This window comes from Streptomyces sp. NPDC001903, assembly GCF_042891345.1.
Classification (GTDB): domain Bacteria; phylum Actinomycetota; class Actinomycetes; order Streptomycetales; family Streptomycetaceae; genus Streptomyces.
The window spans coordinates 1-57,671 of the sequence record NZ_JBIASZ010000024.1 but is presented as its reverse complement, the minus strand read 5'-3'; the positions used below and the strand labels follow the sequence as shown (position 1 = coordinate 57,671).

The 57,671-nt window shown below is 72.2% G+C and carries 47 protein-coding genes (1 of these 47 running past the window's edge); 33 read left to right on the top strand and 14 right to left on the bottom strand.

Going from position 1 to position 57,671, the window contains the following annotated elements; all coding sequences use genetic code 11:
• On the top strand, positions 1-810 hold the final stretch of the coding sequence (locus tag ACFYZS_RS35905; protein ID WP_389022302.1) for a chitinase. The gene continues 993 nt to the left of window position 1, outside the view; the window shows 810 of its 1,803 coding nt (coding positions 994-1,803); its start codon lies off the left edge, out of view; the stop codon is at positions 808-810.
• Here the strand turns inward: ACFYZS_RS35905 and ACFYZS_RS35900 are convergent.
• The 3 genes from ACFYZS_RS35900 to gabT form a co-directional block, all read right to left on the bottom strand.
• Positions 795-1,073 (bottom strand): hypothetical protein, encoded by a 279-nt coding sequence (locus ACFYZS_RS35900; RefSeq protein WP_389022300.1) that lies wholly within the window; start codon positions 1,071-1,073, stop codon positions 795-797. The genes ACFYZS_RS35905 and ACFYZS_RS35900 overlap by 16 nt on opposite strands.
• Before the next feature lie 32 nt (positions 1,074-1,105).
• Positions 1,106-1,876 carry a phosphatase PAP2 family protein gene (locus tag ACFYZS_RS35895; RefSeq protein ID WP_389022298.1) on the bottom strand — a complete coding sequence of 257 codons (771 nt, stop codon included), beginning with the start codon at positions 1,874-1,876 and terminating at the stop codon, positions 1,106-1,108.
• A 133-nt stretch (positions 1,877-2,009) separates the two neighbouring features.
• On the bottom strand, positions 2,010-3,356 hold the full coding sequence (gabT, locus tag ACFYZS_RS35890) for a 4-aminobutyrate--2-oxoglutarate transaminase (protein ID WP_389022295.1): 1,347 nt from the start codon (positions 3,354-3,356) through the stop codon (positions 2,010-2,012).
• A gap of 249 nt (positions 3,357-3,605) precedes the next feature.
• Between gabT and ACFYZS_RS35885 the strand changes: the two genes are divergently transcribed.
• The 11 genes from ACFYZS_RS35885 (at position 3,606) to ACFYZS_RS35835 (ending at position 19,949) form a co-directional block, all read left to right on the top strand.
• The gene (locus ACFYZS_RS35885) at positions 3,606-5,747 is read left to right on the top strand and encodes an ATP-binding protein (RefSeq protein WP_389022292.1); all 2,142 of its coding nucleotides are present in this window, start codon (positions 3,606-3,608) and stop codon (positions 5,745-5,747) included.
• A gap of 113 nt (positions 5,748-5,860) precedes the next feature.
• Positions 5,861-7,441 (top strand): PucR family transcriptional regulator, encoded by a 1,581-nt coding sequence (locus ACFYZS_RS35880; protein ID WP_389022290.1) that lies wholly within the window; start codon positions 5,861-5,863, stop codon positions 7,439-7,441.
• A 156-nt stretch (positions 7,442-7,597) separates the two neighbouring features.
• Entirely contained in the window at positions 7,598-9,043 is a 1,446-nt protein-coding gene (locus tag ACFYZS_RS35875; protein ID WP_030859772.1) for an aldehyde dehydrogenase family protein, read from the top strand.
• Positions 9,044-9,196: 153 nt separating this feature from the next.
• Positions 9,197-11,140, top strand: coding sequence for an acyl-CoA dehydrogenase family protein (locus tag ACFYZS_RS35870; protein WP_389022287.1), 1,944 nt, complete (start codon positions 9,197-9,199; stop codon positions 11,138-11,140).
• A gap of 91 nt (positions 11,141-11,231) precedes the next feature.
• Positions 11,232-12,596, top strand: a complete 1,365-nt coding sequence (locus ACFYZS_RS35865; RefSeq protein ID WP_389022284.1) for a hypothetical protein — start codon at positions 11,232-11,234, stop codon at positions 12,594-12,596.
• 12 nt (positions 12,597-12,608) lie between these two features.
• The gene (gene dxr / locus ACFYZS_RS35860) at positions 12,609-13,871 is read left to right on the top strand and encodes a 1-deoxy-D-xylulose-5-phosphate reductoisomerase (protein ID WP_389022281.1); all 1,263 of its coding nucleotides are present in this window, start codon (positions 12,609-12,611) and stop codon (positions 13,869-13,871) included.
• The gene (locus ACFYZS_RS35855) at positions 13,868-15,169 is read left to right on the top strand and encodes a M50 family metallopeptidase (RefSeq protein ID WP_389022278.1); all 1,302 of its coding nucleotides are present in this window, start codon (positions 13,868-13,870) and stop codon (positions 15,167-15,169) included. Before dxr ends, ACFYZS_RS35855 begins: the two co-directional genes overlap by 4 nt.
• Before the next feature lie 185 nt (positions 15,170-15,354).
• A complete protein-coding gene (gene ispG, locus ACFYZS_RS35850; RefSeq protein ID WP_053693180.1) occupies positions 15,355-16,512 on the top strand; it encodes a flavodoxin-dependent (E)-4-hydroxy-3-methylbut-2-enyl-diphosphate synthase in 1,158 nt (385 codons plus the stop codon).
• 204 nt (positions 16,513-16,716) lie between these two features.
• Positions 16,717-17,559: a GNAT family N-acetyltransferase gene (locus ACFYZS_RS35845; RefSeq protein ID WP_389022432.1), complete on the top strand. Its 843-nt coding sequence runs from the start codon at positions 16,717-16,719 to the stop codon at positions 17,557-17,559.
• A 74-nt stretch (positions 17,560-17,633) separates the two neighbouring features.
• Positions 17,634-18,206, top strand: a complete 573-nt coding sequence (locus ACFYZS_RS35840; protein WP_389022274.1) for a GNAT family N-acetyltransferase — start codon at positions 17,634-17,636, stop codon at positions 18,204-18,206.
• A 42-nt stretch (positions 18,207-18,248) separates the two neighbouring features.
• Positions 18,249-19,949: a proline--tRNA ligase gene (locus ACFYZS_RS35835; protein ID WP_389022272.1), complete on the top strand. Its 1,701-nt coding sequence runs from the start codon at positions 18,249-18,251 to the stop codon at positions 19,947-19,949.
• A gap of 28 nt (positions 19,950-19,977) precedes the next feature.
• On the opposite strand, the gene ACFYZS_RS35830 is transcribed toward ACFYZS_RS35835, so the two are convergent.
• The 4 genes from ACFYZS_RS35830 to ACFYZS_RS35815 are packed head-to-tail and all read right to left on the bottom strand — an operon-like array spanning position 19,978 to position 22,905.
• Positions 19,978-20,910, bottom strand: coding sequence for a slipin family protein (locus tag ACFYZS_RS35830; protein ID WP_389022269.1), 933 nt, complete (start codon positions 20,908-20,910; stop codon positions 19,978-19,980).
• A 60-nt stretch (positions 20,911-20,970) separates the two neighbouring features.
• Positions 20,971-21,873: an aminoglycoside phosphotransferase family protein gene (locus ACFYZS_RS35825; protein WP_389022266.1), complete on the bottom strand. Its 903-nt coding sequence runs from the start codon at positions 21,871-21,873 to the stop codon at positions 20,971-20,973.
• A gap of 16 nt (positions 21,874-21,889) precedes the next feature.
• Positions 21,890-22,348 carry a ferritin-like domain-containing protein gene (locus ACFYZS_RS35820; RefSeq protein WP_389022264.1) on the bottom strand — a complete coding sequence of 153 codons (459 nt, stop codon included), beginning with the start codon at positions 22,346-22,348 and terminating at the stop codon, positions 21,890-21,892.
• A complete protein-coding gene (locus ACFYZS_RS35815) occupies positions 22,345-22,905 on the bottom strand; it encodes a hypothetical protein (RefSeq protein WP_389022261.1) in 561 nt (186 codons plus the stop codon). Before ACFYZS_RS35815 ends, ACFYZS_RS35820 begins: the two co-directional genes overlap by 4 nt.
• 155 nt (positions 22,906-23,060) lie before the next feature.
• Between ACFYZS_RS35815 and rimP the strand changes: the two genes are divergently transcribed.
• The 8 genes from rimP to ACFYZS_RS35775 all read left to right on the top strand — a co-directional run bounded on the left by rimP (position 23,061) and on the right by ACFYZS_RS35775 (position 31,354).
• Positions 23,061-23,558, top strand: coding sequence for a ribosome maturation factor RimP (gene rimP, locus ACFYZS_RS35810; RefSeq protein WP_030161476.1), 498 nt, complete (start codon positions 23,061-23,063; stop codon positions 23,556-23,558).
• A gap of 2 nt (positions 23,559-23,560) precedes the next feature.
• On the top strand, positions 23,561-24,571 hold the full coding sequence (gene nusA, locus ACFYZS_RS35805; RefSeq protein ID WP_363178771.1) for a transcription termination factor NusA: 1,011 nt from the start codon (positions 23,561-23,563) through the stop codon (positions 24,569-24,571).
• Positions 24,572-24,690: 119 nt separating this feature from the next.
• A complete protein-coding gene (locus tag ACFYZS_RS35800; protein WP_389022258.1) occupies positions 24,691-24,978 on the top strand; it encodes a YlxR family protein in 288 nt (95 codons plus the stop codon).
• A 148-nt stretch (positions 24,979-25,126) separates the two neighbouring features.
• Entirely contained in the window at positions 25,127-28,243 is a 3,117-nt protein-coding gene (infB, locus tag ACFYZS_RS35795) for a translation initiation factor IF-2 (RefSeq protein ID WP_389022255.1), read from the top strand.
• Positions 28,244-28,396: 153 nt separating this feature from the next.
• Positions 28,397-28,690: a DUF503 domain-containing protein gene (locus tag ACFYZS_RS35790; RefSeq protein WP_030651158.1), complete on the top strand. Its 294-nt coding sequence runs from the start codon at positions 28,397-28,399 to the stop codon at positions 28,688-28,690.
• Between the two features lie 28 nt (positions 28,691-28,718).
• Positions 28,719-29,177, top strand: coding sequence for a 30S ribosome-binding factor RbfA (rbfA, locus tag ACFYZS_RS35785; protein WP_385590252.1), 459 nt, complete (start codon positions 28,719-28,721; stop codon positions 29,175-29,177).
• Positions 29,174-30,082, top strand: a complete 909-nt coding sequence (gene truB, locus ACFYZS_RS35780) for a tRNA pseudouridine(55) synthase TruB (protein WP_389022252.1) — start codon at positions 29,174-29,176, stop codon at positions 30,080-30,082. Before rbfA ends, truB begins: the two co-directional genes overlap by 4 nt.
• Before the next feature lie 315 nt (positions 30,083-30,397).
• The gene (locus ACFYZS_RS35775; protein WP_389022249.1) at positions 30,398-31,354 is read left to right on the top strand and encodes a bifunctional riboflavin kinase/FAD synthetase; all 957 of its coding nucleotides are present in this window, start codon (positions 30,398-30,400) and stop codon (positions 31,352-31,354) included.
• A gap of 89 nt (positions 31,355-31,443) precedes the next feature.
• Here the strand turns inward: ACFYZS_RS35775 and ACFYZS_RS35770 are convergent, their stop codons facing one another.
• The 3 genes from ACFYZS_RS35770 to eccE all read right to left on the bottom strand — a co-directional run bounded on the left by ACFYZS_RS35770 (position 31,444) and on the right by eccE (position 36,149).
• On the bottom strand, positions 31,444-33,951 hold the full coding sequence (locus tag ACFYZS_RS35770; RefSeq protein ID WP_389022246.1) for an SCO5717 family growth-regulating ATPase: 2,508 nt from the start codon (positions 33,949-33,951) through the stop codon (positions 31,444-31,446).
• Between the two features lie 228 nt (positions 33,952-34,179).
• On the bottom strand, positions 34,180-34,878 hold the full coding sequence (locus ACFYZS_RS35765; protein WP_389022244.1) for a hypothetical protein: 699 nt from the start codon (positions 34,876-34,878) through the stop codon (positions 34,180-34,182).
• On the bottom strand, positions 34,875-36,149 hold the full coding sequence (gene eccE / locus ACFYZS_RS35760) for a type VII secretion protein EccE (protein ID WP_389022241.1): 1,275 nt from the start codon (positions 36,147-36,149) through the stop codon (positions 34,875-34,877). Before eccE ends, ACFYZS_RS35765 begins: the two co-directional genes overlap by 4 nt.
• Before the next feature lie 277 nt (positions 36,150-36,426).
• On the opposite strand from eccE, the gene eccB reads away from it, so the two are divergent.
• From eccB to ACFYZS_RS35740, 4 genes are all read left to right on the top strand, one after another.
• Positions 36,427-38,034: a type VII secretion protein EccB gene (eccB, locus tag ACFYZS_RS35755; RefSeq protein WP_389022239.1), complete on the top strand. Its 1,608-nt coding sequence runs from the start codon at positions 36,427-36,429 to the stop codon at positions 38,032-38,034.
• An 11-nt stretch (positions 38,035-38,045) separates the two neighbouring features.
• Positions 38,046-39,323, top strand: a complete 1,278-nt coding sequence (gene mycP / locus ACFYZS_RS35750; RefSeq protein WP_389022236.1) for a type VII secretion-associated serine protease mycosin — start codon at positions 38,046-38,048, stop codon at positions 39,321-39,323.
• Positions 39,324-39,536: 213 nt separating this feature from the next.
• Positions 39,537-39,872 carry a WXG100 family type VII secretion target gene (locus ACFYZS_RS35745; RefSeq protein ID WP_030859748.1) on the top strand — a complete coding sequence of 112 codons (336 nt, stop codon included), beginning with the start codon at positions 39,537-39,539 and terminating at the stop codon, positions 39,870-39,872.
• A gap of 84 nt (positions 39,873-39,956) precedes the next feature.
• Positions 39,957-40,265, top strand: a complete 309-nt coding sequence (locus ACFYZS_RS35740; RefSeq protein WP_389022233.1) for a WXG100 family type VII secretion target — start codon at positions 39,957-39,959, stop codon at positions 40,263-40,265.
• 94 nt (positions 40,266-40,359) lie between these two features.
• On the opposite strand, the gene ACFYZS_RS35735 is transcribed toward ACFYZS_RS35740, so the two are convergent.
• Both ACFYZS_RS35735 and eccCa read right to left on the bottom strand, forming a co-directional pair.
• Positions 40,360-40,605, bottom strand: a complete 246-nt coding sequence (locus ACFYZS_RS35735) for a DUF397 domain-containing protein (RefSeq protein ID WP_030161442.1) — start codon at positions 40,603-40,605, stop codon at positions 40,360-40,362.
• A 159-nt stretch (positions 40,606-40,764) separates the two neighbouring features.
• A complete protein-coding gene (eccCa, locus tag ACFYZS_RS35730; RefSeq protein ID WP_389022229.1) occupies positions 40,765-44,730 on the bottom strand; it encodes a type VII secretion protein EccCa in 3,966 nt (1,321 codons plus the stop codon).
• Positions 44,731-44,948: 218 nt separating this feature from the next.
• Between eccCa and eccD the strand changes: the two genes are divergently transcribed.
• The 6 genes from eccD to ACFYZS_RS35700 all read left to right on the top strand — a co-directional run bounded on the left by eccD (position 44,949) and on the right by ACFYZS_RS35700 (position 52,133).
• Positions 44,949-46,454: a type VII secretion integral membrane protein EccD gene (eccD, locus tag ACFYZS_RS35725; RefSeq protein ID WP_389022227.1), complete on the top strand. Its 1,506-nt coding sequence runs from the start codon at positions 44,949-44,951 to the stop codon at positions 46,452-46,454.
• Positions 46,455-46,626: 172 nt separating this feature from the next.
• Complete coding sequence (gene rpsO / locus ACFYZS_RS35720) at positions 46,627-46,914, top strand: 30S ribosomal protein S15 (RefSeq protein WP_030161433.1); 288 nt, start codon at positions 46,627-46,629, stop codon at positions 46,912-46,914.
• A gap of 312 nt (positions 46,915-47,226) precedes the next feature.
• Positions 47,227-49,449 carry a polyribonucleotide nucleotidyltransferase gene (locus ACFYZS_RS35715; protein ID WP_030161432.1) on the top strand — a complete coding sequence of 741 codons (2,223 nt, stop codon included), beginning with the start codon at positions 47,227-47,229 and terminating at the stop codon, positions 49,447-49,449.
• Positions 49,446-50,825, top strand: coding sequence for a M16 family metallopeptidase (locus ACFYZS_RS35710; protein ID WP_389022223.1), 1,380 nt, complete (start codon positions 49,446-49,448; stop codon positions 50,823-50,825). Before ACFYZS_RS35715 ends, ACFYZS_RS35710 begins: the two co-directional genes overlap by 4 nt.
• A gap of 75 nt (positions 50,826-50,900) precedes the next feature.
• Positions 50,901-51,656 (top strand): 4-hydroxy-tetrahydrodipicolinate reductase, encoded by a 756-nt coding sequence (gene dapB, locus ACFYZS_RS35705; RefSeq protein WP_389022220.1) that lies wholly within the window; start codon positions 50,901-50,903, stop codon positions 51,654-51,656.
• 18 nt (positions 51,657-51,674) lie between these two features.
• Positions 51,675-52,133 carry a hypothetical protein gene (locus tag ACFYZS_RS35700; RefSeq protein WP_389022217.1) on the top strand — a complete coding sequence of 153 codons (459 nt, stop codon included), beginning with the start codon at positions 51,675-51,677 and terminating at the stop codon, positions 52,131-52,133.
• An 86-nt stretch (positions 52,134-52,219) separates the two neighbouring features.
• Here the strand turns inward: ACFYZS_RS35700 and ACFYZS_RS35695 are convergent, their stop codons facing one another.
• Together ACFYZS_RS35695 and ACFYZS_RS35690 are read right to left on the bottom strand one after the other, a co-directional pair.
• Positions 52,220-52,786 (bottom strand): PH domain-containing protein, encoded by a 567-nt coding sequence (locus ACFYZS_RS35695; protein ID WP_389022214.1) that lies wholly within the window; start codon positions 52,784-52,786, stop codon positions 52,220-52,222.
• Positions 52,787-52,833: 47 nt separating this feature from the next.
• On the bottom strand, positions 52,834-53,073 hold the full coding sequence (locus ACFYZS_RS35690) for a hypothetical protein (protein WP_389022211.1): 240 nt from the start codon (positions 53,071-53,073) through the stop codon (positions 52,834-52,836).
• A gap of 247 nt (positions 53,074-53,320) precedes the next feature.
• On the opposite strand from ACFYZS_RS35690, the gene thyX reads away from it, so the two are divergent.
• The 3 genes from thyX (at position 53,321) to ACFYZS_RS35675 (ending at position 57,015) form a co-directional block, all read left to right on the top strand.
• Positions 53,321-54,061, top strand: a complete 741-nt coding sequence (gene thyX, locus ACFYZS_RS35685) for an FAD-dependent thymidylate synthase (protein ID WP_389022208.1) — start codon at positions 53,321-53,323, stop codon at positions 54,059-54,061.
• A 248-nt stretch (positions 54,062-54,309) separates the two neighbouring features.
• Entirely contained in the window at positions 54,310-55,209 is a 900-nt protein-coding gene (gene dapA, locus ACFYZS_RS35680; RefSeq protein WP_389022205.1) for a 4-hydroxy-tetrahydrodipicolinate synthase, read from the top strand.
• A 120-nt stretch (positions 55,210-55,329) separates the two neighbouring features.
• The gene (locus ACFYZS_RS35675; protein ID WP_053693205.1) at positions 55,330-57,015 is read left to right on the top strand and encodes a ribonuclease J; all 1,686 of its coding nucleotides are present in this window, start codon (positions 55,330-55,332) and stop codon (positions 57,013-57,015) included.
• Positions 57,016-57,671 lie beyond the last annotated feature (656 nt).

The window sequence follows — 57,671 nt, the reverse complement described above, 5'->3', positions numbered from 1 at the left end:
GCCATCAAGGCCAAACAGGCCGCCGGCAAGAAGGTCCTGATCTCGATCGGCGGCCAGAACGGCCAGGTCCAGCTCGCCACGACGGCCGCCCGCGACACCTTCGTCTCCTCCGTCAGCAAGATCATCGACGAGTACGGGCTCAACGGACTCGACATCGACTTCGAGGGCCACTCCCTCTCGCTCGCGACGGGCGACACCGACTTCCGGGCCCCCACCACCCCGGTGATCGTCAACCTCGTCTCGGCCGTGAAGACCCTCAAGGCCAAGTACGGCCCGGACTTCGTCCTGACCATGGCCCCCGAGACCTTCTTCGTCCAGCTGGGCCACCAGTACTACGGCTCCGGCCCCTGGGGCGGCCAGGACCCGCGCGCCGGTGCCTACCTGCCCGTCATCCACGCCCTGCGCGACGACCTCACCCTGCTCCACGTCCAGGACTACAACTCGGGCTCGATCATGGGCCTCGACAACCAGTACCACTCCATGGGCGGCGCGGACTTCCACATCGCCATGACCGACATGCTGCTCACCGGGTTCCCGGTCGCGGGCGACACGGCTCGCGTCTTCCCGCCGCTGCGCCCGGACCAGGTGGCGATCGGCCTCCCGGCCACCACGAACGCGGGCAACGGCCACACCCCGCCCGCCGAGGTGGCCAAGGCGCTGGACTGCCTGACGAAGAAGACCGGCTGCGGCACCTACCAGACCCACGGCACCTGGCCCGCCCTGCGCGGACTGATGACCTGGTCGATCAACTGGGACCGCTTCGGAGCCTGGGAGTTCTCGAAGAACTTCGACGCCTACTTCGGCCGCTGATCGCCGGAGGAGCCGAAGAAGCCGACGTGGGTGGGCCGTCCGTCCGTGTGCAGCAGGACGTACAGCCCGCTCCACCGCAGGTCGGCCTCGCCCGCCAGGCTCTGCGCGTACTCCTGGTGGCTCATCGCCCGCTCCGCCCGCGCGAGCGCCTCCTCGTACTGGGCGACCGTCGGCCGGTCCGTCCCGAAGTGGTGGAGCAGCCGGTCGGCGGCCAGGGGCCGGACGGCTCCGTCCTCCTCCTGCGGCCCGGGGGCGACCCGCACGACGTCGAGGTCGGTGCGGAACGGGAGCCAGGCTAGGCGGAGGGTCTGACGGTGCGGCGGACGCTGTGCGCGACGGCCAGCAGCAGGGGCGTGCACAGGAAGCAGCTGGCCAGGACGTCCAGGGGCCAGTGCCAGCCGCGCAGGATCAGGCCGGTGGCCGTCGCCGCCGTCAGGACGAGGGCGAGGGCCGTCGGCCAGGGGCGGCGGGCGTACGGCGAGACCAGCAGGGCCGCTCCGATGTAGGCGACGGCCGACGTGGCCGTGTGGCCCGAGGGGAAGTAGCCGGCGGCCCACGGCTCCAGGGGGCCGGGACGGGCGGTCCACTCCTTCAGCGGCACGATCACGGCCGGGACCAGGGCCATCGCCGCGCCGGCGGTCAGGGCCGGGACCCAGGCGCGCGAGCGCCGGACGGAGTACGCCATCGCCAGGACCAGCACCGGCACGGCGACCGGGACGTTGCCGAGGTCGGAGAGGCGCTCCGTGACGGAGTCGGGGAGCGTGCGGACCAGGGCGCCGCTGAGGCGCTCGTCCGGCGTGAGCAGCGGACCCGAGGCCAGGACCTGCCAGGTCGTCAGGGCGAGCCCCAGCAGGGAGAGAAGGAGGAGAATGGCCGGCCGTCCCGGAACAGGGGGGGTGGTTCCGGGACGGCCGCCCGGATCGGGTTGCCGAGCGCCCCGGGGGGTTTGGGGCGAACGGCCGTCCGATCGGTGAGGAGTGTGCGCGAACGCAGGCCCAGTGCGGCGCTGGGGAAGCCCGGTACTGGTGTCGCCCCCGGTTTCCCGGGAGCGGGGTGTCTCACTCATCTGCAGAAACCGTACGGCAGCGGAAAGGGGACCGACAGCAGGAACGCGCTCCTGCCATCGGCCCCCCACATCTTCTTCACAGCGCCTGCCCGTTACCGGAGGTAGGGGCGGGCTCTCGTGTTCGGAAGGTCGCTCAGACGTCCGTGCCGATGGCCGCGAACGCCGCCTCGATGAGGTCCAGGCCCTCGTTCAGCAGGTCCTCGCCGATGACGATCGGGGGCAGGAAGCGGAGCACGTTGCCGTAGGTGCCGCAGGTGAGGACGAGCAGGCCCTCGGCGTGGCAGGCCTTGGCGAGCGCGCCGGCCGCCTCCGGGAACGGGGTCTTGGAAACCGGGTCCTTGACGAGCTCGATCGCGATCATGGCGCCGCGGCCGCGGATGTCGCCGATGATGTCGTACTTCTCCTGCATGGCCGTCAGGCGGGCCTTCATGACGGACTCGATCTTCTTCGCCGCGGCGTTGAGGTCGAGCTCCTTCATGGTCTCGATGGAGCCCAGCGCACCGGCGCAGGCCACCGGGTTGCCGCCGTAGGTGCCGCCCAGGCCGCCCGCGTGCGCGGCGTCCATGATCTCGGCGCGGCCGGTCACGGCGGCGAGCGGCAGACCGCCCGCGATGCCCTTGGCGGTGGTGATCAGGTCCGGGACGATGCCCTCGTCCTCGCACGCGAACCACTGGCCGGTGCGGCAGAAGCCGGACTGGATCTCGTCGGCGACGAAGACGATGCCGTTGTCGTTGGCGAACTTCACGATCGCCGGCAGGAAGCCCTTGGCCGGCTCGATGAAGCCGCCCTCGCCGAGGACCGGCTCGATGATGATCGCGGCGACGTTGTCGGCGCCGATCTGCTTGGTGATCTGGTCGATCGCCTGGGCGGCGGCCTCGGGGCCGCAGTTCTCGGCACCGGTGGGCCAGCGGTAGCCGTAGGCGACCGGGACGCGGTAGACCTCGGGGGCGAACGGGCCGAAGCCGTTCTTGTACGGCATGTTCTTCGAGGTCAGCGCCATCGTCAGGTTCGTACGGCCGTGGTAGCCGTGGTCGAAGACGACGACGGCCTGGCGCTTGGTGTACGCACGGGCGATCTTGACGGCGTTCTCGACGGCCTCGGCGCCGGAGTTGAACAGCGCCGACTTCTTCGCGTGGTTGCCCGGGGTCAGCTCGGCCAGCGCCTCACAGACCTCGACGTAGCCCTCGTACGGCGTGACCATGAAACAGGTGTGGGTGAAGTCCGCGAGCTGCGCGGAGGCGCGGCGCACGACGGCCTCGGCGGAGGCGCCGACGGAGGTCACGGCGATGCCGGAACCGAAGTCGATCAGGCGGTTGCCGTCGACGTCCTCGATGATGCCGCCGCCCGCGCGGGCCGTGAAGACGGGGAGCACGGAGCCCACGCCGCCGGCCACCGTCTCGAGGCGGCGGGCCTGCAGCTCCTGCGACTTGGGGCCGGGGATCGCGGTGACGATGCGGCGCTCCTGCGGGACAGCGGTCATAGAGGGCTCCTGGGGGGTGTTTTCGGGCGCACTTGTGTCTTTGTCCGCAGGCTAGGCCCGGGAGAGGGGGTACTGCATGCTCCGTTCGGGAGTGGTGCCCGCGTGTCCTTGTCCGTGACGGCCATAGGAAGGAGTCGCCGCCTGTCTTGTGGACGCTGCGGACACAGGGGCCCGTACGGGGCCCACGGGCGCCTGCGGGCAACTACATTGAGCGACGCAGCGCAGGCACGGGCAGGGGGCAGGGGTTTCATGGACACCGACGGCACGTACGGCACGGACGAGAAGCGGCCGCCGCGCGCCGGGCACGTCCCGCGGCCCGCGGGCCCGCCGCCGGCCGGACCGCCGCCCTCCGGCCCCGCGCCCGGCCTCCCGCCGAAGCCCGCCCACGCCCCCGCCGGCGCCGGGCCCTCCCTCGCCGACTGGCTGCGCACCCCGCGCAGCTCCGACGGGCCCGGCGTGTGGACGTACGGCCATGTGCCGCGCGCCGCCGAGGAGCCCGAGCGGACCCCGACCCGGCAGCTGATCAGCGGTGCGCTGATCGCCCTGCTGGCCGGGCTGCTGCTGTGGTCCCTGCTGTGGAACGGCTACCTGGGCGGCTTCTGGCTCTGGCCGCTCTACATGTTCACCCCCGACTCCTGGGCCGGGAAGCTGCCCTCGGTGGTGGCCTCGTACGTCTGGTACGCCCTGGTCGGCGCCGCCCTGGTCGTCGGCTTCGGCCGGCTCGGCCGCTGGCCGGAGCTGGCCCGCCGGATGCTCCGCAGCCGCGCCGTGCAGGCCGTGCAGGCCGCCGTACCGGCCCGGCCCGAGGAGGGCGGCCCCGACGACCCCGCCGCATGGCCGCAGCTGCGCGGGGCGGGGCTCGGGGAGATCGCCGACCGGCTCGGCGCCGAGGCCGGGGCCGGCCGTATGAACGACGTGGACTACGCGCGGATCCGGCGCGCCTGGGAGTCCGTACGGGCCGAACCCTCGCGGGCCGTGGCCTTCGCCGACGCCGTGCGCGACAAGGGGGCGGGCGCCTGCGTCCACCCCTCCGGGGCCCGGGACCTGCCCGTGCGGGCCGCGCGGCACGACCTGCTGGCCCGGCAGGTGCTGCTCGGCACCGTCGACGACGGCCCCCGCAACCCGTACGGCCGCCGCGGCACCCGCCTCGCCCTCGACCCGGCCGTCCTCGGCACCTCGCTGCTGGCCGTCGGCCCCTCCGGCGCGGGCAAGACCCGGCAGCTGGTGCGGCCCGTCGTCGAATCGCTCGCCCTCCAGGCGCTGGCCGGACAGGCCGCCGTCATCGCCGTCGCCTCGGCCGGCACCCAGCTCGGGCCGGACACCGCGTACGACGTCGTGGTCCGCGTCGGCGACGCCGACTCCGTCTACGACCTCGACCTCTACGGCGGCACCACCGACGCCGACGAGGCGGCCACGCTCCTCGCCGAGGCCTTCGTCGGCGACGTCCCCGGCATCGAGGTACGCCGGGCCGCGACGGCCCTCGCCCAGCTGCTCGGCCCCTTCCGCGCCGCGCACGGCCGCTTCCCCGCCGTGCCGGAACTGCGCGAACTGCTCGACCAGGTCCCCGGCGCCCTCGGCGGCCTGCGCAGCGCCCTCGAAGCCGCCGGGGCGCAGGTGATGCTCCGCGAACTCGACGCGCGCGAGCGGCAGTACGGGGCCCACGGCGACCCGGGACCGGCCCTCGCCGACCGGGTGGCCCTGCTCGACCGGCCCGCCTTCGCCGGCTTCTTCGACACGACCGGGCAGGGCAGGCCCTTCTCGCTGCGCGCCCTGGAGCACCCGCTGCGCGTCCGCATCGACCTGCCGGAGCGCGGCCACGCCGACGCCTCCCGGATCCTGGCCCGGCTGCTGCTCGCGCAGTTCAACGCCTCCGCCGCGGCCCGCGCCGACCGGTCCCTGTTCGCCTTCCTCGCCTTCGACGACGCCTCGCACACCCTGACCCCGCAGACCGTGCGCGGCCTGCAGCGGCTCCGCTCGGCGAACGCGGGAGTCCTGCTCACGCTGCGCACCCTGGACGACGTACCGGAGGCGCTGCGCACCCCGCTGCTCGGGGCGGTCGGCTGCCGGATGGCCTTCTCCGGGGTCACCACCTGGGACGGCAAGCGCTTCGCCGAGGCCTGGGGCACCGAATGGGTGGAGACGCGGGACGTCACCCACCGGACCGTCTTCGCCGACCAGCCGCTGACCCGGGCCATCCACGCCTTCCGCAAGCTGGTCACCGGCAAGGCCGTGACCACGGACGCGGTGACCGTACGGCAGGTGGAGCGGGAGCGGTGGTCGGCCTCCGAGCTGGCGCACGCCGTACCGCCCGGGTACGCCGTGCTCTCGCTGACCTCGGTCAAGGGGGAGCGGGCGGCTCCGCTGCTGGTGCGGCTGGCCGCCACGGGCTGAGCCGACCCGTACGAGGTGGCAGAATCGAGGGGAGTCGTTCATACGACAAGGCGAAATTCACGCGCCTCTCCTTTCTGCCGTACCCCTCCCTCCTCTAAGGCCCCTGGTACCCGATGCCGCTCACGCTCGCCTCACTCGTCCAGCACTCGGCGCTCAAGCTCAGCGTCCGGGCGGGGGAGGGCCGCCTCGACACCCCCGTGCGCTGGGCCCACGTCAGCGAGCTCGCCGACCCCGTCCCCTATATGGAGGGCGGCGAGCTGCTCCTGATCACCGCGATGAAGCTGGACGCGGAGGATCCGCAGGAGATGCGCCGCTACGTACGCCGCCTCGCCGCGGCCGGGGTCGTCGGCATCGGCTTCGCCGTCGGCGTGAACTACGAGGCGATCCCCGAGGCCTTGGTCGAAGCCGCGCGGGCCGAGGACCTGCCGCTGCTGGAGGTGCCGCGCAGGACCCCGTTCCTCGCGATCAGCAAGGCCGTCTCGGCGGCGCTGGCCGCGGACCAGTACCGCGCGGTGACCGCGGGCTTCGAGGCGCAGCGGGAGCTGACCCGGGCCGCGCTCTCCGCCGACGGGCCCGCCGAGCTGCTGGCGAGGCTGGCGGCGCACGTGCACGGGTGGGCCGCCCTGTACGACACCTCGGGAGCGGTGGTCGCGGCCGCCCCGGAATGGGCCGCGCGGCGGGCCGCCCGGCTGACCCCCGACGTGGAGCGGCTGCGGGAGCGGCCGGCGCCCGCGAGCGCGGTGGTGGGCGGTTCGGAGGACCGCGTCGAGCTCCAGTCGCTCGGCACGGGCCGCCGGGCCCGAGGCGCGCTGGCCGTCGGCACGGGGGCTCCGCTGGGCACCGCCGAGCGGTACGCGGTGCACTCGGCGGTGGCCCTGCTGACCCTGACCACCGAGCGGTCGAGGTCGCTGCACGACGCCGAGTCCCGGCTGGGGGCGGCGGTGCTGCGGATGCTGCTGGACGGGGAGGCCGAGCATGCCCGGGCGGTGGCCGGGGACCTGTACGGGGCGCTGCTGGAGGCGCCGTTCCGGCTGATCGTGGCGGAGCCGGCGCTGGCGGGGACCGCGCAGCCGGAGGGGCTGGCGCTGCTGGCCGACGCGGTGGAGTCGGCGGCGGCCCGGGCGGGGGAGGCGCTGCTGGTGGTGCCGGAGCCGGGGCGGCTGGTGGTGCTGGCGGCCGACGGGGGCGCGGCGGTGCAGGCCGCCGCGGACCACGCGGAGGCGCTGGAGTCGCGGCGCGGGCGGGAGTCGACCGGTCCGGAGCCGGACGAGCTGGTGATCGGGCTGTCCGCGGCCGCGGAGCCCTCGGGGGTGGCGGCGGCCTTCAAGCAGGCCGACCAGGCGCTGGCCGTGGCCCGGCGGCGGGGGCGGCCGATGGTGGAGCACGAGGACCTGGCGGCCGGCTCGGTCCTGCCCCTGCTGGCGGACGAGGCGGTACGGGCCTTCGCGGACGGCACGCTGCGGGCACTGCGCGAGCACGACGAGAAGGGCCGCGGGGACCTGGTGGCCTCGCTGCGGGCGTGGCTCTCGCGCCACGGGCAGTGGGACGCGGCGGCGGCCGACCTCGGGGTGCACCGGCACACGCTGCGCTACCGCATGCGGCGCGTCGAGGAGATCCTCGGCCGCTCCCTCGACGACCCGGACGTCCGCATGGAGCTGTGGCTCGCCCTCAAGGCCACCTCCCCCGCCGCGTAGGCGGCAGGCGAAAACCGGCCCCGCGCGGCGCGACACTGACAAAGCGGCGCGGGGAAGGCCCGGCATGCTCCACCCCGGCTAAACGCCGAAACCCGGACGGAGTCCTACGGTGGAGGGGACAAGGACCCCGCACACACTCGAAGGGCCGGGATTCGCATGACTTCCACCCACGCCTTCTGGCTCGCCGGCCGCCAGGCCACCGGCGAGGACAGCTTCGACGTCCACTCCCCGTGGGACAACCGGCTCGTCGGCACCGTCAGCGTGCCCACCGACGCCCAGGTCGAAGAGGCCGTGGCCGCGGCGTACGCCGTGACGGCCGAATTCTCCGCGACTCCCGCCCACGTCCGTGCCGCCGCCCTGGACCACGTGTCCAAGCGGCTCGCCGAGCGCACCGAGGAGATCGCCCAGCTGATCTCCGCCGAGAACGGCAAGCCCATCAAGTGGGCCCGCGGTGAGGTCGGCCGTGCGGTGTCCGTGTTCCGTTTCGCCGCGGAAGAGGCCCGCCGCTTCAACGGCGGAGAGGCCCAGCGCCTCGACACCGACGCCGGCGGCGTCGGCCGCCTCGCCCTGACCCGCCGCTTCGTCAAGGGCCCGGTCCTCGGCATCGCGCCGTTCAACTTCCCGCTGAACCTGTGCGCCCACAAGGTGGCCCCGGCCATCGCCGTCGGCGCGCCGATCATCCTGAAGCCGGCCCCGGCCACCCCGCTCTCCGGCCTGATCCTGGGCGAGCTGCTCGCCGAGACCGACCTCCCGGCCGGCTCCTGGTCGGTCCTGCCGGTGGCCAACGACAAGATGCCGGCCCTGGTGAAGGACGAGCGCCTGCCCGTCATCTCCTTCACCGGCTCCGACAAGGTCGGCTACGCCATCCAGCAGTCGGTGCCCCACAAGCACTGCACCCTGGAGCTCGGCGGCAACGCCGCCGCCGTCGTCCTGGACGACTGGTCCTCCGAGGCCGACCTCGACTGGGCCGCGACCCGTATCGCGACCTTCTCGAACTACCAGGCCGGCCAGTCCTGCATCTCCGTGCAGCGCGTGATCGCCGACGCCTCCGTCTACGACCGCCTCGTCGAGAAGGTCGTCGCGAAGGTCCAGGCCCAGGTCACCGGCGACCCGAACGACGACGCCACCGACGTCGGCCCGCTCGTCTCCGAGGACGCCGCCAAGCGCGTCGAGTCCTGGGTCGACGAGGCCGTCTCGGCCGGAGCCAAGCTGCTCACCGGCGGCAAGCGCGAGGGCGCCTCGTACGAGCCGACCGTCATCGCCGACCTGCCCGCCGACACCACCCTCGCCGTCGAGGAGGTCTTCGGGCCGGTGCTGACGCTGACGAAGGTCGAGAACACCGACGAGGCCTTCGCCGCCGTCAACGACTCGAAGTTCGGCCTGCAGACCGGCGTCTTCACCCGGAACATCCAGACCGCGTTCCGCGCCCACCGCGAGCTCGAGGTCGGCGGTGTGATCGTCGGCGACGCGCCGTCCTACCGCGCCGACCAGATGCCGTACGGCGGCGTCAAGCAGTCGGGTGTCGGCCGCGAGGGTGTCCGCTATGCGATGGACGACTACACGTACGAGCGAGTCCTGGTCCTGACCGGCCTCGACATCTGATTCTCGTACGGCCAAAAAGCCGACGGCCGGAGCCTACTGTGCGGGGGCTCCGGCCGTCCCCCTTTTCCCGCGCGCACGGATTGGGTACGACTCACAGGTAGCACCGGCCAGTAGGCCGATACCACCGACTCCGGCGGCGAGGTGAGTCCCCTCATGTCCGCAACACAGCCCGCACAGCCCAAGGTGACCGAGCGCGAGGCACGGCAGGTCGCGGAAGCGGCCCGGGAACAGGACTGGCGCAAGCCCAGCTTCGCCAAGGAACTGTTCCTGGGGCACTTCCGGCTCGACCTGATCCACCCGCACCCGATGCCGGCGGACGAGGACGTCCGGCGCGGCGAGGCCTTCCTGGCCCGGCTGCGGGCGTTCTGCGAGACCGAGATCGACAGCGCGCGCATCGAGCGCGAGGCGCGGATCCCCGACGAGACCGTGCGCGGGCTCAAGGAGCTCGGCGCCCTCGGCATGAAGATCGACCCCAAGTACGGGGGCCTGGGCCTCACCCAGGTGTACTACAACAAGGCGCTGGCCCTGGTCGGCTCCGTCAGCCCCGCCATCGGGGCCCTGCTCTCCGCGCACCAGTCGATCGGCGTCCCGCAGCCGCTGAAGATGTTCGGCACGCAGGAGCAGAAGGACACGTACCTGCCGCGCTGCGCGACCACCGCCATCAGCGCCTTCCTGCTCACCGAGCCGGACGTCGGCTCCGACCCGGCGCGCCTGGCCACCACCGCCGTCCCGGACGGGGAGGACGCGTACGTCCTGGACGGGGTGAAGCTCTGGACCACCAACGGGGTGGTCGCGGACCTGCTGGTGGTGATGGCCCGCGTACCGAAGTCGGAGAACCACCGCGGCGGGATCACCGCCTTCGTCGTGGAGGCCGATTCCCCCGGGATCACCGTCGAGCACCGCAACGCCTTCATGGGCCTGCGCGGCCTGGAGAACGGCGTCACCCGCTTCCACCGGGTCCGGGTGCCCGCCGCGCAGCGCATCGGCGCCGAGGGCGCCGGGCTGAAGATCGCACTGACCACGCTGAACACCGGCCGGCTGTCCCTGCCCGCCATGTGCGTCGGCGCCGGGAAGTGGTGCCTGAAGATCGCCCGCGAATGGTCCGCCGTCCGCGAGCAGTGGGGCCGCCCGGTCGCCCGGCACGAGGCCGTCGGCGCCAAGATCTCCTTCATCGCCGCGACCACCTTCGCCCTCGAAGCCGTCGTCGACCTCGCCTCCCAGATGGCCGACGAGGACCGCAACGACATCCGCATCGAGGCCGCCCTCGCCAAGCTCTACGGCAGCGAGATGGCCTGCCTGATGGCGGACGAGCTCGTCCAGATCCGCGGCGGGCGCGGCTTCGAGACCGCCGAATCGCTGGCCGCCCGCGGCGAGCGCGCCGTCCCCGCCGAGCAGATGCTGCGCGACCTGCGCATCAACCGGATCTTCGAGGGCTCCACCGAGATCATGCACCTGCTGATCGCCCGCGAGGCCGTCGACGCCCACCTGTCGGTCGCCGGCGACCTCATCGACCCCGAGAAGGACCTCGGCGACAAGGCCAGGGCCGGAGCCCGCGCCGCCGGGTTCTACGCCCGCTGGCTGCCCAAGCTGGCCACCGGCCCCGGCCACGTCCCCGGCACCTACCGGGCCTTCCACCCGGGCGGCCACCCCGACCTCTCCGTCCACCTGCGCCATGTCGAGCGCAGCGCCCGCAAACTGGCCCGCTCCACCTTCTACGCCATGTCCCGGTGGCAGGGCCGGATGGAGACCAAGCAGGGCTTCCTCGGCCGGATCGTCGACATCGGCGCCGAGCTCTTCGCGATGAGCGCGGCCTGCGTGCGCGCCGAGCACCTGCGGGCCTCCGGGGAGCACGGCCGCGAGGCCTACCAGCTGGCCGACGCCTTCTGCCGGCAGTCGCGGATCCGCGTGGAGGAGCTCTTCGGGCGGCTCTGGTCCAACACCGACGACCTGGACCGCAAGGTCGTCGCGGGCGTCCTGTCCGGCACCTACACCTGGCTCGAGGAGGGCGTGCTCGACCCCTCCGGCGACGGCCCGTGGATCGCGGACGCCACTCCGGGCCCGTCGACTCACAAAAACGTGCACCGTCCCCTCCGCTGACCTGAGAGGATCGACCTCAGGCGCACTGATGTACGGGTGCACGGGTACGGGTGGGCGTACGCCCACCGGCACGAGGGCAAGGCGGGCAGCGATGTCGACGGCCGTGGAAGACCGGGACAGCCGGCGGCTGGCCTGGTGCGTGGCGCACGTCCTGCGCCACGCACCGGACCACATCGCCCTCGACCTGCTGGGCCGGCTCGACCGGCCGACCCGCAAGTACCTGTGCCGCGACGAGTGGCTCCCCGCCTCCGCCGTCACGCTGCTCCTGCGCCACGGCAGCGAGGCGGACCGCCACTTCATCGCCCGCAACCCCCGCGTCGTCGGGCGGCCCCTGCCCGGGCTGCCCGGCCCCGCCCGGTACGCCCGCCGCCGGACCCCGCCCGAACTGCTGCCCGTCCTGCGCGCCGAGCTCGGCCGGGACCCCGCCGACGGCGCCCTCACCACCGCGGAGCTGATCGGCCTGCTGCGCCGGCACGGCATACGCGGGCCCCGCACCGCCCTCGACGTCCTGCGGCTGCCGCACGCACTCGATCCGGGCGAGGCGGCCGCCGAGCACGCCCGGCAGCCGCTGCCGCCCGGCGCCGTCGAGGCGCTGCTGCTCGTCGCGGAGCTGCCCGACGAGACCGTGCGCGCCCTGCTCGCCACCCCCGCCGCGCTCCGGGACGGGCGCTCTTGGCACCGGCCCGCCGTCCGCGCCGTCCGGATGGGCCGGCTCACCCACGAGGAGCTCGTCGCCTGCGTGGCCCCGGCCCGCCACACGCTGCTCCTCGGCCACCTCCCGCCCCGCCCGGGCCTGCGCTGGAACCTGCCCGAACAGGCCGGGATGCGGACGGCCGTCACCCGCGCGCTGACCCCGCTGGGGGACGACCCCCGGCTCTGGTCCGAACTGCTGCGCCACGCCCCCGGCTTCGCCGGGCCGCTGCCGGACCTGGTGGCCGCCGTGGTCGAGGGGAGCCTGCCCGCACCCGAGCGTCCGGCCGCGCCCTCTGCCGCGAGCGCCGGCGCCGGCGCCGGACCCGAGGAGGCCCTCGCGCGGGCCGTGCGCCACCTGGCCCCGACCGCCGCCGAGCCGGTGAGCGGGGGAGTGGAGCGGGAACTCGCCCTGGCCAGCCTCGCCGTCCCGATGGAGACCGTCCAAGAGGACATCCGCTGGGTGCGGGACTGCCTGGACCGGTCCCTGCTCACCGGCGTCGACGTGGTCCGGCACAAGCTGCCCGCCTGCTGGGCCCTGGACGAGGACCACTGGCTCGGTGACGTGGACCATCCCGACCGGCACGACCGCCCCGGGGCCGTGCTCGCCGCCCGCGCGGAGGCGGACCGGCTGTTCGCCCTGGCCCTCGGCGAGGACCCGGACGCCTGGTGGCGGGTGGCCCGCACCCTCCCCGACTTCGCCGGAACGCTCCCGCACCTGCTGCTGCGGGTCACCGACGGGGACTCCGTGTCCACGCGCCCCTGAGTTGCGGCAACAATGGGGGGCATGAGCGACCGCCCAGCCCCCCTCGCCGATCCGCACCTCCTCTTCGACCCCGCGGCCGGCCGGCGGGACATCGTCATCCTCGGATCCACCGGGTCCATCGGGACCCAGGCCATCGACCTCGCCCTGCGCAACCCGGACCGGTTCCGGGTGACCGCGCTGTCCGCCGCCGGCGGGCGCGTCGGGCTGCTGGCCGAGCAGGCCCGGCAGCTGCGGGTGCACACCGTGGCCGTCGCCCGCGAAGACGTCGTACCGGCCCTGAAGGAGGCCCTGAACGCCCAGTACGGCGCTTCGGAGCCGCTGCCCGAGATCCTGGCCGGCCCCGACGCGGCGACCGAGCTCGCCGCCTCCGAGTGCCACACCGTCCTCAACGGCATCACCGGTTCCATCGGCCTCGCGCCCACCCTCGCCGCGCTGCGGGCGGGCCGGACGCTGGCCCTGGCCAACAAGGAGTCGCTGATCGTCGGCGGCCCGCTGGTCAAGGCCCTCGCGAAGCCCGGCCAGATCATCCCGGTCGACTCCGAGCACGCGGCCCTCTTCCAGGCCCTCGCCGCCGGCACCCGGGCCGACGTGCGCAAGCTCGTGGTCACCGCCTCCGGCGGCCCCTTCCGCGGCCGTACCCGCGCCGAGCTGGCCGAAGTCACCGTCGCGGACGCCCTCGCGCACCCCACCTGGGCCATGGGCCCGGTGATCACCATCAACTCGGCGACCCTGGTCAACAAGGGGCTGGAGGTCATCGAGGCGCACCTGCTCTACGACATCCCCTTCGACCGCATCGAGGTCGTGGTCCATCCGCAGTCCTACGTCCACTCGATGGTGGAGTTCTCCGACGGCTCCACGCTCGCCCAGGCCACCCCGCCGGACATGCGCGGCCCGATCGCGATCGGCCTCGGCTGGCCCGAGCGCGTCCCGGACGCGGCGCCCGCCTTCGACTGGACCAAGGCGTCGACCTGGGAGTTCTTCCCGCTCGACACCGAGGCCTTCCCCTCGGTCGGCCTGGCCCGGCACGTGGGCACCCTGGGCTCCACCGCCCCCGCCGTGTTCAATGCGGCGAACGAGGAGTGCGTCGAGGCGTTCCTGGCCGGTCGGCTGCCGTTCACAGCAATCATGGATACGGTCTCTGCCGTGGTCGATGAGCACGGAACGCCGGACGCGGGAACTTCCCTGACCGTCCGGGACGTCCTCGAAGCGGAGACCTGGGCCAGGGCCCGGGCACAGGAGATGGCGGCCAGGGCCGCCGTGGAGGCGCGCGCATGACAGCACTCATGACGGTGCTCGGAATACTCATCTTCGTATTCGGGCTGCTCGTCTCCATCGCGTGGCACGAGCTCGGCCACCTCTCCACGGCCAAGCTCTTCGGCATCCGCGTGCCCCAGTACATGGTCGGCTTCGGCCCGACCATCTGGTCGCGCCACAAGGGCGAGACCGAGTACGGGATCAAGGCCATCCCGATGGGCGGCTACATCCGCATGATCGGGATGTTCCCGCCCGGCGAGGACGGCAAGGTGACCGCCCGGTCGACCTCGCCGTTCCGCTCGATGATCGAGGACGCGCGCTCGGCGGCGTACGAGGAGCTCCAGCCCGGCGACGAGACGCGGCTGTTCTACACGCGCCGGCCGTGGAAGCGCGTGATCGTGATGTTCGCGGGCCCGTTCATGAACCTGGTGCTGGCGCTGGCGATCTTCTTCGGCGTCTGGATGAGCTTCGGCATCAGCCAGACGACCACGCAGGTCGCGAGCATCTCGCCGTGCGTCATCCAGCAGAGCGAGAAGCGCGAGGTCTGCAAGGCGGGCGACCCGGTCGCCCCGGCCAAGGCCGCCGGGCTGCAGGCGGGCGACCGGATCGTGGCGTTCAACGGCCGCAAGCTGACCGACTGGGCCGCCCTGCAGAAGCAGATCCGCGACACCGTCGGCCCCGCCACCGTCACGGTCGTGCGCGCAGGGCAGCAGCAGACCCTGCCCGTCAAGCTGATCGAGAACAAGGTCGCCAAGACCGACGGCCACGGCGGGTACGTCAAGGGCGAGTACGTGACGGCCGGCTGGCTCGGCTTCACCCCGAAGAGCGAGATCGCCCCGCTGTCCTTCGGACAGTCCGTGGACCACATGGGCGAGGTCGTCGACAACAGCGTCCAGGGGCTGCTCAAGCTGCCCGCCAAGGTCCCCGCACTGTGGAACGCGGCCTTCAGCGGGGCCGAGCGCGAGCCCGACTCCCCGATGGGCATCGTCGGCGCGGCCCGGATCAGCGGCGAGATCGCGACCCTGGACATCCCGGCCGAGCAGCGGCTGGTGTTCTTCCTCCAGCTCGTCGGGTTCTTCAACCTCTCGCTGTTCCTGTTCAACATGCTCCCGCTGCTGCCGCTGGACGGCGGGCACATCGCGGGCGCCCTGTGGGAGTCCGTCCGGCGCACCGTGGCGCGCGTGTTCCGGCGTCCCGACCCCGGTCCGTTCGACGTGGCGAAGCTGATGCCCGCCGCGTACGTGGTGGCCGGCGTGTTCGTCTGCTTCACGCTGCTCGTGCTCGTGGCCGATGTGGTGAACCCGATCAAGATCACCTAGTACGTCCGCTCCCGTACGGGGCGCACGGGAGCCGCGAGGGAGCCGGGCACGCATCGTGCCCGGCTCCCTACGTTCGGGTGTTCCAGCCCCTCGGATGCGTGAGCGGCCCCTTGATTGGCGTAATCTCGAAGCCTGGAGCCCGCCGATCTCGGGACCTTGATCCACACCTTGGGGTTGCACAGCAGATGACTGCCATCTCTCTCGGAATGCCGGCCGTGCCGACGAAGCTTGCCGACCGCAGGGTCAGCCGCAAGATCCAGGTCGGCTCGGTGGCCGTCGGCGGCGACTCACAGATCTCGGTGCAGTCGATGACGACCACCAGGACCTCCGACATCGGCGCCACGCTCCAGCAGATCGCAGAGCTGACCGCCTCCGGCTGCGACATCGTGCGCGTGGCCTGCCCGACGCAGGACGACGCCGACGCGCTCGCCGTGATCGCGAAGAAGTCGCAGATCCCGGTCATCGCCGACATCCACTTCCAGCCCAAGTACGTGTTTGCGGCGATCGACGCCGGCTGCGCCGCCGTCCGCGTGAACCCGGGCAACATCAAGCAGTTCGACGACAAGGTCAAGGAGATCGCGCGGGCCGCCAAGGACGCGGGCACCCCGATCCGGATCGGCGTCAACGCCGGCTCCCTCGACGCGCGACTGCTCAAGAAGTACGGCAAGGCCACCCCCGAGGCGCTGGTCGAGTCCGCGCTGTGGGAGGCCTCCCTCTTCGAGGAGCACGGCTTCAGCGACATCAAGATCTCGGTCAAGCACAACGACCCGGTCGTCATGGTCAACGCCTACCGCCAGCTCGCCGCCCAGTGCGAGTACCCGCTGCACCTCGGCGTCACCGAGGCCGGCCCGGCCTTCCAGGGCACCATCAAGTCCGCCGTCGCCTTCGGCGCGCTGCTCTCCGAGGGCATCGGCGACACGATCCGCGTCTCCCTCTCGGCCCCGCCGGTGGAGGAGATCAAGGTCGGCATCCAGATCCTGGAGTCCCTGAACCTCAAGCCGCGCCGCCTGGAGATCGTCTCCTGCCCGTCCTGCGGCCGCGCCCAGGTGGACGTCTACAAGCTGGCCGAAGAGGTCACGGCCGGCCTCACGGGCATGGAGGTCCCGCTGCGCGTCGCGGTCATGGGCTGCGTCGTGAACGGCCCGGGCGAGGCCCGCGAGGCCGACCTCGGCGTCGCCTCCGGCAACGGCAAGGGCCAGATCTTCGTGAAGGGCGAGGTCATCAAGACCGTCCCCGAGTCGAAGATCGTGGAGACCCTCATCGAGGAGGCGATGAAGATCGCCGAGCAGATGGAGAAGGACGGCATCGCCTCCGGCGAGCCGACCGTCGCCATCGGCGTCTGAGCACCACGGCGTCTGAGCACCACGGCGTCTGAGCACCACGGCGCCCGGGCCCCCCGCCCGGCCCCCGAAGGCATCGGCCCCGGCCCCGTTCCCGCAGCTCGCGGGCGGGGCCGGGGCTTTTTCGTGACCCGTGGGACCAGGCATCCTCCGGTGACGCCGGGTACAGTGCGGAGATCAGCAGACTTGTATGGTGAGGCCCCAGTGTTGACGCAGACCACCACCCGGGTCCTTGAGCCCAGTGATCTCGACGCCGCCCTCGAAGTCCTCGGACGCGAGCCGGTCGAGAACGCCTTCGTCACCTCCCGGGTCCAGGTCGCCGGCCTCGACCCGTGGCGGCTGGGCGGCGAGATGTGGGGCTACTACACCGACGGCCGGCTCCGCTCCCTGTGCTACGCGGGCGCCAACCTGGTCCCCGTCTGCGCCGACTCCGACGCCGTCCGCGCCTTCGCCGACCGGGCCCGCCGCACCGGCCGCCGCTGCTCCTCCATCGTCGGCCCCGCCGAGGCCACCCGGCTGCTGTGGCGGCTCCTGGAGCCCAGCTGGGGGCCGGCCCGCGACGTCCGCTCCCACCAGCCGCTCATGGTCACCGAGCAGTCGTCCACCGACGTGCGTCCCGATCCGCTCGTGCGCCGGATCCGCAAGGACGAGATGGACACGATCATGCCCGCCTGCGTGGCCATGTTCACCGAGGAGGTCGGCGTCTCGCCGATGGCGGGCGACGGCGGGCTGCTCTACCAGGCCCGGGTCGCCGAGCTGGTCGGCACCGGCCGCTCCTTCGCCCGCATCGAGGACGGCAAGGTCGTCTTCAAGGCGGAGATCGGCGCCGCGACCGCCCGCGCCTGCCAGATCCAGGGCGTGTGGGTGGACCCCGAGTTCCGTGGCCGCGGGCACTCGGAGACGGGGATGGCCGCGGTCGTCGAGTTCGCCCTGCGCGACGTCGCTCCCGTGGTCAGCCTCTACGTCAACGACTTCAACACCGCGGCCCGCGCCGCCTACCGCCGCGTCGGCTTCCGCGAGGTGGGCGCGTTCATGAGCGTGCTCTTCTGACGCGAGCCCCCGCGGTGTCCGGTACGTGCGGGGGCGTAGGGACGGGAGCGGAGGACGCCCAGTAAGGTCGCGGCATGCTGCCTACCCCCGAGGGCGACGGCCCCGACCGGCCCGCCGGACTCCGCATCGGCCCCCTCGACCTCGCCGACCGCGTGGACGAGGCCCTGCGCGTGCAGGCCGTGGCCTTCGGGCTCAGCGAGGAGGAGGTCGGCATCCGGCGCTACATCGTGCAGCGCCACATGACCTGCCGCGGGGCCCGCGCCCTCGGCGCCTTCACCGAGGACGGGGCCCTCGCCGGGTTCGTGTACGGAATGCCCAACGACCGGGCGTACTGGTGGTCCTCCGTCGTCGAGCCGTACCTGCGCTCCGAAGGCCTCGACGGGTGGCTCGACCGCTCCTTCGTGATCACCGAGCTGCACGTCCACCCCGGCTTCCAGGGCCGCGGCGTCGGCCGCACCCTCATCACCCGGCTCACCGACGCCGCCGAGGAGCCCCGCTCCATCCTCTCCGCCATCGACACCGAGAGCCCGGCCCGCGGGCTCTACCGGGCCCTCGGCTACACGGACCTGGCCCGCCAGGTGCACTTCCCGAGCGCCGGCCTCCCGTACGCCGTGATGGGCGCCCCGCTGCCGCTGCGCAGGCCCTGAAACGGTTTCCGGGGGGCCGGGCACCCCCGGTAGCCTCCCGGCATGTCATCGCAACACGTGCAGCGCATGTCCCGCCTCATGGCCAAGACCCTCCGCGAGGACCCGGCCGACGCGGAGACCCTCAGCCACCGCCTCCTCGTCCGCGCCGGATACGTCCGCCGCAGCTCCGCCGGCGTGTGGACCTGGCTGCCGCTCGGCAAGAAGGTCCTCGACAACGTCTCGCGCATCGTCCGCGAGGAGATGGACGCGATCGGGGCCCAGGAGGTGCTGCTCCCGGCGCTGCTGCCGAAGGAGCCGTACGAGGTCAGCGGGCGCTGGTCGGAGTACGGGGACCTGCTCTTCCGGCTCAAGGACCGCAAGGGCGCCGACTACCTGCTCGGCCCCACCCACGAGGAGATCTTCACCCTCGTGGTGAAGGACCAGTGCACGTCCTACAAGGACCTGCCGGTCATGCTCTACCAGATCCAGACCAAGTACCGGGACGAGGCCCGGCCGCGGTCCGGGGTGCTGCGGGGCCGCGAGTTCCAGATGAAGGACTCGTACTCCTTCGACGTGAGCGACGAGGGCCTCGCCGAGTCGTACGCCCTCCACCGGGCCGCGTACCAGCGGATCTTCGAGCGCCTCGGCCTGGACCACCGCATCGTGTCCGCGGTGTCGGGGGCGATGGGGGGCTCGGCGTCGGAGGAGTTCCTGGCACCCGCACCGGCCGGCGAGGACACCTTCGTGGACTGCCCGTCCTGCGACTACGCGGCGAACACCGAGGCCGTCACCTTCGCGCTGACCCCGGTCGACGCCGAGCACCCCGCGATCGAGGAGGTGGACACGCCCGACACCCCGACGATCGAGACCCTCGCCGCGCACCTCGGCGTGCCCGCGTCGGCGACGCTGAAGAACCTGCTGGTGAAGGTCGACGGCGAGATCACGGCCGTGGGCGTCCCCGGGGACCGGGAGGTGGACCTCGGCAAGCTCGGGGAGCATCTGGCCCCGGCGGTCGTGGAGTTGGTGACGGCCGAGGACTTCACCGACCGCCCCGACCTGGTACGCGGCTACGTGGGCCCGCAGGGCCTCGGCAAGGTCCGCTACCTCGCCGACCCCCGCGTCGCGCCCGGCACTTCCTGGGTGACCGGCGCCAACAAGGCGGACACGCACGCCCGCAACGTGGTCTGCGGGCGGGACTTCGAGGTGGACCGGTACCTCGACGTGGTCGTCGTCGAACCGGGCGACCCCTGCCCGCGCTGCGGCGCCGGGCTCCGGCTGGACCGGGCGATCGAGATCGGGCACATCTTCCAGCTGGGCCGCAAGTACGCCGACGCCTTCGGGCTGGACGTGCTCGGCCGCGAGGGCAAGCCGGTGCGGGTCACGATGGGCTCCTACGGCATCGGGGTCTCGCGGGCGGTGGCCGCGCTGGCCGAACAGACCGCGGACGAGCGGGGCCTGGCCTGGCCGGCGGCGGTGGCCCCGGCGGACGTCCACGTGGTGGCCGCGGGCAAGGCCGTACAACTGGGGCTCGCGGAGCAGGCGGCCGAGGCCCTGGCCGCGTCCGGGCTGCGGGTCCTGCTGGACGACCGCCCGGGCCTGTCCCCGGGCGTGAAGCTCACCGACGCGGAGCTGATCGGCGTCCCCTGGATCCTGGTGGCGGGCCGCCGCTCCGCGGACGAGGTGGTCGAACTCCAGCACCGCGCCACCGGCACCCGCGAGGAACTCCCCCTGGCGGAAGCCCTCGCCCGCCTGACGACGGCCTGATCCGCCCTCCCGGCGCCCGGCCCCGCCGTCAGTCCGCTTCCGGTTCGCCGGAGGCGGGGTCGACGCCGGGGTCGGGGTCGACCAGGGCGTCGGGGTCGGAGTCGACCCGGGCCTCGGGGTCCGGCCCGGTGAGCCGGGGCGGGGCGGAGTCCCCGGCGACCGCGGGCGGGGCCTGCGGCGCCGGCTCGGCCCCGCCCGGCGTCGGGGCCGCGCGCTCCAGGAAGCGCAGGAGCTCCACGGGGAAGGGCAGGACCAGCGTGGAGTTCTTCTCGGCGGCCACCGCCACCACCGTCTGCAGCAGCCGCAGTTGCAGCGCCGCCGGCTGCTCCGACATCACCGCTGCCGCCTCGGCCAGCTTCTTCGAGGCCTGCAGCTCCGCGTCCGCGTTGATGACGCGCGCCCGCCGCTCGCGGTCCGCCTCCGCCTGCCGCGCCATCGAGCGCTTCATCGTCTCCGGCAGCGAGACGTCCTTGATCTCGACCCGGTCGATCTGCACGCCCCAGCCCACCGCCGGACTGTCGATCATAAGCTCCAGCCCCTGGTTCAGCTGCTCACGGTTGGACAGCAGGTCGTCCAGGTCCGACTTGCCGATGATCGAGCGCAGCGAGGTCTGCGCCATCTGCGAGACCGCGAACCGGTAGTCCTCGACCTCGATGATCGCGTTCGCCGGGTCCACGACCTTGAAGTACACGACCGCGTCCACCCGCACCGTGACGTTGTCCCGCGTGATGCCCTCCTGTGCGGGCACCGGGAGCGTCACGATCTGCATGTTCACCTTCCGCATGCGGTCGATGAACGGGAGGATCATGGTGAAGCCCGGCCCCCGGATCCCCTCCCGCAGGCGGCCGAAGCGGAAGACCAGGCCCCGCTCGTACTGCCGCACCACCCGTGAGGCCACGCCCGCGTACGCCGCTATGCCCACGGCCGCGCCGATTCCCGCTGCCACCAGTTCCTGGACCATGACGGCCTCCCGCGAGGCACCGGCCGGAATCCACGAGGCACCCCGTATCTACGGTATGCCCTACAACCAGGCCGCGAATTCCAGCAGCAGCTCCGCCTCCCGGCGCCGTCCCGCGGCCAGCGCCCGGTTGCCGGACTCCACCGCGCGGAACAGCGTCCAGCCCCGCAGCCGGTCCCGGTCCAGCTCCAGCGAGTCGGCCAGCTTGTTCACCCGGCGGCGGGCGCCCGCCGCCCCCGCCGAGGAGGCGACCTGGTCCTCCAGCCGGTCCCTTACCAGCCGCGCCAGGTCGTACGCCCGGTCCCCGACCAGCGGATCGGGCCCCACCGCGAGCCACGGCGCGCGCTCGCCCGCGAGCACCTTGCCCTGCCGGAAGTTCCCGTGCAGCAGCAGTTCCTCGCCGGGCAGCGCGGTCAGCTCCTCGCGGACCGCGAGCGCCGCGGAGGCCAGCGCCCCGGTCTCCGCAGGGGCCTTGCGCAGCAGTTCCGCCTGCTGCGCCGTGCGCTCGGCCACCGTCTCGAACGGGTGCCGGTCCGGCGGGGCCACCCACAGCCTGCGCAGCGTCCCGCACGCCTCCAGCAGGGCCTTCGCCTCCGGGAGCGAGCGCAGCGAGACCTCGGGGTGGAGCCGCTCCAGCAGCAGCGCCCCGTCCTCCTCGTGGTGGCGGGTGTCGAGGACCCGTACGGCCCCGAAACCGCCCCAGTGCGCCAGCGCGGCCAGCTCCCGGTCGGGCCTGGCCTGCGGGGGAGCCAGCTTCAGCGCCGCCGGCGTCCCGTCGGCGTAGTGGACGAGGAGGACCAGACTGCTCCGGCCGCCGGGGGCCTGCACCCGCTGGACCCGCACCCCACGCCGGGCCGGCGCCTCCTCGGCGAGCCGGGCCAACTGCCCCAGCCAGTCCGCGTTCTGCGCCGAATCCGGCGTCTCGCCGAGCGCCCGTACAAGCCGCTGCGGCGGTTCGAAAGCCATGCGTGCGTGATCCCTTTCAGCTGGTCCGGGCTCGTTCTGCGCGTTCCGTGAGCCCAGGGAAGGCTACGCCGACCCCGCGCCAGCGTGCCGCGCGGACGGCCGCGGCGCTCAGCGCGTCGGCCGCCTCGCGGCGCAGCCGGCCGTCCGCGGCCCGCACCAGATCGGAGTAGGCGCCCGCCACCCGGTCCTCGATCTCGGCGGCCAGCCGCTCGGCGTCGGCCGGGGTGCGCACCTCGAAGGGCAGCGCGTACGCCGCCTCCGCGGGCCGGGGCGAGCCGCCCAGCTCGCGCACCGTCCTGGCCAGCGCGTCCCGGCGCGAGAGGTGGCCGCCGTACGCCTCACGGGCCTCCGCCGACCGGGCGGCGGCGGCCCGGGCGCCGATGACCCCGTAGCCGTAGGCGGCCGCGTGCTCGGCGGCGAGCGCGGCCTGCGCCGCCTCCAGGGCGCGGCTCGCGGAGGGGGGTGCGGGGGTCACGGCTTGTCTCCCTGGGGCGAGGTCAGCAGGTGGGCGTGTACGGCGCCGCAGGCGGCCACCGAGGCCAGCAGCCGCGCCAGCTCCCCGGGAGCCCCGGCGAGGGTGACCGTCCGGGCCTCGGCGAGGCCGCGCTCGGCGTCCGCGAGGGCGGTCAGGGCTTCCTCGGGCTTCGGCGGCACGGGCTCGGCGCTCGCCACGGGGGCGCCGGCCGCGGCGGACGAGGGCGAGGGGGACGGCGGCGCGGAACCCGCGGGCCTGCCGGTCGCGGCGTCCGCGGAGGCCAGCGCCGCCGCGTGCGCGGCGACCGCGGAGCGCAGCGGCGCGAGGCGGGCGGCCAGGGCCGGATGGGCGGCGGCCGTGGCGTCGTAACGTTCCAGCAGCCGCTCGCTCTCTCGAACGGCCGTCTCGCGCATCCGCCGTTCGAGTGGAACCCCGGTGTCGGCGTCCGGCGCGCCGGACCCGTCGGAACACCCGGTGAGCAGCGCGGCGCCGGCGACACCGGCGGCGCCGGCGAGCAGGCTCCTGCGAGAGGGCCGCGAAGGCGGAGTCCAGGGCACGGCGACGTCCTCGAAGGTGGTGGCGGGGCAGGTGTGATCACCGTACCCGGGGCCCCGTCCCCACGGTTGACGGCAACACCCTCCGCGACCGGATACCCTTTGACCTGACACGCGACGTAAACCACAACAGCACACGCGGCCGAGGAGTCACCCGGATGAGCACCACCCAGAGCGACAGGCTGCGCGGATTGCTGGAGCCGCTCGTCGCCGCCAAGGGCCTGGACCTCGAGGACATCGAGATGTCCAAGGCCGGCAAGCGCCGGATGCTGCGGATCATCGTGGACTCCGACGAGGGCGTGGAACTGGACGCGTGTGCCGAGCTGAGCCGCGAGGTCTCCGACAAGCTCGACGAATCCGATGTGATGGGCGAGGACGAGTACGTCCTCGAAGTGAGCTCGCCGGGCGCCGACCGCCCGCTGACCGAGCACCGTCACTACGTACGGGCGATCGACCGCCTCGTGAAGTTCCAGCTCGCCGAGGGCGGGGAACTGATCGCCCGCATCCTCGACGTGGACGACGAGGGAATGGACCTCGAGGTTCCGGGCGTGAAGGGCCGCAAGGCGACCGCCCGCCGCATTGCTTTCACCGACATCGCCAAGGCGCGGGTCGAGATCGAGTTCAACCGCAAGGACAAAAAGGAAGAGGAGGCGTAGCCGTGGACATCGACATGAGTGCCCTGCGGGGTCTGGTCCGGGAGAAGGAGATCTCCTTCGACCTGCTCGTCGAGGCGATCGAGTCGGCCCTCCTCATCGCGTACCACCGCACCGAGGGCAGCTTCCGGCGCGCGCGCGTGGAGCTGGACCGCACCAACGGCCACGTCGTGGTGTGGGCGACGGAGGACCCGCGGGACCTGGAGGAGGGGCAGGAGGCCAAGGAGTTCGACGACACCCCGTCGGACTTCGGCCGGATCGCCGCGACGACCGCCAAGCAGGTGATCCTGCAGCGTCTGCGCGACGCCGAGGACGACCTGACCTTCGGCGAGTTCGCCGGCCGCGAGGGCGACGTCATCACCGGTGTCGTCCAGCAGGGCAAGGACCCCAAGAACGTCCTCGTCGACATCGGCAAGCTGGAGGCCATCCTGCCGGTGCAGGAGCAGGTCCCCGGCGAGGAGTACACGCACGGCCTGCGCATCAAGGCGTACGTCGTACGGGTGGCGAAGGGTGTCCGCGGCCCGTCCGTGACCCTCTCGCGCACCCACCCCAACCTGGTGAAGAAGCTCTTCGCGCTGGAGGTCCCGGAGATCGCGGACGGCAGCGTCGAGATCTCGGCGATCGCCCGCGAGGCCGGCCACCGCACCAAGATCGCCGTGCGCTCCACCCGCTCGGGCCTCAACCCCAAGGGCGCCTGCATCGGCCCGATGGGCGCCCGCGTGCGCAATGTCATGGCCGAGCTGCACGGTGAGAAGATCGACATCGTGGACTGGTCGGACGACCCGGCGGAGATGGTCGCGAACGCGCTGTCACCCGCCCGGGTGAGCAAGGTCGAGGTCGTGGACTGGGACTCGCGCTCCGCCCGGGTGACCGTGCCCGACTACCAGCTGTCGCTGGCCATCGGCAAGGAGGGCCAGAACGCCCGCCTCGCCGCGCGGCTCACCGGCTGGCGCATCGACATCCGCCCCGACACCGAGGCGTCCCCGGACGCCGACCGGGCCCGGGGCGGGGAATAAATCCGGTACCGGTCGGAGCTGTCCGGCCGGTAGACAGGATCAAGACAGCAGATCTCGACAACATCCGTTCGATTTTTCGCCCGAAGGGGTGAGGTCGGTGCGGGGAGGTAGACTTAGGCGTGTCTGGCCGGACGCAAGCCCGCGCATGCCCCGAACGCACCTGTGTGGGGTGCCGGGAGCGAGCGGCCAAGAGCGATCTGCTGCGCATCGTGGCGATCGGGGACGAATGCGTCCCTGATCCAAGCGGTACGCTGCCCGGCCGGGGCGCCTACGTGCACCCTGCCGTGGTCTGTCTGGACAAGGCGGTCCGTCGCAGAGCGTTCCCCCGGGCCCTTCGGTCCCCGGGATCACTCGACACGACCGGACTGAGCAAAGCCGTGGCCGTCGTGGCCGAGGCGACACCGTAAGAAGTAGTACGGCACGGATACCCCGTGCGGTCAGGTACCTCGCGAGTTGGAAGTAGGTCGAGATTGCGATGAGCACTCGATGAGTACGCGATGAGTACGCCCATGAAGTAGCGACGGTCCGGCGTAACCCGGACCTAAAAGGAGCGAAGTGGCTAAGGTCCGGGTATACGAACTCGCCAAGGAGTTCGGAGTTGAGAGCAAGGTCGTCATGGCCAAGCTCCAGGAACTCGGTGAGTTCGTCCGTTCGGCGTCCTCGACGATCGAGGCGCCGGTTGTACGCAAGTTGACTGACGCACTGCAGGGGCCCGGCGGCAACGCCGGCAAGTCCGCTGCGAAGCCGGGCGCGCCCCGCAAGGCCGCGCCCGCCAAGCCCGGGGTTCCCACCCCGGGTGCCGTTGCACGTCCCGCTGCGCCGAAGCCCGGCGCACCGGCTCCCAAGCCGGCCGCTGCCGAGGCTCCGGCCGCAGCCGCCCCGGTGACCCCGGCCGCCTCCGGCCCGCGTCCCGGCCCGAAGGCCCCGGCCGCCCCGAAGCCCGCTCCGGCGGCTCCCGTGGCGACCGAGTTCTCCGCGCCTCCGGCGGCCCCGGCGCGCACCGAGCGTCCCGCCGGTCCCGGCGCGACCCCCGGCCCGCGTCCGGCGCAGCAGCGTCCCGCGGCCCAGGGCGGCCAGGCCGGCGCCCGTCCCGGCGCCCCGCGCCCGGCCGGCACCGCCCCCGGTCAGGGACAGCGTCCCTCCGGTCCCGGTTCCCAGGCCCCGCGTCCCCAGGGCGCCCGTCCGGCCGGTCCCCGTCCGGGCAACAACCCGTTCACCTCTGGTGGCTCCACCGGCATGGCGCGCCCGCAGGCGCCCCGTCCGGCCGGCGCTCCCCGTCCCGGTGCCCCCGGCGCCGGCGGCGGCCAGGGTGCTCCCCGCCCGCAGGGTGGTCCCGGTGGCGCTCCGCGTCCGCAGGGTCCCGGTGCGGGTCGTCCGACCCCGGGCGGCATGCCCCGTCCGCAGGGCGGCGCCCCGCGTCCCGGTGGTGCTCCCGGCGGTAACCGTCCGAACCCGGGCATGATGCCGCAGCGTCCCGCTGCCGGTGGTCCCGGTCCCCGTCCCGGCGGCGGCCCCGGTGGCCGTGGTCCCGGTGCCGGTGGCCCGCGTCCCGGTGGCGCCGGTCGTCCCGGCGGCGGCGGCTTCGCCGGCCGTCCGGCCGGTCCCGGCTCGCGTCCCGCGGGCGGCGGCGGCTTCGGCGGCCCGCGTCCGGGTGGCGGCGGCTTCGGCGGCGGCCCGGCCGGCGCCGGTGGCGGCGGTCGTCCCGGCTTCGGTGGCCGTCCCGGCGGTCCCGGTGCCCGTGGTGGCACGCAGGGTGCCTTCGGCCGTCCCGGCGGGCCCGCCCGTCGCGGTCGCAAGTCGAAGCGCCAGAGGCGCCAGGAGTACGAGGCCATGCAGGCCCCGTCGGTCGGCGGCGTGATGCTGCCCCGCGGCAACGGCGAGACCGTTCGCCTGTCGCGCGGTGCTTCGCTCACCGACTTCGCGGAGAAGATCAACGCCAACCCGGCGTCGCTGGTCGCGGTCATGATGAACCTCGGCGAGATGGTCACTGCCACGCAGTCCGTCTCCGACGAGACCCTCCAGCTCCTCGCGGGCGAGATGAACTACGAAGTTCAGATCGTCAGCCCGGAGGAGGAGGACCGCGAGCTCCTCGAGACCTTCGACATCGAGTTCGGCGAGGACGAGGGCGGCGAGGAATACCTCATGCCGCGTCCCCCGGTCGTCACCGTCATGGGTCACGTCGACCACGGTAAGACCCGACTGCTCGACGCCATCCGCAAGACGAACGTCGTCGCGGGCGAGGCCGGCGGCATCACCCAGCACATCGGTGCCTACCAGGTGGGCACCACCGTCAACGGTGAAGACCGCAAGATCACCTTCATCGACACCCCGGGTCACGAGGCGTTCACCGCCATGCGTGCCCGTGGTGCCAAGTCGACCGACATCGCGATCCTCGTGGTCGCGGCCAACGACGGCGTCATGCCGCAGACGATCGAGGCGCTCAACCACGCCAAGGCCGCCGGCGTCCCGATCGTCGTCGCGGTCAACAAGATCGACGTCGAGGGTGCCGACCCGGTCAAGGTGCGCGGTCAGCTCACCGAGTTCGGTCTGGTCGCCGAGGAGTACGGCGGCGACACGATGTTCGTCGACATCTCCGCCAAGCAGGGTCTGCACATCGACTCCCTGCTGGAGGCCGTCGTCCTCACCGCCGACGCCTCGCTCGACCTGCGCGCCAACCCGGAGCAGGACGCTCAGGGTATTGCGATCGAGTCCCACCTCGACCGCGGCCGCGGTGCCGTCGCCACCGTCCTCGTCCAGCGCGGAACGCTGCGGGTCGGCGACACGATGGTCGTGGGCGACGCCTACGGCCGCGTGCGCGCCATGCTCGACGACAAGGGCAACAACGTCGAGGAAGCGGGTCCGTCGACCCCCGTCCTGGTCCTGGGTCTCACCAACGTCCCCGGCGCCGGCGACAACTTCCTCGTCGTCGACGAGGACCGCACCGCCCGTCAGATCGCCGAGAAGCGTGCTGCGCGTGAGCGCAACGCCAACTTCGCCAAGCGCGTCCGCCGGGTGTCCCTGGAAGACCTCGACTCGGTCCTCAAGGCCGGTCTGGTCCAGGAACTCAACCTCATCATCAAGGGCGACGCGTCCGGTGCGGTCGAGGCCCTCGAGTCCTCGCTGCTCCAGCTCGACGTCGGCGAAGAGGTCGACATCCGCGTCCTGCACCGCGGTGTGGGTGCGGTCACCGAGTCCGACATCGCCCTGGCGATGGGCTCCGACGCCATCGTCATCGGTTACAACGTCCGTGCGGCCGGCCGTGCCGCGCAGATGGCGGACCGCGAGGGTGTCGACGTCCGCTACTACTCGGTGATCTACCAGGCCATCGAGGAGATCGAGGCGGCCCTCAAGGGTCTGCTCAAGCCGGAGTACGAAGAGGTCGAGCTCGGTACGGCGGAGGTCCGCGAGATCTTCCGCTCGTCCAAGCTGGGCAACATCGCGGGTGTCCTCATCCGCTCCGGCGAGGTCAAGCGCAACACCAAGGCGCGGCTCCTGCGCGATGGCAAGGTCATCGCCGAGAACCTCACCATCTCCGGTCTGCGCCGCTTCAAGGACGACGTCACCGAGATCCGCGAGGGCTTCGAGGGTGGTATCAACCTCGGTTCCTTCAACGACATCAAGATCGACGACGTCATCGCGACGTACGAGATGCGCGAGAAGCCCCGCGCGTAAGCGCGAGGCGGTTCGCACCGTGTCGTAAGCCCGGGGCCGGTCGGCGGAATATCCGTCGATCGGCCCCGGCCGTTGCGTGTACGGTTCTGGTGACCCTGCCGCGCGACGGCCGGCAGGCCACCGAACCCGCACCGGCGGGATATCCGGAACTGAATGTACGTGGGGACTCTGTCCTTCGACCTGCTCCTCGGCGACGTCCACTCGCTGAAGGAGAAACGCTCTGTCGTCCGGCCCATCGTCGCCGAGCTCCAACGCAAGTTCTCCGTGAGCGCGGCCGAAGTGGGCGACCAGGATCTGCACCGCAGGGCCCGTATCGGGGTCGCTCTGGTCAGTGGGGACGCGGGGTTCCTCTCGGATGTACTGGACCGCTGCGAGCGGCTGGTCGCGGCACGTCCGGAAGTGGAGCTGCTGTCGGTGAGACGGCGGCTGCACGGTGATGAAGACTGACTGCAAGACATAAGAAGGAGACGGACCAGTGGCCGACAATGCGCGGGCGAAGAAGCTGGCGGACCTCATCCGGGAGGTGGTGGCCGAGAAGCTGCAGCGCGGTGTCAAGGACCCCCGCCTCGGTACGCACGTGACCATCACGGACACCCGGGTCACCGGCGACCTGCGGGAGGCCACGGTCTTCTACACGGTCTACGGTGACGACGAGGACCGCGCCAGCGCGGCGGCGGGCCTCGAAAGCGCCAAGGGCGTACTGCGCTCCGCGGTCGGCCGGGCGGCGGGCACCAAGTTCACGCCCACCCTGACCTTCGTCGCGGACGCCCTCCCGGAGAACGCGAAGACCATCGAGGACCTCCTCGAGAAGGCGCGGACCTCCGACGCCCAGGTGCGGGAGGTGTCCTCCGGAGCGCAGTACGCCGGTGACGCCGACCCGTACAAGAAGCCGGGCGAGGACGCCGACGACGCCGAGGACGCAGCCTCCGAATGAGCAACAACGCAGGGAAGACGCCGGACGGGCTTGTCATCGTCGACAAGCCGTCCGGCTTCACTTCGCACGACGTGGTCGCCAAGATGCGCGGGATCGCCAAGACCCGCCGCGTCGGCCACGCCGGCACGCTCGACCCGATGGCGACGGGCGTCCTCGTCCTGGGCGTGGAGAAGGCCACCAAGCTCCTCGGCCACCTCGCGCTCACCGAGAAGGAATACCTCGGGACGATCCGCCTCGGCCAGAACACGCTGACGGACGACGCGGAGGGCGAGATCACTTCCTCCGCGGACGCCTCCGCGGTGACGCGGGAGGCCGTGGACAAGGGCATCGCCAAGCTGTCCGGCGAGATCATGCAGGTCCCGTCGAAGGTCAGCGCCATCAAGATCAAGGGCGTGCGCTCCTACAAGCGCGCCCGCGACGGCGAGGACTTCGAGATCCCGGCCCGCCCGGTGACCATCTCCTCGTTCCAGGTGTACGACATGCGCGAGGCCGAGGCCGAGGACGGCACCAAGGTCGTCGACCTCGTCGTCTCCGTCGTCTGCTCCAGCGGTACGTACATCCGCGCGCTCGCCCGCGACCTGGGCGCCGACCTCGGCGTCGGCGGGCACCTCACCGCGCTGCGGCGCACCCGGGTGGGCCCGTACAAGATCGACCGGGCGCGGACCCTGGACCAGCTCCAGGAGGAGCTGACCGTCATGCCGATCGGCGAGGCGGCGGCCGCGGCCTTCCCGCGCTGGGACCTCGACGCCCGGCGGGCCTCGCTGCTCGCCAACGGCGTGCGGATCGACATGCCGGACGCGTACCCCGCGGGGCGGACGGTGGCGGTCTACGGGCCGGAGGGCGTGCTGCTCGGACTCGTGGAGAGCAAGGGCGGCAAGGCGAAGTCGCTGGCGGTCTTCGCCTGATCCGGTGTGACGTGGAGCGGTGAGCGCACATCGTCTGCCGCTCACCGCTCCACGACCCCCCTCGGGTAGGTCTCTATCCAGCCGGGCCCTCGTATTCACCCGTCCGAGCAGGCGCGCGGAGTGACTGGAGGGAGCATTAGGGGGCGCTTTCGCCGCCCGTGCCCCCTCCCCGCCGGGGCGCCGCCCGCCCGAGATGACGGAGACCGGTCCCAGCCAGATGCCGATGCTGGCCCCCGGGCACGGACATGGCAGTCTTAGACCAGCAATCGGCAACCAGTACAAGGGCCTACACGGTTCGGGCGAGGAGCGGTCACAGTGCAGCGCTGGCGTGGCTTGGAGGACATCCCCCAGGACTGGGGACGCAGCGTCGTCACCATCGGCTCGTACGACGGTGTGCACCGGGGCCATCAGCTGATCATCGGGCGGGCGGTGGCCAAGGCCCGCGCGCTCGGGGTCCCTTCCGTCGTCGTCACCTTCAGCCCGCACCCGAGCGAGGTCGTGCGCCCCGGCAGCCACCCGCCGATCCTGGCCCCGTACGACCGCCGTGCCGAGCTGATGGCCGGGCTGGGCGTGGACGCGCTGCTGATCCTGCCGTTCACGGCGGAGTTCTCGCAGCTCTCCCCGGCCGACTTCATCGTGAAGGTGCTCGTCGACAAGCTGCACGCGCGGGCCGTCATCGAGGGCCCGAACTTCCGCTTCGGCCACCGTGCCGCCGGGAACGTCGACTTCCTGCGCGAGCTGGGCGCCACGTACGACTACGAGGTCGAGGTCGTGGACCTGGTCGAGCGCGGCGCGGCGGGCGGCGGCGTGCCGTTCTCCTCCACCCTGGCCCGCAGGCTGGTTGCCGAGGGCGACATGGACGGCGCGGCCGAGATCCTGGGCCGGCCGCACCGGGTCGAGGGCGTCGTCGTGCGCGGCGCCCAGCGCGGGCGCGAGCTCGGCTACCCGACGGCCAACGTCGAGACCGCCCCGCACACCGCGATCCCGGCCGACGGCGTCTACGCGGGCTGGCTCACGGCCAACGGCGAACGGATGCCGGCCGCGATCTCGGTCGGCACGAACCTGCAGTTCGACGCCACCGAGCGGACCGTCGAGGCGTACGCGATCGACCGGGTCGGCCTGGACCTGTACGGCCTGCACGTGACCGTGGACTTCCTCGCGTACGTGCGCGGCATGGCGAAGTTCGACTCGCTGGACGGACTGCTCGAAGCCATCGCGGACGATGTGAAGCGGGCGCGGACGCTGACCGAGTCGTACGACGAGGACCGCTGAGCCGGCTCGCGGGCGGCTGATCGCCCCGAAACCGCAAGGGCCCGTACCTCCTCCGGGAGGTACGGGCCCTTTTCGCTGCCGTCGTCCGGTCAGCCGAGGCGCGGGTCGCGCGGGGGCTGCTGGGGCTGCTGCGGGTGCTGGGGCGGCTGCTGCTGGGGCTGCCAGGGCTGGCCGGGCTGCGGGTAGGGCTGGGCGTACGGCTGCGGAGGCTGCTGGTACGGGGACGGGCCCTGGGGCTGGGGGTACGGCTGGCCCTGCGGCTGCGGCTGCGGCTGCGGCTGCTGCGGAGGCTGCTGGTACGCCTGGGGCTGCTGGGGCTGGGGCTGCTGAGGTGCTCCCCAGTGGCCCTGGGGGGCCTGCTGGGCGGCGCGGAGGAAGTCCTCGGCGACGAGGGCGGAGAGGTTGAAGTACGCCTCCCGGGTCTTCGGCCGCATCAGGTCGAGGTCGACCTCGGCACCGGCTGCGAGGTGCTCGTCGAAGGGCACCACGACGACGCCCCGGCAGCGGGTCTCGAAGTGCTGCACGATGTCTTCGATCTTGATCATCTTGCTGGTCTCGCGGACTCCCGAGATGACGGTGAGGGAGCGGGAGACCAGGTCGGCGTACCCGTGCGCGGAGAGCCAGTCGAGCGTGGTGCTCGCGCTGCTGGCGCCGTCCACCGACGGGGTGGAGATGATGATCAGCTGATCGGCCAGGTCCAGGACGCCGCGCATGGCGGAGTAGAGGAGCCCGGTGCCCGAGTCGGTGAGGATGATCGGGTACTGGCGGCCGAGCGTGTCGATGACGCGGCGGTAGTCCTCGTCGTTGAACGTCGTGGAGACGGCCGGGTCGACGTCGTTGGCGATGATCTCCAGCCCGGAGGGGGCCTGGGAGGTGAACCGCCGGATGTCCATGTACGAGTTCAGGTACGGGATCGCCTGGACCAGGTCCCGGATCGTGGCCCCGGTCTCGCGGCGGACGCGTCGGCCGAGGGTGCCGGCGTCCGGGTTCGCGTCGATGGCCAGGATCTTGTCCTGGCGCTCGGTGGCGAGGGTGGCGCCGAGGGCGGTGGTCGTCGTGGTCTTGCCGACGCCGCCCTTGAGGCTGATGACCGCGATGCGGTAGCAGGACATGACCGGGGTGCGGATCAGCTCCAGCTTGCGCAGGCGCTCCGCCTCGGCCGCCTTGCCGCCGAAGCGGAACCCGGAGCGCTGGGGCCGGGGCTTCTGCTTGCCGCGCAGCAGGCGGTCCGAGGACAGCTCGACGGCGGCGGTGTAGCCGAGGGGCGCGCCGCCGCCGGTGCCGGGGCCCGGCTGGTAGCGCGGGTCGTGAGGCTGCGGGCCCGGCTGGGGTCCGGTGGCCCACGGGGCGCCGGTACGGGGGTCGTACTGCGGCTGCGGCTGCGGCTGCTGGTGGTGCGGCGGTACGGGCGCGCCCTGCGCGGGCGGGAAGGCGTAGTCGCTCGCTTCGGCGGGCGGCTGGGGCTGGGGCATCGGCTGCGCCGGTGCGGGGGCCGGGGGGAAGCCGTACCCGTCCTGCGGCGCGGGCGCGGGCGCGGGTGCGGCGGGGCCGGGGTTCGGCGGGAACCCGTACCCCTGCTGGGGCGCGGGCGCGGCCGGGCCGGGGGCGGGCGGGAACCCGTACCCGTCCTGCGGCGCGGGCGCGGGCGCGGGCGCCGGACCCGGGGCGGGCGGGAACCCGTATCCGTCCTGGGGCGCAGCGGGGGAGGGGAACGCGGGCGGCAGGGCCGGGAGTTCGGCTCCGGGTCCCCCGAAGGGGGCTTCCACGAGCGGGTGAACCGCGTCCACGGGGCTGACGGGCGCCGGGGCCTCCGGCGCGGGGACGGCGTCCCGGGGCTCGTCGTCCGCGGCCGCAGCCGCAAGGGCAGCCTCCGGCGCGGGCTCGGGGCTCGCGAACGGGACGGGCGTCCCGTCGGGAGGGGTGTCCTGGCGCGCGGCGGGCGCGGGTGCCTCGAAGGAGGCCTTCACGAGCGGTCCGGGCGCGTCCGAGGGCGCGGGAGCCGGGGCCGGCAGCGCGGGCGCCTCGACCGGCGCCGGCAGGGCCGGGGGAGCGAAGGGGGCCGGGGCGGGCAGGGCGGGCGCCTCCGCCGCGGGAGCGCCGGCGCCGTCGGCCGGGACCGGCGGGACCGGGAAGGGCGCGGGCGGAGCCGTGTGGTCGGCGGGGGCCGGGAAGGCCGGGGGCGCAGCCGTGTCGCCCGGCGCCGGTGCCGGCACCTGGTACGGCGCGGGCGGGGCCGTGTGGTCGGCGGGGGCCGGGAACGGCGCGGGCGGGGCGGTGGCGTCCTCGGGTGCCGGGAGCGGCGTGGCCGGGGCCGGGAAGGGGGACGGCACGCCCGCGCCGTCCGACGGCGTGCGCGGGGCCGGCGGGGCGATCCGCATCGTCGGGGGCGAGGCCACGTCCGACGGACGGTGGGGTTCGAAACCGCTGCCCTCGGGGAGGCCCGGTACGGGAGTGGCCGGGGCCGCGCCCTGCGTGTACCAGGCGGGCGGGGTGTAGTCGATGGTGAACTCGCCCGTCACCTCGGGCTCCGCGTCGGACTGATCGTCCGTCGGGACGTCCCACGTCCCGCCGCGCCTCTCGTTCCGATCGCCGCTCACTGGTCCTCCTGGTCTGTCGAACACTGGTCCGGCGCCCACCTCGACGCCGCGCCCACGCTCAGCCTAATCGTGTGCGCCGACGCCGGTGTCCGCCCCCGTTGGACGGGCCGCGGGGCCTGACCGTGCGGGCCGGCCCGGTGGCGTCGTCCTTCCCGTCCTGCCTACAGGGTGGCCGCCCCCTGAGCAACCGTCACCGTCCCTCGGCGGGACTCCGCCCCAGGGTCCGGCTCAGTCGATGCGGCGGGACGGGCCCAGGAGGCCGGTCTCGGCCTCCGTGCCCTGGGTCATCACGAACTGGCGGTCCCGCGGCGTGCACCACAGGGTGACCCCGTCGCCCAGCGTCGGCAGCGAGTCCACCGCCGCCCGCGGCAGGTTCATCAGGCGGCCGAGCTGCTGCGCCTCGTCCGGGGAGACCCGCTGGACGCCCACGAGCGAGGAGTTCTGCAGCAGCCGCGGCGCCGTCGGGCTCAGGTACGGCAGCAGGGTCAGCACCGACTGCCAGGGCCCGGCCACCACGCGCCCGCGCGGCGGCCGCATCCCGCAGTCCCGGATCACCAGTACCGGGCTTCCCGCCGAAGCACCCTGGGGCGGCACCCGGCCCACCTCGTGCAGCGTCACGCACTGCTGGCCGCCGCCCGCCGCCTGGGCCAGCCCGGACCACACCTGCCCGCGCCCGGTCTCCACCGCGACCCGCGCACCCGTGGCCGCCGCGCGCAGCGCCAGCACCTGCGCCGTCCACAGGCCGCCGATCAGCGTCATCTCGTACGGCGTCGGCCGGTTGATGCCGAGCACCGCCGGACGCCCCTCGGCGTCCACGCCGATGACGACCCCGTCGTCCCCGACGGGCAGCGCCAGCGCGTCCAGGTCCGCCGCCGCGACCGCATGCCGTTCCCGGCGCGGGCCGATCAGCCCGAAGCCGCCCCTCATCGCGCCCCTCCCAGCGGCAGCGAGGCGAGCAGCCCCGGTACCTGTTCGCGGTCGAGCCGGACCAGCCCGGTGCGCACGCCGCGGGCCGTCCGCTCCAGTTCCCGGCGGGCCGCCACGAGTTCCTCGTCGCTGCGTCCCGTGACCCGCACGTGGCCGGTCAGCGTCACGCCCTGGCGCTCCGCCGGGGCCATCGTCAGGCTGAAGTTCGTCGCCAGCGCCGGCAGCGAGGTCAGCAGCGCCACGAACTGCGGCAGGGACGCCGCCCCGCCGCCGCCCAGCTGCGGCCAGCGGGCTATCCAGTACGTGGTGTGCCGCCGGTCGTCGCAGCGCCAGATCCGCGCCGTCTCCTCCGTCCGCCGGCCGGTGCTCGCCGTGCGCCCCGCCTGCGTGATCGCCATCGGGTTCGCGCACGAGGAGGTGGCCAGGGCCGCCGTCAGCTCCTGCTCGGTGAGCACGGTGGCCCGGAACCCGGCCCCGGTCAGCCGGCTCGCCAACTGGTCGGCCGCCCGCACCACACAGCGCTGCGCGCCCCCGAGGCCGCCGCCGCGCGCGGTGACCGCCTCGGGGCACAGCTCCGGGTCGAGCTTGAGCGCGATCCACGTCAGCCGCACCGCCGGGGTGCCCGTGGCGGCCTGGAGCGGTGCGTAGTTGCGGGTGGCCATCGACTGGGCCGGCAGGTGCGGGGCCGGCGCCGGCTGCGTGTGCTGCACGAGCTGCGCCGACTCCAGCCGGATGCCGTCGACTTCGAGGATGTCCCGTACGAGCCCCAGCGGCAGCGGCCGCGCGCCGCGGTCGGGCCGCAGCGCGGTGGCGTCCATGTCCACCTGCACGACGGCGGTCAGGAACGTCCCGTCACCGACCATCCCGACGGGCCGCCGGTCGCGGTCGCTGAAGGTGAGGGTCCGCAGCGCCGGATCGGCCTCGACGAGCGGGGCCAGCCCCGGCTCGGTGCCCGCGGGCACCGCGAACGAAGCGGCCCGGCGGCGCCGCGCGCGCAGTTCGAGGGCGCCGCCGAGCCACTCGGGCAGGGAGCGCTGGTGGCGGCGTACGACGGCGAGCACCACCAGGGCGAGCGCCAGCACACCGGCGGGCACCAGCAGCATCGGCTCCACGACCCAGGCCACCAGCAGGGCGGCCACGGCGATCTGGAGCAGGACGAGTTGTTGCAATCGGAACGGGCCGAAGCGGCCCGGGCTCGACTTCGGATACGGCGTCACCCCGCCGCGTGCGGGTGCGGATGCACCCGTCTGCGGCTGCGTCGCGGTGGCCATCACGCGCCCACCTCCCCTTTCCGGGGCCGTACCCCGTGAGTGCCGGAGCCGGACGCTGCCCGCCGCATGACCCCGGAATCTCCCCAATCCACCCCAACAAGCCCTGATGCCCCGACGACCCCTGAATGCGTGCGGCCCGGAAGGCAGGAAGCGGCGGCCTCACCCTACCCGGCCCGTACCCGCCCTCCGTCAAGAGGCATAGTAGGTGCCCGGTCCGACAATCGAGGCCCGGGGACCGTACTCACCGACCGGGCCGTGCGGGGAGAAGCAGGCGGTCATGGCATCACGACGTGATGAACTCAACGCGTACACCTTTGCGAAGCGGCGCACGGTGGCCGCGTTCCTCCAGCCTTCCGCCACGGGCTCCGAGGAAGGCGCCCCGCGCCCGCTGCGCGCGGTCCTGCCCGGACTGGTGGTGGGGGCGCTCGTACTCGCCGGGTTCGGTGCGTGGGGGATGTTCAAGCCGCAGGCCCCCAAGGGCTGGGACGAGGCCGGTACGAAGGTCATCGTCGGCAAGCAGTCGACGACCCGGTACGTGGTCCTGACGACGAAGGTGAACGGCAAGGACCAGACCCGGTTGCACCCGGTGCTGAACCTCGCCTCCGCCCGACTCCTCCTGGATCCGCAGAAGTTCAAGGTCGTCCAGATCGACGACAAGGTCCTGGACGCGGGAAAGCCGCCGCGCGGGCCCATCATCGGCATCCCGTACGCGCCCGACCGGCTGCCGGCCCCGCAGGACGCGGGCAAGGCGAAGCGGTGGGCCGTCTGCCAGGCGCCGGGCGGCAACGGCAAGACCGTGCAGACGGCGACGTTCGTCCTCGCCGACCGCGAGGCGGGGCTGATGGACGACGCCCGCAAGGTCACCGACACGCAGATGCTGTACGTGCAGAGCACGGGCGGGGCCAAGGAGCGCTACCTGGTCGACGCCTCCGGGACGAAGTACAAGTTCCCCGAAGGCGGCCCGGACGCCGGGAAGATGACCAACGCCCTGGTCGGCAGCACCGGCGCGACCCCGCAGCAGGTGACCGAGTCGTGGCTGGCCACCCTCAACTCCGGGGAAGACCTGGCCTTCCCGCAGCTGCCGGTCCCGGCCGGCACGAAGGCGGACGTCCAGGGCCTGACCACCGCCGACAACAAGGTCGGCATGGTGCTGATGGCGCAGACCGGCTCCGGTGCGCAGCACTACGTCGTGCTGCCCGGGAAGGTCGCGCCCGTCTCCGACTTCGTGGCGTGGCTGCTGATCTCGGCGCCCGCGACCGACGGCCTCAACATGCACGGCAAGCCCCACGAGGTGGACCTCCAGTCCCTCAACCCGGACACCGCGGCCTTCAAGGCCGAGGCCAAGTGGCCGCAGAAGAAGTCCGACCGGATCAACATGACGGCGGCGCCGGGGGACGCCGCCGGTGCGCAGGGCGGCGCGGCCCCGCAGGGCGCCGGCGCCCGCGACACCGTCTGCAACGTGCTGCGCTCGGTCGACGGCCAGGGCAACCAGACGCTGAGCACCTGGGCCGGCACGGGCTTCCCCATCGACATCACCGCCAGCGGCACCAGCGCGTACGTCACGCCCGGCTCGGGACTGCTCTACACGCAGGCCCAGGGCAAGCAGACCACGGCGGGCGGCGCCCTCTTCCTGGTCACCGACACCGGCCTGCGGTACGCGGTGCAGGCCAACGGGGACAGCGACGCCGAGAAGTCGAAGATCGGGGCCCCGGACCAGCAGAACGGCCAGGCCACCGCCGACGGCCGCCCCGAGGCCAGCCAGGCGCAGATCCGGCTCGGCTACGGGAACGTCACGCCCGCCATGGTGCCCATCGCATGGTCCGAGTTCCTCTCGAAGGGCCCGCGCCTGGACACCAACTCCGCCCGCCAGCCGCAGGGTTCGTGAGGAAGCCGCCGATGCCGACGCCCAAGTCCCCGTACGCGCGCGGTGCGCTCGTCACCGCCGCCCTCACCGTCGCCGCGCTGTCCGGCACGGCCGCCGCGGCCGGCGCCGCCGCGGCGGCCCCGTACCCGGAGCCCGGCCGCGCACCGGCCGCCGCCCCCCTGGAGCTCGCGGGCGCGGGCGAGTGCACCTTCCCCATGAAGAAGCAGATCGCCGACCGCCCCTGGGCCCTGCAGCGGCTCCTGCTCGACGCGCTCTGGGCGCAGACCAAGGGCAAGGACAAGAACGGCAAGCCCGTCCGCGTCGCGGTCATCGACACCGGGGTCGACCGGGCGAACCCGCAGCTCAGCGGCGGCATCGACGTGGGCGCCGGCAAGGACTTCATCGACCCCAAGGGCGACGGCACCACCGACACGGTCGGCCACGGCACCAAGGTCGCAGGGCTGATCGCGGCCCGCCCGCAGGAGGGCACCGGCTTCGTCGGCCTGGCCCCCGACGCCGTGATCATCCCGATCCGGCAGAACGACGGGCAGGGCAAGGGCAACGCCCTCTCGCTCGGCCAGGCGATCGACCACGCGGTGGCCAAGGGCGCCCAGGTCATCAACATCTCCCAGGACACCGACGTCCCCCTGAGCGCCGACTCCGATCTCGGCAAGGCCGTCCAGCGGGCCGTCGACGCCAAGGTCGTGGTCGTGGCCTCGGCGGGCAACGACGGCATGACCGGCGAGAAGCGCAAGACCTACCCGGCGGCCTTCCCCGGCGTCCTCGCCGTGGCCTCCTCGGACCGCAACAACGAGCGGGCCGCGTTCTCCCAGCCCGGAGACTTCATCGGGGTCGCCGCGCCCGGCGTGGACATGGTCTCCACCGTCCCCGGCTTCGGCCAGTGCATCGACAACGGCACCAGCTTCTCGGCGCCGTACGTCGCCGGGGTCGCGGCCCTGCTGCGCGCCAAGCACGAGGACTGGACCCCGCAGCAGATCATCTGGCAGATCCAGGGGACCGCGGAGCGCTCGGTCAACGGCCGTGACGACTACGTCGGATGGGGGGTCGTGGACCCGGTCCGCGCGGTCACCCAGGACCACGAGGTCCCCAAGGCCCCCGTCCCGGACCCCGGCCCGCCCCCGGCGGCCGCGCCCGAGGCGGCGGCGCTGCGCCTGACCGAGACGGCGCAGGAGCGCGCGGAGCGGTTCGGGACGTACGCTCTCGGCATCGCGGGCGTGCTGATCGCGGTCATCGCGGGCACCGCGACGGTGGTGCGCGACGCGCGCAAGCGCCGGGGCCGTTTGCAGTGAACCGTCACAGTTCATCAACGGTAGCGGCCCACTGGTGTTGGGGCTGTCAGATGAACTGGCTAGAGTGACACCAGGCTTCACGACTGTGATCGGGGGATCGCGTGAGGCGGAGGGGATTTCCGGTGGTGCGTGGCTCGAATCCGCGCCCGGAACCTCCCTTCCGCTGCGCAATCCGCCGGTTCTGCCGGCGAATTGAGAAGTGAGGAGCTTCGGATGAGCAATTTCGGACTCGCAGACGATCCGATCGTCCAGGCGAAGAACAAGATCGAGACGACGGCCCGCGCCGTCACCACCCAGTCCCGCGAGCTGGCCGACATCCTCGCCACGGTGAGCGCCGGCTGGACCGGTGTGGGTGCGTCGGGCTTCGTTTCCGCCCAGACGGTCGTCAACGAGGACCACGACGAGATCCGTCGTCTGCTCGGCGTGCTGCACAACGCGGTCGCGCAGACCAAGAACCTCAGCAACGCGCAGGACGACGACGTGCGTGCGGCGTTCAAGACGGTCCAGGCCGGCGCCGGCCAGGGCGGCTCGGGCCTCAACGGCATCTGACCTGCCGCTCGACGGCATCCGACCTGCCGACCAGGTCGTGGGCCGTCACGTCGTCCCACTCAACTCAGCGCGAAGGAGCACAGCATGTCCGGTGACAGCGGGCACACCCGGGTCCGGTATGAAAGCGTCCAGGAGATGGCGAACCGCATCCGCGTCGTCTCGAAGAAGATCATGACGGACCTGGAGGAGATGGACCAGGCCCTGAAGGTCGTCACGGACACCTGGGACGGTGAGGCGCACCAGGCGTACGTCACCCTCCAGGGGAAGTACAAGGGCAAGGCCGACCACATGCACAAGCAGCTGGAGCAGGTCGCCACGCTGATCGAGCGCGGCAAGGGCGACTACCGCGCCACCGACGTGAAGGCCTCGCGCCTGTTCACCGAGGCCTACTGAGCCCGGTCGGCCACAGCCGCATGACGAAGGGGCGCGCCCGGCCGGGCGCGCCCCTTCGTGCCGTTTCCTGCGCGCCGTCCCGTGGTACGGGGCCTCAGCGCGGGCCGCGGTCGAGGTCGAACTCCCCGTCCCTGGCCCCGAGTACGAAGGCCTCCCACTCGGCCGCCGTGTAGCGCAGGACGGTGTCCCGGTCGAGGGAGGACCGCATGGCCACCGCACCCTCGGGCAGCCGCGCGATCTCGACCCGCTCCTCGTCGGGGCTGGACCCCGGGGGGCCCTCCCACTCCACGCCGCTGATGTCGAGCGCGTACAGCTCGTCCTTCTCCTGCTGGGTGCCCATGTGCGGCCCTTCCCTCGGCGGTGCGGTGCTCCCGCGGTCTTCCCTCCCGATTATCGACGCTCCCGCCACTCCCGGGGGAGCGTTTCCCGTTGATCACAGGAAAGCGGGGCCCGGCCGGCAGCCGGGCCCCGCTTCGCGTCCGCGCTCCTTGCCGGGTCCCTACGCGCCCGGCAGGCGGCCCAGCTGGACCAGGGACGTGCCGCGCTTGCGGGAGGAGAAGTACGCGCGCCCCGGGGGCATCGGGCGGGGGCGGACGTTGCCGATCAGGTCGCCCTCGGAAGGATCACCCGACAGGACCACGCCCTGCGCGCCGAGCTCCTTGATGCGCTGCATGAACGGCTCGTACATCGAACGGGACGCGCCCGCCGAGTTGCGCGCGATGATGAAGCGGACGCCCGTGTCGCGGGCGAACGGCAGGTACTCCACCAGCGGGGCCAGCGGATTGCCCTGGCTGGTGGCCACCAGGTCGTAGTCGTCGATCACGATGAACACGTCCGGGCCCGTCCACCAGCTGCGGTCGCGCAACTGCTGCGGAGTGACGTCCGTCGGCGGCTGGCGCCGGGAGAACACCCCGCCCAGCGCCTCCATGTGCGTCTGCAGCGAGCTCGCCATCGGCGCGTACTCCAGCAGGTGCTCCTCCGGCAGCGCCCCGAGCAGGCTGCGCCGGTAGTCGCCGACGACGAGGCGGGCCTGCTCCGGGGTGTACCGCTCCGCGATCTGCCGGCAGATCAGCCGCAGCAGGTTCGTCTTGCCGGACTCGCTCTCACCGAAGACCAGGAAGAACGGATCGCTCTCGAAGTCGACGAACACCGGCTCCAGGTCCGTCTCGTCGATGCCGATGGCCAGCCCGCGGCCGGGCTGGTCGCCGCCCCGGGGCAGCTGGTCGGCGTGCAGCAGCCGCGGCAGCAGCCGTACGCCGGGAGCCGCGGCTCCCGTCCAGTTCTGCTTCACCGCCGACACGAACGCGGCCGTGGCCTCCGACAGCTCCTCCGGATCGTGCGCGCCGTCGATCCGCGGCAGCGCGCCCAGGAAGTGCAGCTTCTCCGCGACCTGGCCGCGCCCCGGCATCCCCGTCGGCACGTTCGCCGCGACCTTGCGGTCGAACTCGGAGTCCATGACGTCGCCGAGCCGCAGCTCCAGCCGGTTCAGCATCTGGTCCTTGAGCGCCGCCCGCACCTCCATGTACCGCGCCGCCGTGATCACCACGTGGATGCCGTAGCCCAGACCCCGCGAGGCGATGTCCGTGACCACCGGCTCCAGGCCCTCGTACTCGGTCCGGAAGCCGCCCCAGCCGTCGATGACGAGGAACACGTCGCCCCACGCCTCGCCGGGCAGGTCGCCCGCCGCGCGCCGCCGCCGGTACGTGCCGATCGAGTCGATGTTGTTCGAGCGGAAGAACTCCTCGCGGCGGTTGAGGATGCCCCCCACCTCCGCGACCGTGCGCCGCACCCGCTCCGGGTCCAGGCGCGAGGCGATCCCGCCCACGTGCGGCAGCTCGGAGATCGACGACATGCTGCCGCCGCCGAAGTCGAGCCCGTAGAACTGCACCTCGCGCGGGGTGTGCGTCAGCGCGAACGAGGAGATCAGCGTCCGCATCAGCGTCGACTTGCCCGACTGAGGGCCGCCGACCACCATCATGTGGCCCGCCGCACCCGAGAAGTCCCGGTACAGCACCTCGCGCCGCTGCTCGAACGGCTTGTCGATGAGGCCGAGCGGTACGACGAGCCCGCCGGGCCGCGTGTACCCCTCCGCGTGCAGCCCCCGCTCCGCCGAAGGCGCCAGCGCCGGCAGCAGCTGGTCCAGCGGCGGGGCCTGGTCGAGCGGCGGCAGCCACACCTGGTGCGCCGGCACCCCCTGCCCCTCCAGCCGGCCCACGATCACGTCCAGCACCGTGTCCGCGAGCGCGTCGTCCTCCCGCTGCGACTGCGCCGCCAGGTACGCCGGGTCCGGAGCCGCGTACACGACCGGCACCGGCACCGCCGTGAACAGCGCGGGCCGCCGCTCCACCGGGAACAGCCCGACCGACAGGTCCGGGCCGCCCGAGCGGTAGGTGCCCGAGACGTACGCCGCCTTGAAGCGCGTCATCTCGTCCGTACCGAACTTCAGGTAGCCCGAGCCCGGCACCGAGGGCAGGTGGTACGCGTCCGGCACGCCGATCGCGGTCCGCGACTCGGCCGCCGAGAAGGTCCGCAGACCGATCCGGTACGACAGGTACGTGTCCAGCCCGCGCAGCTTGCCCTCCTCCAGGCGCTGCGAGGCCAGCAGCAGGTGCACGCCCAGCGAACGGCCGATGCGGCCGATCTGGATGAACATGTCGATGAAGTCGGGCTTCGCGGTCAGCAGCTCGCTGAACTCGTCGATGACCAGCACCAGCGAGGCCAGCGGCTCCAGCGGGGCACCCGCCGCGCGCGCCTTCTCGTAGTCGTGGATGTTCGCGTAGTTGCCGGCCGAGCGCAGCAGCTCCTGGCGGCGCTGCAGCTCACCGCGGATCGAGTCGCCCATGCGGTCCACGAGGGTGAGGTCGTCCGCCAGGTTGGTGATGACCGCGGCCACGTGCGGCATCTGCCCCATGCCCGTGAAGGTCGCACCGCCCTTGAAGTCGGCGAGCACGAAGTTCAGCGTCTCCGAGGTGTGCGTGACCGCCAGACCCAGCACCAGCGTGCGCAGCAGCTCCGACTTGCCGGAACCGGTCGCGCCCACGCACAGGCCGTGCGGGCCCATGCCCTCCTGCGCCGCCTCCTTCAGGTCCAGCATGACCGGCGTGCCGTCCTCGCCGACACCGATCGGCACGCGCAGCCGCTCACCGGCCGAGCGCGGCCGCCAGGTGCGGGCCACGTCGATCGAGGCCGCGTCGCCCAGGTTCAGCAGGTCCGTGAAGTCCAGGTTGGCCAGCAGCGGTTCGTCGTCGTCCCCGCCGCCCGTGCGCAGCGGCGCCAGCTGCCGCGCGAGGGCCTCCGCCGCCGGCAGCGACAGCGTGTCCGGTACGCCCTCGTAGGCGATCCCCGCTCCCGACTCCAGCCGCAGCCGGCCCGGCCGCACCACGACCGACAGCCCGCCGCGCGGCTCGTCCAGCTCACCCGCGACCACCTCGACGATGGTCACGCCCTGCAGCCCCTCGGCCGCCGCGAACGCCGAGTCCGGCGGCACCAGGCCGCCGCGCGAGTTGGCGTCCAGTACGACGACCAGGTGCGGCTGGTCCAGCACCGGGGACACGTCCCGGCTGAACCGCGGCCGCCCCTCCAGGCGGGGCGCCAGCAGCCCCTCCAGCTCGGTCAGGTCATCGCTGAACAGCCGCTTCGTACCGGCCCCGTCGACCTGCCCCGGCACCTGCGTGTGCGGCAGCCACTTCGTCCAGTCCCAGGACGGCACCGCACCGGGCGCCGCCACCACGGCCACCACCAGGTCCTCGGGGGAGTGCAGCGTCGCCAGCTGCGCCACCAGCGCCCGCGCCGTCCCGCGCGCCGACTCCGGCTCCCCGGACACCGTCACGTGGTAGAACGCCCGCAGCGAGACCGCCACCGGCAGCCCGTCCAGCGAGGAGTGCACCTTCAGGAAGCGCTGCATCGCGCCCGCCGTCAGCGGCTCCAGCTCGTCCACCGGAGCCGTGTCCGGGGCCACCAGCGGAGTCGAGAGGCGCTGCGCGCCCAGCCCGAGCCGGGCCTGCCCGAAGTCCTCGTCGCCGACGCGCCGCTCCCACAGCCGCGAGCCCTCGGCCACCACCGACCACAACTGCTCGGGCGCCGGGTGCAGATACAGCTGCGCGTCGCGCTGCGCCCGGGCGGTCCTGCGGACCTGACGGCGGGTCTGCGCGAGGTATTTCAGGTAGTCCCGCCGGACATCGGCCATTTGCCCCTGCGTACCGCGCCGGTGGCGCACCAGCTGGGCCAGGACCATGCCCACCGTGGACACCAGCATCAGCACACCCATGATGCGCATGAAGGGCGCCGCACCCGGCATGAAGAAGAAGACGACCGACGAGCCCATGCCGAGCATCGGCAGGAGCTGCATCAGCATGCCCTCCTGCTGCCCGCGGGGAAGCTCCGGCGGAGCCTCCAGCCTCAGCTCGTCCGAAGGAACTTCGGGCGGCAAGGACCGCGGCGGGCGTTTGACGACGATCTGACTCACCGGAGCATCAATCCCTCGAAAACGGACGGGACGTCGCAACCGGCGCCCCCAAGTCCCGGGCGCGAAGGGGGTCTCCCCTGCGCGACGGTGATCCTACTTGCCGACAGTCACTCATACGCCCGGTAGGGTGGCCCGCGCAGCATGCGCATCCGCGAATCCACGGCGAATCCAAGGCGGCGGTGCATGCACCCGCTTCGCCAACCAGGGGGGTCACACAGGTGAGTACGGCCGCAACGACGGGCTTCTGCAGGGTCACCGTCGTGGCTCCCGACAGCCGCATCGACGTCGCCCTCCCCGAGGACATCGCCGTCGCCGACGTCTATCCCGAACTGCTGCGCCTCACCGGCCAGACCCAGCCCGTCGGCGCCCCCACCGGCTTCCACCTGGTCCGCCGCGACGGCACCGTCCTCGACGGCGCCCGCACGCTCGCCGCCCAGCAGGTCCTCGACGGCGAGGTGCTGAGCCTGCGCCCGTTCGCCGACTCGCTGCCGCCCGCCGTCTTCGACGACGTCTCCGACGCCGTGGCCTCCGCCGTCGTCCGCGACCGCCACCGCTGGAGCGACGACATGCTGCGCGGCGCGGGCCTGATCGGCGCCGCCCTGCTGCTCGTCCTGCTCGGCCTCGTCCTCTGGTACGCCGACCCGGTCCGCCACGACATGCACGGCCTGCCCGGCATCATCGCCGGCGCCGCGGGCGTGCTCCTGACCGCCGCCGCCGGCGTGCGCGCCCGGGTCTACCGCGACCGCGGCTCCGCCGTCGCCCTCGGCCTCGGCGCCCTCCCGCTGCTGCTGATCGCCGGCTCCGGCATCGTCGCCGCCGCGGCCGGCGAGGGACCCGGCAAGCTCCAGTTCCTCCTCGGCTGCGTCTGCGTCCTCGTCGCCTCCGTCGCCCTGGTCGCGCTCACCCCCGACGGGGACGCGCCCTTCGTCGCGGCCACCTTCCTCTCCGCCACCGGAACCCTGGCCACCTTCCTCGCCATCGTCACCGACGCCTCCGCCACCGCGACCGCCGCCGTCTGCGCCCCCGTCGCCATCGGCCTCGTCGCCTTCCTGCCGGGCCTCTCCGCCCGCTTCGCCCGGCTGCCCATCGGCTACGCCGCCCCGCAGAGCGCCGTCGAGGATTACGAGACCCCTGACCGCTACGAGACCGAGGCGTACGCCGACCCCTCCGGCGCCGAGCAGCACGACCCGGGCGCCCCGCTCGACGCCGAGGCCATCGCCGCCCAGGCCCGCCGCGGCCACGAGATGCTGCTCGGCCTGGTCGGCGGCTGCGCCGCGGTCGCCGTCGGCTCCGCCGCCGTCCTCGGCTTCTCCGACAACACCTGGGGCCGGCTGCTGGCACTGACCACCGGGCTGGCCATGCTGCTGCGCGCCCGCCTCTTCCGGTACACCTCCCAGGTGGTGTGCACCCTGGCCGCCGGCCTGGCCGCCGTCGCCCTGCTGATCCTGGGCCTGGCCCTGCACCCGCCGGCCGACCTGGTCCGCGAGCTCGTCCAGTACCACGACCGCGGCGGCCTGGACCTCCGTACGATCTGGCTCTCCGCGGCCGTCGCCGCCGGCGCGGCCCTCCTCGCGGGAATTGCGCTTGTCATCCCCCGCAAGGGCCTGTCACCCTTCTGGGGACGGCTGCTCGACCTCACCGAGGCGGCAGTACTGCTCAGTCTTGTCCCGCTGGCCCTCGCCGTGCTGGACGTGTACGCCCGGGCCCGCTCTCTCACCAGCTGAGACGGGGGCCGTGCGGCAGCCTGGTACGCTGTGTGACGGCCGTTTGTGTACGCGCCCCCGGATTCCTCTGGAGGCTGCGCTCAGCGGACCCCGCCTCCCGAGTTACGGAAGATCCCCAGAGAATTCGACCTGGGGCACTCGGTGGCTACGAAGACCTATACGAGGAGTACGCGTGTCGCTCGACGCCGCTACGAAGAAGCAGATCATCGCCGAGTTTGGTGCCAAGGAGGGCGACACCGGCTCCCCCGAGGTCCAGGTCGCGATGCTCTCCAAGCGCATCACGGACCTGACCGAGCACCTCAAGACCCACAAGCACGACCACCACTCCCGTCGTGGTCTGCTGATCCTGGTCGGCCAGCGTCGCCGCCTGCTGCAGTACCTGGCCAAGAAGGACATCCAGCGCTTCCGTACGCTGGTCGAGCGCCTCGGCATCCGCCGCGGTGCGGCCGGCGTCAAGTAAAGACGCTGTGAAGGGAGCGGTTCCCACACCTCGGGGGCCGCTCCCTTTGCTGTACGTGCACTCGCTCTACGTGCGGGACGTACCGGACGCTTTGTAGTCTGGACGCAACGTGCACCGCGAACCACGTGCACAACTGAAGAGGAGGAGCGCCCTCCCAGGCCGCCGGTCCTCGGTAGTGGTACCCGGAAAGCCCCACGGGCACCGAACCGGGTACTTCGATCGAAGACCGGCCCGCACGCAAGGAGCGCTTCTCCGCACCGTCCGCAGCCACACGGGCAGCGGACGGAGACGACGAAAATGGAGAAAACGCTAGTGGAGAACGAGACCCACTACGCCGAGGCCGTCATTGACAACGGTTCCTTCGGCACCCGCACCATCCGCTTCGAGACGGGCCGCCTGGCCCGCCAGGCCGCCGGCTCCGCCGTTGCCTACCTGGACGACGACACGATGGTGCTTTCCGCCACCACCGCGTCGAAGAAGCCCAAGGACCAGCTCGACTTCTTCCCCCTGACGGTGGACGTCGAGGAGCGGCAGTACGCGGCCGGCAAGATCCCCGGATCCTTCTTCCGCCGCGAGGGCCGCCCCTCCGAGGACGCGATCCTCACCTGCCGCCTGATCGACCGCCCGCTGCGCCCGTCCTTCAAGAAGGGCCTGCGCAACGAGATCCAGGTCGTCGCCACCGTCATGGCGCTCAACCCGGACCACCTGTACGACGTCATCGCGATCAACGCCGCGTCCGCGTCCACGCAGCTGGCCGGCCTGCCCTTCTCCGGCCCGATCGGCGGCGTCCGCGTCGCGCTGATCCGCGGCCAGTGGGTGGCCTTCCCGACGCACACCGAGCTCGAGGACGCCGTCTTCGACATGGTCGTCGCGGGCCGCGTCCTGGAGGACGGCGACGTCGCGATCATGATGGTCGAGGCCGAGGCCACCGAGAAGACCATCGCCCTGGTCAAGGGCGGCGCCGAGGCGCCGACCGAGGAGATCGTGGCCGCCGGCCTCGACGCCTCGAAGCCCTTCATCAAGGCCCTCTGCAAGGCCCAGGCGGACCTGGCGGCCAAGGCCGCCAAGCCCGAGGGCGAGTTCCCGGTCTTCCTGGACTACCAGGACGACGTGTACGAGGCCCTCGCGGCCGCCGTCAAGGGCGACCTCGCCCAGGCGCTGACCATCGCGGGCAAGCAGGACCGCGAGGCCGAGCTCGACCGCGTCAAGGACATCGCCGCCGAGAAGCTCCTCCCGGCCTTCGAGGGCCGCGAGAAGGAGATCTCCGCCGCCTACCGCAGCCTGACCAAGGCCCTGGTGCGCGAGCGCGTCATCAAGGACAAGGTCCGCATCGACGGCCGCGGGATCACGGACATCCGTACCCTCGCCGCCGAGGTCGAGGCCATCCCGCGCGTGCACGGCTCGGCGCTGTTCGAGCGTGGCGAGACCCAGATCCTGGGCGTCACCACCCTCAACATGCTCCGTATGGAGCAGCAGCTGGACACCCTTTCCCCGGTGACCCGCAAGCGCTACATGCACAACTACAACTTCCCGCCGTACTCCGTCGGTGAGACCGGCCGCGTGGGCTCGCCCAAGCGCCGCGAGATCGGCCACGGCGCGCTCGCCGAGCGCGCGATCGTGCCGGTCCTCCCGACCCGCGAGGAGTTCCCGTACGCGATCCGCCAGGTGTCCGAGGCCCTCGGCTCCAACGGTTCGACGTCCATGGGCTCGGTCTGCGCCTCCACCATGTCGCTGCTGAACGCCGGTGTGCCCCTCAAGGCCCCCGTCGCCGGCATCGCCATGGGCCTGATCTCCCAGGAGATCGACGGCAAGACCCACTACGTCGCCCTCACCGACATCCTCGGTGCGGAGGACGCCTTCGGCGACATGGACTTCAAGGTCGCCGGCACCAAGGAGTTCGTGACCGCCCTCCAGCTCGACACCAAGCTGGACGGCATCCCGGCCTCCGTCCTGGCCGCGGCCCTCAAGCAGGCCCGCGACGCCCGCCTCCACATCCTCGACGTGATGATGGAAGCGATCGACACGCCGGACGAGATGTCCCCGAACGCCCCGCGGATCATCACCGTCAAGATCCCGGTGGACAAGATCGGTGAGGTCATCGGCCCCAAGGGCAAGATGATCAACCAGATCCAGGAGGACACCGGCGCCGAGATCACGATCGAGGACGACGGCACCATCTACATCGGTGCCGCCGACGGCCCGGCCGCCGAGGCCGCCCGCGCCACGATCAACGGCATCGCCAACCCGACCATGCCGGAGGTCGGCGAGCGCTACCTGGGTACGGTCGTCAAGACCACCACCTTCGGTGCCTTCGTCTCCCTGCTCCCCGGCAAGGACGGCCTGCTGCACATCTCGCAGATCCGCAAGCTCGCCGGTGGCAAGCGCGTGGAGAACGTCGAGGACGTGCTCGCGGTCGGCACCAAGGTCCAGGTGGAGATCGCCGAGATCGACCAGCGCGGCAAGCTCTCCCTGATCCCCGTCATCGACGGCGAGGCCGCCGGTGACGACGCTGACAAGGACGACTCCGACAAGTGACGTCGCGTAGTTCCCGTGTGACGGCCCGCCCCTCTTCGGAGGGGCGGGCCGTCGCCCGTACCCAAACCCTCCTCAAGGGGGAGAACGGCATCGGCACCGTCCGGCGCACCGTCCTCCCCGGCGGACTGCGCATCGTCACCGAGACGCTGCCCTCGGTCCGCTCCGCCACCTTCGGCATCTGGGCGCACGTGGGCTCCCGGGACGAGACGCCCACGCTCAACGGTGCCACGCACTACCTGGAGCACCTCCTCTTCAAGGGCACGCACCAGCGCAGCGCCCTCGACATCTCCTCCGCGATCGACGCGGTCGGCGGCGAGATGAACGCCTTCACGGCGAAGGAGTACACCTGCTACTACGCGCGGGTGCTCGACACCGACCTGCCGCTGGCGATCGACGTCGTCTGCGACATGCTCACCGGCTCGCTGATCCGCGAGGAGGACGTCGACGCCGAGCGCGGAGTCATCCTCGAAGAGATCGCGATGACCGAGGACGACCCGGGCGACATGGTCCACGACCTGTTCGCCCAGACCATGTACGGGGACACCCCGCTGGGTCGCCCCGTCCTCGGCACCGTCGACACGATCAACGCCCTCGGCGCCGACCGGATCCGCCGCTTCTACAAGAAGCACTACGACCCCCGCCACCTGGTCGTGGCCGCGGCCGGCAACGTCGACCACAACAAGGTCGTACGCCAGGTCCGCGCGGCCTTCGAGAAGGCCGGCGCCCTCGGGCACACCGACGCCGAGCCGATCGGCCCGCGCGGCGGCACCAAGCGCATCCGCACCTCCGGCCGGGTCGAGCTGGTCAACCGCAAGACCGAGCAGGCCCACGTGGTGCTCGGCATGCCCGGCCTCGCCCGCACCGACGAGCGCCGCTGGGCCCTCGGCGTGCTGAACACGGCACTCGGCGGAGGCATGTCCTCCCGCCTCTTCCAGGAGGTCCGGGAGAAGCGCGGCCTGGCCTACAGCGTGTACTCGTACACCTCGGGCTTCGCCGACACCGGCCTCTTCGGCGTGTACGCGGGCTGCCGCCCGAACCAGGTCCACGACGTGCTGCGGATCTGCCGCGGCGAGCTCGACAAGGTCGTCTCCGAGGGGCTCACCGACGAGGAGGTCAAGCGGGCCGTCGGCCAGCTGTCCGGCTCCACCGTCCTCGGCCTGGAGGACACCGGCGCGATCATGAACCGCATCGGCAAGAGCGAGCTCTGCTGGGGCGACCAGATGTCCGTCGACGACATGCTGGCCAAGATCGCGTCCGTCACCCCGGACGACGTCCGCGCGGTCGCCGCCGACGTACTCGCCCAGCGGCCGTCGCTCGCGGTGGTCGGCCCGCTGAAGGAGAAGCAGGCCGCCCGCCTCGACGAAGCGGTCGCCTGAGACGCTGACACCCCGAGGCCGGGCACCGGCCGCCGCCGGCCGGTGCCCGGCCCGTACGACAGGAAGCGAAGAAGCATGAGCAGCAAGCTGCGGGTAGCGGTTCTCGGTGCCCAGGGCCGCATCGGCTCCGAAGCGGTCAAGGCCGTCGAGGCCGCCGAGGACATGGAGCTGGTGGCCGCCCTCGGCCGCGGCGACAAACTGGAGACGGTGGCCGAGGCCGGCGCGCAGGTCGCGGTCGAGCTGACCACGCCCGACTCGGTCATGGGGAACCTCGACTTCCTCATCGGCCACGGCATCCACGCGGTCGTCGGCACCACCGGCTGGAACGAGGAGCGCCTCGCGCAGCTGGACACCTGGCTGGCCGGCTCCCCGCAGACGGGTGTGCTCATCGCCCCGAACTTCTCCATCGGCGCCGTCCTGACCATGAAGTTCGCGGCCCAGGCGGCCCGCTACTTCGAGTCCGTCGAGGTCGTCGAGCTCCACCACCCCAACAAGGTCGACGCCCCCTCCGGCACCGCGACCCGCACGGCGCAGCTCATCGCGGCCGCCCGCGCCGAGGCGGGCTGCGCCCCGCAGCCCGACGCCACCGCCACCGCCCTGGACGGCGCGCGCGGCGCGAACGTCGACGGGGTTCCGGTGCACGCGATCCGCCTGCGCGGCCTGCTGGCCCACCAGGAGGTGCTCCTCGGCGGCGAGGGCGAGACCCTGACGATCCGTCACGACTCCCTGCACCACAGCAGCTTCATGCCGGGCATCCTGCTCGGCGCGCGCCGCGTCGTGCAGCACCCGGGCCTCACGTTCGGCCTGGAAAACTTCCTCGACCTCGGCTGATGAGCAGGCAGTAGTCCCATGCGCGCGAAGATCACTTACTTCCTCACGGCCGCCGTCCTGGTCGTCTACTTCGTCCTGGCCGGCAGCCGGGGCGTGCTGCTGATCCGGCAGGGCACCCCGCTGACCGTGGTCTTCGGCGCCGCGGTGCTGATCCTGCCGGTCATCGGCGTCTGGTTCCTCTGGAAGAACACGCAGTTCGTGACGAAGGCGAACCAGCTCGCGACCGAGCTGGAGGCCGAGGGCGGACTGCCCGTCGACGAGCTGGAGCGGGACCAGTACGGCCGGATCCTGCGCGACTCCGCCGACGAGGTCTTCACGCGCCGCAAGGCCGAGACGGAGGACGCGCCGGGGGACTGGCGCAGCTGGTTCCGCCTCGCCGTGGCCTACCACGACGCCCGCGACACCCCGCGGGCCCGCAAGGCCATGCAGCGGGCCATCGCCCTGCACGGCGGCCCGCGCCGCCAGGCGGCCCCGTAAGGCCCGCGGACCCCGCGGAACCAGGAAGCCCGTACGGGCCGCCTCGGCGGATCCCGTACGGGCTTCCAGGGCTTTGGACGTCCGCGTCAGGCGGGCACGGCCCGGTACTCCTCGGCCCAGGCCTCGACCATGTCGGCGGCGCGGTCGAACGCCTCGGTCCGCGACAGGAAGTCGGCGTTGTGGTCGGTCAGCAGCACCGGCAGCTCCTCGCCGCCGCGCCCCGCCGCCGTCAGCGCCTGGCCCTGGACGGTCCGCGGCAGCCCCAGCCAGCGCACCGGCTGCTGGACCGTACGGACCGCGGTGATCTCGTCCCAGGCGATCGAGCGGGTCCGGAAGAAGGACACGCGGCGCAGCCCGGCGGGGCTCACCCAGACGCCCGCCATGAGCATCCGCAGCGCCGACCCGATCACGCAGAGCGCGGCGGCCAGGCAGACGAGGGCTCCGGCCCAGGTGCCCGCGAACGCGATGATCATCGTGGAGAGCAGCATGAACGCGGCCAGGAGGAGCAGCAGCGCGGCGCCCGCCACCCGCCAGGGCCCCGGCCGGTACGGCCGGCGCCAGCGGTCGGGGTCCTCGTGGGCCAGGACGTCCTCGTCGGCACTGTCTTCGTGCGCGTCGAACGCGCGGTCGGCCGTCAAGAAGGGCAGGGGCACGGCTGTACCTCACTCACATGCACGTTCGGTTGGGCTTGACCGTGAGGCTACCGCCCCTCGGAGGCCTCCGACTGCTGCGACTTGGCGGGCGCCTGGTGCGGCTGCAGTGCCGGCAAGCCGAAGAGCAGGGAGCCGACGAGCCCGGCCACCACGGTCAGCCCGACCAGACTACGGGCGGCCATCTGGGCCGTGCCCAGACGCTCGCGCGGCGGCGGAGTGACGTTGCTGCGGAAGCGGTCGGCCTCGGCGACGAAGGCGAACGGGACGGGCTCGCTCCGGCGAAACATAGAGCGACTCTCCTCACGGTCGGGGCCCGGGGGCGGTGACGACAGGTGCGTGTGGCGTGTACTGGTAAAGACGTACGAACCGCCCAATCGGTGCCGGAATTCGGGACATTAACCAAATTTTATGGCTGGGCGTCAGCTGAAAGGGTGACGGGACCGCCGCCCGGGCCGGCCGGAGAGCTGCGCACCGCGCCCCGGGCCGCGCCGTAGAGTGGGCGCGCCCCAAGAGAGTCGTTCGGAAGGACCCCCGGTGAGCGAGACCGCCGCTTCAGACCTGAAACCCAGCTTCCGCAGTGATGTGACGGTGGAGCTGGTGAAGCACTCCGCCGCCGACTCCGACGTGCTGTGGGCCGCCCGCGTCTCCACGGCGGGCGAGCAGTCGCTCGAGGAGCTCCAGAAGGACCCGGAGCGCTCCAAGGGCCTCATCAACTACCTGATGCGCGACCGGCACGGCAGCCCGTTCGAGCACAACTCGATGACCTTCTTCATCAGTGCCCCGATCTTCGTCTTCCGCGAGTTCATGCGGCACCGCGTGGGCTGGTCGTACAACGAGGAATCGGGCCGCTACAGGGAGCTCGAGCCGGTCTTCTACGTCCCCGACGCCGAGCGCAAGCTCGTCCAGGAGGGCCGTCCGGGCAAGTACGTCTTCGTCGAGGGCACCGCGGCCCAGCAGGAACTGACGGGCCGGGTCATGGAGGACTCGTACCGTCAGGCCTACGAGGCCTACCAGGAGATGCTGGCGGCGGGCGTGGCACGGGAGGTTGCCCGTTCGGTCCTGCCGGTCGGACTTTTCTCCTCGATGTACGCCACCTGCAACGCGCGCTCCCTCATGCACTTCCTCGGCCTGCGCACGCAGCACGAGCTCGCGACCACCCCGTCCTTCCCGCAGCGGGAGATCGAGATGGTCGGCGAGAAGATGGAGCGGCACTGGGCCTCGCTCATGCCGCTCACGTACGCCGCGTACAACGCCAACGGCCGGGTCGCCCCGTAAGCGCCGGTACGGCCCGATGGGGACGGATGAGCCCCTGGCGTACGGATGTGCGGAGTCAAGTCCGAAGTGTCCGTATTGCCACGTTTCGTAAAGTTCATCTAGGCTGATCAAACGGACCCGGCACTGCTTGAACCCCCGAGCAGGCAGTGCCGGGATCCAACAACCCTCCCGGCCCGTGCCGGGAGCCACACCCTCTTGACGTCCCCCGAGGGGACAACGCGAGCATGGCAGCGAGTAGCGTGTTACCCATGGCTCCGATCTCGACTCCGCAGACCCCCTTCGGGCGGGTCCTCACCGCCATGATCACGCCGTTCACGGCGGATGGCGCACTCGACCTCGACGGCGCGCAGCAGCTCGCCGTCCACCTGGTGGACGCAGGCAATGACGGCCTGGTCATCAACGGGACCACCGGCGAGTCCCCGACCACCACCGACGCGGAGAAAAACGACCTCGTACGAGCCGTCCTCGAAGCGGTCGGCGACCGGGCCCACGTCGTCGCCGGCATCGGCACCAACGACACCCGCCACACCCTCGAGCTCGCCCGCCAGGCCGAGCGCACGGGCGCCCACGGCCTGCTCGCGGTGACCCCGTACTACAGCAAGCCGCCGCAGGAGGGCCTCTACCGGCACTTCACGGCGATCGCCGACGCCACCGAGCTCCCGGTGATGCTCTACGACATCCCCGGCCGCAGCGGCGTCCCGATCAACACCGAAACCCTGGTGAGGCTCGCCGAGCACCCCCGCATCGTGGCCAACAAGGACGCCAAGGGCGACCTGGGCCGCGCCAGCTGGGCCATCGCCCAGAGCGGACTCGCCTGGTACTCCGGCGACGACATGCTGAACCTGCCGCTGCTGTCCGTCGGCGCCGTCGGATTCGTCTCCGTGGTCGGCCACGTGGTCACCCCCGAGCTCCGCGCGATGCTCGAGGCCCACCTGGGCGGCGACGTCCAGAAGGCCACCGAGATCCACCAGAAGCTGCTGCCCGTCTTCACCGGCATGTTCCGCACGCAGGGTGTGATCACCACCAAGGGCGCGCTGAACCTGCAGGGGCTGCCCGCGGGGCCGCTCCGCCTCCCGCTGGTCGAGCTGACGGCCGAAGAGACGGCCCAGCTCAAGATCGATCTTGCCGCCGGCGGGGTACAGCTCTGACACCAGACTTCACAACTGAATAAGCACGACGAACACAACAGACGAATGCAAGTGCACGAATGACATGCGCGCCGCGTGCCTTACGACGAGGTACGTGGCGTGTGTGGTGAGGAGATACTTTTGAGCCATCCGCACCCTGAACTCGGCCCGCCGCCGAAGCTCCCCAAGGGCGGCCTCCGGGTCACCCCCCTGGGCGGCCTCGGAGAGATCGGCCGCAACATGACCGTCTTCGAGTTCGACGGTCGCCTGCTGATCGTCGACTGCGGCGTCCTCTTCCCCGAGGAGGAGCAGCCGGGCATCGACCTGATCCTGCCGGACTTCTCGTCCATCCGGGACCGGCTCGACGACGTCGAGGGCATCGTCCTCACGCACGGTCACGAGGACCACATCGGCGCCGTCCCGTACCTCCTCCGGGAGAAGCCGGACATCCCGCTGATCGGCTCCAAGCTGACGCTGGCCCTCATCGAGGCCAAGCTCCAGGAGCACCGCATCCGCCCCTACACCCTCGAGGTGAAGGAAGGCGAGCGCGAGAACCTCGGCCCCTTCGACTGCGAGTTCATCGCGGTCAACCACTCCATCCCGGACGCCCTCGCGGTCGCCATCCGCACCGGCGCGGGCATGGTCGTCGCCACCGGCGACTTCAAGATGGACCAGCTGCCGCTGGACAACCGCCTCACCGACCTGCACGCCTTCGCGCGTCTGAGTGAAGAGGGCATCGACCTCCTCCTCTCGGACTCGACGAACGCCGAGGTCCCGGGCTTCGTCCCGCCGGAGCGCGACATCTCCAACGCCATCCGCGGGGTCTTCGCGGGTGCCCAGAAGCGGATCATCGTGGCGTCCTTCGCCAGCCACGTGCACCGCATCCAGCAGATCCTCGACGCCGCCCACGAGTACGGCCGCCGGGTCGCCTTCGTCGGCCGCTCGATGGTCCGCAACATGGGCATCGCCCGTGACCTGGGCTACCTGCGCGTCCCGGCCGGCCTCGTCGTCGACGTCAAGACCCTCGACGACCTGCCGGACGACGAGGTCGTGCTGGTCTGCACGGGCTCCCAGGGCGAGCCGATGGCGGCCCTGTCCCGCATGGCCAACCGCGACCACCAGATCCGGATCGTCCCCGGCGACACCGTGATCCTCGCGTCCTCGCTGATCCCGGGCAACGAGAACGCGGTCTACCGCGTGATCAACGGCCTGACCCGCTGGGGCGCCAACGTCGTGCACAAGGGCAATGCCAAGGTGCACGTCTCGGGCCACGCCTCCGCCGGCGAGCTGCTGTACTTCTACAACATCTGCAAGCCGCGGAACCTCATGCCGGTCCACGGCGAATGGCGCCACCTGCGCGCCAACGCCGAGCTCGGTGCCATGACGGGCGTCCCGAAGGACCGCATCGTCATCGCCGAGGACGGCGTGGTCGTCGACCTGATCGACGGCAAGGCCCGGATCTCGGGCAAGGTCCAGGCGGGGTACGTGTACGTGGACGGCCTCTCGGTCGGCGACGTCACGGAGGCCTCGCTCAAGGACCGCCGGATCCTCGGCGACGAGGGCATCATCTCGGTCTACGTGGTCGTGGACAGCAGCACGGGCAAGGTCGTCAGCGGCCCGAACATCCAGGCTCGCGGCTCCGGCATCGAGGACTCGGCCTTCGGGTCGGTCATGGTGAAGATCGAGGAAGCCATCGCCCGCGCCGCCGCCGACGGCGTCGCGGAGCCGCACCAGATCCAGCAGCTCATCCGCCGGACCATGGGCAAGTGGGTCTCGGACGGCTACCGCCGCCGGCCGATGATCCTCCCGGTCGTCGTCGAGGTCTGAGCCTCGCCGTAGCGCCATCACTGGAGCGGGGCAACCGGATTTGCATCCGGGGCCCCGCTCCAGTACGTTTACGTCTCCACCTCGCACAACACCCCGGGCACACACGTGTGTCCGTACGTGTCATGCGCGAGCGGGTGGGATTCGAGACCGGGGAAACCTGATAAAGTCTGATCCGCCCGAAAGGGAAAGGCCCTCCAACGGCCACCGAATTCAATTCCACTCCGGAAACGGGGCGGAAAGGATCTGGTAAGGTTGGAACCGCCGGAAAGGGAAAGCGCGAAAGCGAAGAACCCGGAAAGCAAGCGGAACTGACTCTGATAGAGTCGGAAACGCAAGAACGAAAGCCCGGAGGAAAGCCCGAGAGGGTGAGTACAAAGGAAGCGTCCGTTCCTTGAGAACTCAACAGCGTGCCAAAAATCAACGCCAGAAGTTGATACCCCGTCCACTTCGGTGGATGAGGTTCCTTTGAAAAAGACCTGTGAGGTCGCCTTCGGGTGATGCCTGCAGGCAATTACACAGCGAGGACGCAGTGGTCAGTCGGTCATATTCCGACATGATTGGCCCGCTCTACGTGTGTGTGCACCGGATTACCGGTAAACATTCATGGAGAGTTTGATCCTGGCTCAGGACGAACGCTGGCGGCGTGCTTAACACAT

What these genes read in the sequence shown, in the direction of transcription:
- ACFYZS_RS35895 (WP_389022298.1), bottom strand. Translation starts at nt 1,876, where the DNA reads ATGAGTGAGACACCCCGCTCCCGGGAAACCGGGGGCGACACCAGTACC.
- gabT (WP_389022295.1), bottom strand. Translation starts at nt 3,356, where the DNA reads ATGACCGCTGTCCCGCAGGAGCGCCGCATCGTCACCGCGATCCCCGGC.
- ACFYZS_RS35885 (WP_389022292.1), top strand. Translation starts at nt 3,606, where the DNA reads ATGGACACCGACGGCACGTACGGCACGGACGAGAAGCGGCCGCCGCGC.
- ACFYZS_RS35880 (WP_389022290.1), top strand. Translation starts at nt 5,861, where the DNA reads ATGCCGCTCACGCTCGCCTCACTCGTCCAGCACTCGGCGCTCAAGCTC.
- ACFYZS_RS35875 (WP_030859772.1), top strand. Translation starts at nt 7,598, where the DNA reads ATGACTTCCACCCACGCCTTCTGGCTCGCCGGCCGCCAGGCCACCGGC.
- ACFYZS_RS35870 (WP_389022287.1), top strand. Translation starts at nt 9,197, where the DNA reads ATGTCCGCAACACAGCCCGCACAGCCCAAGGTGACCGAGCGCGAGGCA.
- ACFYZS_RS35865 (WP_389022284.1), top strand. Translation starts at nt 11,232, where the DNA reads ATGTCGACGGCCGTGGAAGACCGGGACAGCCGGCGGCTGGCCTGGTGC.
- dxr (WP_389022281.1), top strand. Translation starts at nt 12,609, where the DNA reads ATGGGGGGCATGAGCGACCGCCCAGCCCCCCTCGCCGATCCGCACCTC.
- ACFYZS_RS35855 (WP_389022278.1), top strand. Translation starts at nt 13,868, where the DNA reads ATGACAGCACTCATGACGGTGCTCGGAATACTCATCTTCGTATTCGGG.
- ispG (WP_053693180.1), top strand. Translation starts at nt 15,355, where the DNA reads ATGACTGCCATCTCTCTCGGAATGCCGGCCGTGCCGACGAAGCTTGCC.
- ACFYZS_RS35840 (WP_389022274.1), top strand. Translation starts at nt 17,634, where the DNA reads ATGCTGCCTACCCCCGAGGGCGACGGCCCCGACCGGCCCGCCGGACTC.
- ACFYZS_RS35835 (WP_389022272.1), top strand. Translation starts at nt 18,249, where the DNA reads ATGTCATCGCAACACGTGCAGCGCATGTCCCGCCTCATGGCCAAGACC.
- ACFYZS_RS35830 (WP_389022269.1), bottom strand. Translation starts at nt 20,910, where the DNA reads ATGGTCCAGGAACTGGTGGCAGCGGGAATCGGCGCGGCCGTGGGCATA.
- ACFYZS_RS35825 (WP_389022266.1), bottom strand. Translation starts at nt 21,873, where the DNA reads ATGGCTTTCGAACCGCCGCAGCGGCTTGTACGGGCGCTCGGCGAGACG.
- rimP (WP_030161476.1), top strand. Translation starts at nt 23,061, where the DNA reads ATGAGCACCACCCAGAGCGACAGGCTGCGCGGATTGCTGGAGCCGCTC.
- ACFYZS_RS35790 (WP_030651158.1), top strand. Translation starts at nt 28,397, where the DNA reads ATGTACGTGGGGACTCTGTCCTTCGACCTGCTCCTCGGCGACGTCCAC.
- truB (WP_389022252.1), top strand. Translation starts at nt 29,174, where the DNA reads ATGAGCAACAACGCAGGGAAGACGCCGGACGGGCTTGTCATCGTCGAC.
- ACFYZS_RS35765 (WP_389022244.1), bottom strand. Translation starts at nt 34,878, where the DNA reads ATGAGGGGCGGCTTCGGGCTGATCGGCCCGCGCCGGGAACGGCATGCG.
- eccE (WP_389022241.1), bottom strand. Translation starts at nt 36,149, where the DNA reads ATGGCCACCGCGACGCAGCCGCAGACGGGTGCATCCGCACCCGCACGC.
- eccB (WP_389022239.1), top strand. Translation starts at nt 36,427, where the DNA reads ATGGCATCACGACGTGATGAACTCAACGCGTACACCTTTGCGAAGCGG.
- mycP (WP_389022236.1), top strand. Translation starts at nt 38,046, where the DNA reads ATGCCGACGCCCAAGTCCCCGTACGCGCGCGGTGCGCTCGTCACCGCC.
- ACFYZS_RS35745 (WP_030859748.1), top strand. Translation starts at nt 39,537, where the DNA reads ATGAGCAATTTCGGACTCGCAGACGATCCGATCGTCCAGGCGAAGAAC.
- ACFYZS_RS35740 (WP_389022233.1), top strand. Translation starts at nt 39,957, where the DNA reads ATGTCCGGTGACAGCGGGCACACCCGGGTCCGGTATGAAAGCGTCCAG.
- ACFYZS_RS35735 (WP_030161442.1), bottom strand. Translation starts at nt 40,605, where the DNA reads ATGGGCACCCAGCAGGAGAAGGACGAGCTGTACGCGCTCGACATCAGC.
- dapB (WP_389022220.1), top strand. Translation starts at nt 50,901, where the DNA reads ATGAGCAGCAAGCTGCGGGTAGCGGTTCTCGGTGCCCAGGGCCGCATC.
- ACFYZS_RS35700 (WP_389022217.1), top strand. Translation starts at nt 51,675, where the DNA reads ATGCGCGCGAAGATCACTTACTTCCTCACGGCCGCCGTCCTGGTCGTC.
- ACFYZS_RS35690 (WP_389022211.1), bottom strand. Translation starts at nt 53,073, where the DNA reads ATGTTTCGCCGGAGCGAGCCCGTCCCGTTCGCCTTCGTCGCCGAGGCC.
- dapA (WP_389022205.1), top strand. Translation starts at nt 54,310, where the DNA reads ATGGCTCCGATCTCGACTCCGCAGACCCCCTTCGGGCGGGTCCTCACC.